At 64.6% G+C, this 50,285-nt stretch carries 49 protein-coding genes and 1 tRNA gene (1 of these 50 only partly in view); 37 read left to right on the top strand and 13 right to left on the bottom strand.

Annotation, left to right across the window (positions count from 1 at the left end; genetic code table 11):
- The first annotated feature begins 431 nt into the window (after positions 1-431).
- Entirely contained in the window at positions 432-1,388 is a 957-nt protein-coding gene (locus tag Q7S20_10375; GenBank protein MDO8502237.1) for a YdhR family protein, read from the top strand.
- A 30-nt stretch (positions 1,389-1,418) separates the two neighbouring features.
- On the opposite strand, the gene Q7S20_10370 is transcribed toward Q7S20_10375, so the two are convergent.
- Positions 1,419-2,207, bottom strand: a complete 789-nt coding sequence (locus Q7S20_10370) for a LytTR family DNA-binding domain-containing protein (protein MDO8502236.1) — start codon at positions 2,205-2,207, stop codon at positions 1,419-1,421.
- Positions 2,204-3,445 carry a histidine kinase gene (locus Q7S20_10365; GenBank protein MDO8502235.1) on the bottom strand — a complete coding sequence of 414 codons (1,242 nt, stop codon included), beginning with the start codon at positions 3,443-3,445 and terminating at the stop codon, positions 2,204-2,206. Before Q7S20_10365 ends, Q7S20_10370 begins: the two co-directional genes overlap by 4 nt.
- A gap of 272 nt (positions 3,446-3,717) precedes the next feature.
- On the opposite strand from Q7S20_10365, the gene Q7S20_10360 reads away from it, so the two are divergent.
- The 17 genes from Q7S20_10360 to Q7S20_10280 all read left to right on the top strand — a co-directional run bounded on the left by Q7S20_10360 (position 3,718) and on the right by Q7S20_10280 (position 22,293).
- Complete coding sequence (locus Q7S20_10360; protein MDO8502234.1) at positions 3,718-5,535, top strand: DEAD/DEAH box helicase; 1,818 nt, start codon at positions 3,718-3,720, stop codon at positions 5,533-5,535.
- Positions 5,536-5,566: 31 nt separating this feature from the next.
- On the top strand, positions 5,567-6,004 hold the full coding sequence (locus Q7S20_10355; GenBank protein MDO8502233.1) for a MarR family transcriptional regulator: 438 nt from the start codon (positions 5,567-5,569) through the stop codon (positions 6,002-6,004).
- Between the two features lie 81 nt (positions 6,005-6,085).
- The gene (locus tag Q7S20_10350) at positions 6,086-6,667 is read left to right on the top strand and encodes a YceI family protein (GenBank protein MDO8502232.1); all 582 of its coding nucleotides are present in this window, start codon (positions 6,086-6,088) and stop codon (positions 6,665-6,667) included.
- Positions 6,668-6,792: 125 nt separating this feature from the next.
- Positions 6,793-8,613, top strand: coding sequence for a carbamoyltransferase (locus Q7S20_10345; GenBank protein MDO8502231.1), 1,821 nt, complete (start codon positions 6,793-6,795; stop codon positions 8,611-8,613).
- Positions 8,613-9,029: an SxtJ family membrane protein gene (locus tag Q7S20_10340; protein ID MDO8502230.1), complete on the top strand. Its 417-nt coding sequence runs from the start codon at positions 8,613-8,615 to the stop codon at positions 9,027-9,029. Before Q7S20_10345 ends, Q7S20_10340 begins: the two co-directional genes overlap by 1 nt.
- 12 nt (positions 9,030-9,041) lie before the next feature.
- Entirely contained in the window at positions 9,042-9,200 is a 159-nt protein-coding gene (locus Q7S20_10335) for a DUF5989 family protein (protein ID MDO8502229.1), read from the top strand.
- Between the two features lies 1 nt (position 9,201).
- Complete coding sequence (locus Q7S20_10330; GenBank protein ID MDO8502228.1) at positions 9,202-11,169, top strand: tetratricopeptide repeat protein; 1,968 nt, start codon at positions 9,202-9,204, stop codon at positions 11,167-11,169.
- 94 nt (positions 11,170-11,263) lie between these two features.
- Positions 11,264-11,794, top strand: a complete 531-nt coding sequence (locus Q7S20_10325) for a superoxide dismutase family protein (GenBank protein MDO8502227.1) — start codon at positions 11,264-11,266, stop codon at positions 11,792-11,794.
- 53 nt (positions 11,795-11,847) lie between these two features.
- Positions 11,848-12,750 carry a hypothetical protein gene (locus Q7S20_10320; protein ID MDO8502226.1) on the top strand — a complete coding sequence of 301 codons (903 nt, stop codon included), beginning with the start codon at positions 11,848-11,850 and terminating at the stop codon, positions 12,748-12,750.
- A 7-nt stretch (positions 12,751-12,757) separates the two neighbouring features.
- Complete coding sequence (fahA, locus tag Q7S20_10315; protein ID MDO8502225.1) at positions 12,758-14,074, top strand: fumarylacetoacetase; 1,317 nt, start codon at positions 12,758-12,760, stop codon at positions 14,072-14,074.
- Positions 14,041-14,589, top strand: a complete 549-nt coding sequence (locus Q7S20_10310) for an SET domain-containing protein-lysine N-methyltransferase (protein MDO8502224.1) — start codon at positions 14,041-14,043, stop codon at positions 14,587-14,589. Before fahA ends, Q7S20_10310 begins: the two co-directional genes overlap by 34 nt.
- Positions 14,590-14,639: 50 nt before the next feature.
- A complete protein-coding gene (locus Q7S20_10305; GenBank protein ID MDO8502223.1) occupies positions 14,640-16,664 on the top strand; it encodes a M13 family metallopeptidase in 2,025 nt (674 codons plus the stop codon).
- 25 nt (positions 16,665-16,689) lie between these two features.
- Complete coding sequence (gene apaG, locus Q7S20_10300) at positions 16,690-17,097, top strand: Co2+/Mg2+ efflux protein ApaG (protein ID MDO8502222.1); 408 nt, start codon at positions 16,690-16,692, stop codon at positions 17,095-17,097.
- A 55-nt stretch (positions 17,098-17,152) separates the two neighbouring features.
- A complete protein-coding gene (locus tag Q7S20_10295) occupies positions 17,153-17,785 on the top strand; it encodes a cyclase family protein (GenBank protein MDO8502221.1) in 633 nt (210 codons plus the stop codon).
- A 52-nt stretch (positions 17,786-17,837) separates the two neighbouring features.
- The gene (gene gnd, locus Q7S20_10290; protein ID MDO8502220.1) at positions 17,838-18,737 is read left to right on the top strand and encodes a decarboxylating 6-phosphogluconate dehydrogenase; all 900 of its coding nucleotides are present in this window, start codon (positions 17,838-17,840) and stop codon (positions 18,735-18,737) included.
- On the top strand, positions 18,734-20,308 hold the full coding sequence (zwf, locus tag Q7S20_10285; protein ID MDO8502219.1) for a glucose-6-phosphate dehydrogenase: 1,575 nt from the start codon (positions 18,734-18,736) through the stop codon (positions 20,306-20,308). The genes gnd and zwf overlap by 4 nt, the downstream gene beginning before the upstream one ends.
- The gene (locus tag Q7S20_10280) at positions 20,299-22,293 is read left to right on the top strand and encodes a transglycosylase SLT domain-containing protein (protein MDO8502218.1); all 1,995 of its coding nucleotides are present in this window, start codon (positions 20,299-20,301) and stop codon (positions 22,291-22,293) included. Before zwf ends, Q7S20_10280 begins: the two co-directional genes overlap by 10 nt.
- A 22-nt stretch (positions 22,294-22,315) precedes the next feature.
- Here Q7S20_10280 and Q7S20_10275 read toward each other — a convergent pair whose 3' ends face one another.
- On the bottom strand, positions 22,316-22,510 hold the full coding sequence (locus tag Q7S20_10275) for a hypothetical protein (GenBank protein MDO8502217.1): 195 nt from the start codon (positions 22,508-22,510) through the stop codon (positions 22,316-22,318).
- Between the two features lie 40 nt (positions 22,511-22,550).
- On the opposite strand from Q7S20_10275, the gene tilS reads away from it, so the two are divergent.
- From tilS to Q7S20_10250, 5 genes are read left to right on the top strand one after another with little or no spacing between them, the layout of a single operon-like run.
- Complete coding sequence (gene tilS / locus Q7S20_10270; protein ID MDO8502216.1) at positions 22,551-23,573, top strand: tRNA lysidine(34) synthetase TilS; 1,023 nt, start codon at positions 22,551-22,553, stop codon at positions 23,571-23,573.
- Positions 23,570-24,124, top strand: coding sequence for a hypoxanthine phosphoribosyltransferase (gene hpt, locus Q7S20_10265; GenBank protein MDO8502215.1), 555 nt, complete (start codon positions 23,570-23,572; stop codon positions 24,122-24,124). The genes tilS and hpt overlap by 4 nt, the downstream gene beginning before the upstream one ends.
- On the top strand, positions 24,125-26,107 hold the full coding sequence (ftsH, locus tag Q7S20_10260; GenBank protein ID MDO8502214.1) for an ATP-dependent zinc metalloprotease FtsH: 1,983 nt from the start codon (positions 24,125-24,127) through the stop codon (positions 26,105-26,107). It begins immediately after the preceding gene.
- Positions 26,104-27,027 (top strand): dihydropteroate synthase, encoded by a 924-nt coding sequence (gene folP, locus Q7S20_10255; protein MDO8502213.1) that lies wholly within the window; start codon positions 26,104-26,106, stop codon positions 27,025-27,027. Before ftsH ends, folP begins: the two co-directional genes overlap by 4 nt.
- Complete coding sequence (locus Q7S20_10250; protein ID MDO8502212.1) at positions 27,000-28,586, top strand: DUF2723 domain-containing protein; 1,587 nt, start codon at positions 27,000-27,002, stop codon at positions 28,584-28,586. Before folP ends, Q7S20_10250 begins: the two co-directional genes overlap by 28 nt.
- Before the next feature lie 22 nt (positions 28,587-28,608).
- On the opposite strand, the gene Q7S20_10245 is transcribed toward Q7S20_10250, so the two are convergent.
- The 5 genes from Q7S20_10245 to Q7S20_10225 form a co-directional block, all read right to left on the bottom strand.
- Entirely contained in the window at positions 28,609-29,205 is a 597-nt protein-coding gene (locus Q7S20_10245) for a metallophosphoesterase family protein (protein MDO8502211.1), read from the bottom strand.
- 10 nt (positions 29,206-29,215) lie between these two features.
- Positions 29,216-30,271, bottom strand: a complete 1,056-nt coding sequence (gene arsB, locus Q7S20_10240) for an ACR3 family arsenite efflux transporter (protein ID MDO8502210.1) — start codon at positions 30,269-30,271, stop codon at positions 29,216-29,218.
- A complete protein-coding gene (locus Q7S20_10235; protein ID MDO8502209.1) occupies positions 30,265-30,636 on the bottom strand; it encodes a metalloregulator ArsR/SmtB family transcription factor in 372 nt (123 codons plus the stop codon). Before Q7S20_10235 ends, arsB begins: the two co-directional genes overlap by 7 nt.
- 89 nt (positions 30,637-30,725) lie before the next feature.
- Positions 30,726-31,658, bottom strand: coding sequence for a helix-hairpin-helix domain-containing protein (locus tag Q7S20_10230; protein ID MDO8502208.1), 933 nt, complete (start codon positions 31,656-31,658; stop codon positions 30,726-30,728).
- Positions 31,655-32,308: a lysophospholipid acyltransferase family protein gene (locus tag Q7S20_10225; protein ID MDO8502207.1), complete on the bottom strand. Its 654-nt coding sequence runs from the start codon at positions 32,306-32,308 to the stop codon at positions 31,655-31,657. The genes Q7S20_10230 and Q7S20_10225 overlap by 4 nt, the downstream gene beginning before the upstream one ends.
- On the opposite strand from Q7S20_10225, the gene Q7S20_10220 reads away from it, so the two are divergent.
- The 3 genes from Q7S20_10220 (at position 32,293) to Q7S20_10210 (ending at position 34,583) form a co-directional block, all read left to right on the top strand.
- Positions 32,293-32,517: a hypothetical protein gene (locus Q7S20_10220; GenBank protein ID MDO8502206.1), complete on the top strand. Its 225-nt coding sequence runs from the start codon at positions 32,293-32,295 to the stop codon at positions 32,515-32,517. The two genes, Q7S20_10225 and Q7S20_10220, sit on opposite strands and share 16 nt — an antisense overlap.
- Positions 32,518-32,695: 178 nt before the next feature.
- Positions 32,696-33,109 carry an archease gene (locus Q7S20_10215; GenBank protein ID MDO8502205.1) on the top strand — a complete coding sequence of 138 codons (414 nt, stop codon included), beginning with the start codon at positions 32,696-32,698 and terminating at the stop codon, positions 33,107-33,109.
- A 10-nt stretch (positions 33,110-33,119) separates the two neighbouring features.
- On the top strand, positions 33,120-34,583 hold the full coding sequence (locus tag Q7S20_10210; protein ID MDO8502204.1) for an RtcB family protein: 1,464 nt from the start codon (positions 33,120-33,122) through the stop codon (positions 34,581-34,583).
- 76 nt (positions 34,584-34,659) lie between these two features.
- Here Q7S20_10210 and ahcY read toward each other — a convergent pair whose 3' ends face one another.
- Together ahcY and Q7S20_10200 are read right to left on the bottom strand one after the other, a co-directional pair.
- Positions 34,660-36,174: an adenosylhomocysteinase gene (gene ahcY / locus Q7S20_10205; GenBank protein MDO8502203.1), complete on the bottom strand. Its 1,515-nt coding sequence runs from the start codon at positions 36,172-36,174 to the stop codon at positions 34,660-34,662.
- Positions 36,175-36,228: 54 nt separating this feature from the next.
- Entirely contained in the window at positions 36,229-37,236 is a 1,008-nt protein-coding gene (locus Q7S20_10200) for a metalloregulator ArsR/SmtB family transcription factor (GenBank protein ID MDO8502202.1), read from the bottom strand.
- 101 nt (positions 37,237-37,337) lie between these two features.
- Between Q7S20_10200 and xseB the strand changes: the two genes are divergently transcribed.
- The 7 genes from xseB (at position 37,338) to Q7S20_10165 (ending at position 44,852) form a co-directional block, all read left to right on the top strand.
- Positions 37,338-37,550, top strand: a complete 213-nt coding sequence (gene xseB / locus Q7S20_10195) for an exodeoxyribonuclease VII small subunit (protein ID MDO8502201.1) — start codon at positions 37,338-37,340, stop codon at positions 37,548-37,550.
- Positions 37,551-37,563: 13 nt separating this feature from the next.
- The gene (locus tag Q7S20_10190) at positions 37,564-38,439 is read left to right on the top strand and encodes a polyprenyl synthetase family protein (GenBank protein ID MDO8502200.1); all 876 of its coding nucleotides are present in this window, start codon (positions 37,564-37,566) and stop codon (positions 38,437-38,439) included.
- Between the two features lie 5 nt (positions 38,440-38,444).
- On the top strand, positions 38,445-40,385 hold the full coding sequence (gene dxs, locus Q7S20_10185) for a 1-deoxy-D-xylulose-5-phosphate synthase (protein ID MDO8502199.1): 1,941 nt from the start codon (positions 38,445-38,447) through the stop codon (positions 40,383-40,385).
- Positions 40,385-41,239: an NAD(+)/NADH kinase gene (locus tag Q7S20_10180; GenBank protein ID MDO8502198.1), complete on the top strand. Its 855-nt coding sequence runs from the start codon at positions 40,385-40,387 to the stop codon at positions 41,237-41,239. Before dxs ends, Q7S20_10180 begins: the two co-directional genes overlap by 1 nt.
- A gap of 7 nt (positions 41,240-41,246) precedes the next feature.
- Positions 41,247-42,917 carry a DNA repair protein RecN gene (gene recN, locus Q7S20_10175; GenBank protein ID MDO8502197.1) on the top strand — a complete coding sequence of 557 codons (1,671 nt, stop codon included), beginning with the start codon at positions 41,247-41,249 and terminating at the stop codon, positions 42,915-42,917.
- 17 nt (positions 42,918-42,934) lie between these two features.
- Positions 42,935-44,701 (top strand): hypothetical protein, encoded by a 1,767-nt coding sequence (locus Q7S20_10170; protein MDO8502196.1) that lies wholly within the window; start codon positions 42,935-42,937, stop codon positions 44,699-44,701.
- Positions 44,702-44,768: 67 nt separating this feature from the next.
- A tRNA-Leu gene (locus tag Q7S20_10165) sits at positions 44,769-44,852 on the top strand.
- Between the two features lie 309 nt (positions 44,853-45,161).
- Here the strand turns inward: Q7S20_10165 and Q7S20_10160 are convergent.
- Entirely contained in the window at positions 45,162-45,416 is a 255-nt protein-coding gene (locus Q7S20_10160) for a hypothetical protein (protein ID MDO8502195.1), read from the bottom strand.
- Positions 45,417-45,519: 103 nt separating this feature from the next.
- Here Q7S20_10160 and Q7S20_10155 point away from each other — a divergent pair, with 103 nt between their 5' ends.
- The 3 genes from Q7S20_10155 to Q7S20_10145 are packed head-to-tail and all read left to right on the top strand — an operon-like array spanning position 45,520 to position 46,378.
- The gene (locus tag Q7S20_10155; protein MDO8502194.1) at positions 45,520-45,768 is read left to right on the top strand and encodes an AbrB/MazE/SpoVT family DNA-binding domain-containing protein; all 249 of its coding nucleotides are present in this window, start codon (positions 45,520-45,522) and stop codon (positions 45,766-45,768) included.
- The gene (locus tag Q7S20_10150; protein ID MDO8502193.1) at positions 45,769-46,104 is read left to right on the top strand and encodes a type II toxin-antitoxin system PemK/MazF family toxin; all 336 of its coding nucleotides are present in this window, start codon (positions 45,769-45,771) and stop codon (positions 46,102-46,104) included.
- Positions 46,088-46,378, top strand: coding sequence for a hypothetical protein (locus Q7S20_10145; GenBank protein ID MDO8502192.1), 291 nt, complete (start codon positions 46,088-46,090; stop codon positions 46,376-46,378). The genes Q7S20_10150 and Q7S20_10145 overlap by 17 nt, the downstream gene beginning before the upstream one ends.
- 437 nt (positions 46,379-46,815) lie before the next feature.
- Here Q7S20_10145 and Q7S20_10140 read toward each other — a convergent pair whose 3' ends face one another.
- Both Q7S20_10140 and Q7S20_10135 read right to left on the bottom strand, forming a co-directional pair.
- Entirely contained in the window at positions 46,816-48,738 is a 1,923-nt protein-coding gene (locus tag Q7S20_10140) for a VWA domain-containing protein (protein ID MDO8502191.1), read from the bottom strand.
- Positions 48,675-49,871 (bottom strand): hypothetical protein, encoded by a 1,197-nt coding sequence (locus tag Q7S20_10135; protein ID MDO8502190.1) that lies wholly within the window; start codon positions 49,869-49,871, stop codon positions 48,675-48,677. Before Q7S20_10135 ends, Q7S20_10140 begins: the two co-directional genes overlap by 64 nt.
- A 250-nt stretch (positions 49,872-50,121) precedes the next feature.
- On the opposite strand from Q7S20_10135, the gene Q7S20_10130 reads away from it, so the two are divergent.
- Positions 50,122-50,285 carry the 5' portion of a M20/M25/M40 family metallo-hydrolase gene (locus tag Q7S20_10130; protein ID MDO8502189.1) on the top strand. It continues 832 nt past the right edge of the window, so only the first 164 of its 996 coding nucleotides appear in the window; its start codon is at positions 50,122-50,124; its stop codon lies off the right edge, out of view.

The raw sequence follows: 50,285 nt of genomic DNA, 5'->3' as shown, positions 1-50,285 counted from the left end.
GCCCTGTCTCTGTGAGGATTGGGGCTGCGCCGGCATCGGAGCGGCGGGTAGTGGGTCAGTTTAGCCATGTCTCTGCACTTGCCACGAAGCACACGGAGGAAAACGGTTGTTGGGATTGCTGGAATCGACATACGAAGATTGTCTTTGCTGGGAACTCGAGCACTCTCATTAACGGAATGAAGCGCCTTTCCCTCTAAAGCGTTTTTCACCGTGTCTTCGTGTCTCCGTGGCAAGCAGGGCGGCTCGCCTCCATCCTGCCAACTCGAAACTGACCCACTACGAAGCTCGCCCGCCCCCTTGCCGTCCAAGGCCCCGGCGAAACATGGCCATGGCAGCCCTTATGCGAGTGATGCTTTAATGCTAGGCCTCGAAAGCCGTTCGCCTGCGGCGCTTTCCCTTGTAGGCAATTCACATTGTGGAGGTCCTGTCCTATGTTCCGGTCGACCGCACTACCAGCTCTCTCCGTCCTGCTCCTCTCGCTTGGCGCCTGTGTGCCAAGCGCGCAAGTCACGCCTGCCAGGCCGATCGATGTACCGGCAGGCGATGCTGCCCTGATCGCCAATGCGACGTCTGCGGCCCCTGAGGCGATTGCGCGCACCGCGACAGTGATCGCGTCCGACAGCAAGGGGCAGATGCGCACCGTGCGAAAGGGTTCGGGAGAGTTCACCTGCTTCCCTGATGATCCGACCACCCCGGGCAACGCACCTATGTGCTTCGATCAGGCAGGCCTTGCGTGGGCACAGGCATGGATGTCGAATCAGAGTCCCGCTCCAAATCTTCCGATCGGGATCGCGTACATGCTCCAGAGCAGTTGGACGCAAAGCAATGCCGATCCCCATGCCGCAACGGTGCCAGGTACACCGGGCGTCCAGACTGGACCGGCGCTGATGATCTTGAACACGCGCGGGATGCTCCAAGGGCACCCGCGCGAGCCGACCAATCCGGGGCAGCCGTTCGTCATGTGGCCAGGAACGCCGTATGAGCACCTCATGGTGCCTGTCGCCGCGTCGGCCCGATTAACAGATGTGCATCCAATCGGCAGTACCAAACAACAGGAGAACCGAATGCCACAGCAAATACTGCAGGTGAATCTCAAGTTCAGCATCCCGCGCGCCGACTTGGCAGCAGCGTGGCTCGACGTGGCACAACCGATTGCGGACTTGCCCGGTCTCCGCTGGAAGGTCTGGTTGATGAATGAGGCAGAAAACGAGGCCGGTGGTATCTACCTTTTCGAAAGCAAAGCTGCAGCGGAGTCTTATATGGCCGGGCCGATCGTCGCGGCTCTCAAGTCGAGCCCAGCCATCAGCAACATTACCGCAAAGTTATTCGACGTGATGGGAGACCACAGCGCGATCACCAGAGGCCCTCTGAATCAGGCTTTAAGCTGAAATTGATCAGGGTGAGCGTCAGGATGAGCGTCAGGTTGCGCCGCGCAGAAAATCCTGGACAATCTTGCGGAAGCTCCTGCCGGTCGTGATGCGCTTGCCGTTCCGCAGGATCAGCATCTGGTCACCCTGGTCGAACGGTTCCGCGGCCCGGATGTGCGCGGTATTCACGATGACAGAGCGGTGCACTCGGAGAAACGACCCGGCGGGGAGCCGCGCCTCGAGGTGGCTGAGGGGCTCGCGCACGTCGTATGCGGAGTCGACGAGATGCACGCGCGCCACGTCGTCCCGCGCCTGAATCCAGTAGATCTCCGCGGGATCGAGAAACAGCACCTTTCCGTGCACCTTCACGGCGAACCGCGTGCTGGACGGTGAGAGCGCCGAGATTTTCCGGAGAATCGCGGACATTTGCGCCGCGGTCGAGCCGTCACCGGCCTCGCGAAACCGCCGGGCGGCCCTGTCCAGCGTGCGATTGAACCGGTCCTCGTCCACCGGCTTCAGGAGATAATCCGCTGCACCCACCTCGAACGCGTCCACTGCGTAATCGTCGAACGCGGTCGCGAATATCACCGGCGGCATGTTCTGCGCGCCGATCTCGCTGATGACGTCGAACCCGTCGAGCTCCGGCATCTGCACGTCGAGCAGCACCATGTCCGGCTTGATCGAGCGGATCGTCCGCACCGCGTCCGTCCCCGTCGCGCACTCGCCCACCAGCTCAAAGTCCGGACGCTTCGCGAGGAGCATGCGCAGCCGCTGCCTCGCGAGGTCCTCGTCGTCCACGATGATTATCCGGATGGCTGCAGTAGCTGGAACCGATGTCACGCCGTCACTTCCTCCATACCGTGAAGTTCGTGCGCGCTCGTCGCACGGGAAAGCTTGAGCGGAAGCGACAGGTGCACCGCGAAGCCGCCATTGGTGCCGGGCCCCGTCTCGAACGTGTGCCGCTCACCGTAAAGGTGGTTGAGACGTGTCGCGGTGTTGGCGAGCCCCAACCCGGGTCCCCGCTGTTTTTCCCGCGCGCGCCGGGAAGGCAGGCCGACGCCATCGTCCACGACGTCTATCCGCAGCATGTCGCCTTTGGGACGAACGCACACCGCGATCTTGCCGCCCGCAGCCCGCGGACCGATCCCATGCCGTATCGAATTTTCAACGAGGGGCTGGAGGAGGAGGCTCGGCACCATCGCCTGGCGCACGGACTCGTCAACGTCGAATGTCGCGATCAGCTTGTCGCCGAATCGCACGCGCTGGATCTCGACGTAGTTCTGAAGCAGCGCCAGCTCCCGGTCCACTGTCACCTCCGGCTCCGTCGAGCTGTGGAGTACTGAGCGCAGGAAGTCGCTGATCTCGGCGAGCATCCGCTCGGCCCCTTTCGAGTTCGTCGCGATGAGGGCCATCGCGCTGTTCAACGCATTGAAGAGGAAGTGCGGGCTCAGCTGCAGCCGCAGCGTATCAAGCTGCGCCTGCACGAGTCTCGTCGCGACCCGGTGGCGCTCCGCCGATTCAGTCGCTGACTCAATTACGAGACGCTCGACCCATGAAGTCGCGTAGGTGGCCACACCGCCCGCTATCGCCAGCAGCATCAGGCATGCGCCTTCGTCGAGATATGACAGCCTGCCGGCGGCGACCGCTATCACCGGGTTGACAATCGGATCGATTCGATCTGTCGCGAGCAGCCAGGCGAAGAGCGCAGCGTACTCGGCGAATACGAGAATGGCGACGAGCGCCGTCTTGCGGACCGATGACGCCACCGGCCGCGCCGCCAGCACGACGAAATACATCATGAAGATGGGCGACCGCAACGCAAGAGTGCCGGAGCCCGCGACTGCGTAACCGGCGATGATTCCGGTCACGGCCGTGACATCAACGATCGCGTTCGTCATCGGCAGCCATTCAGGAAGCTGCGGGTTCCGGTACCAGATGAGGTACTGGGCCAGCGTCCACGTGAGAGTCGGAACGAGGAGCAGTGCATTGACGCGCTCCAGCTCCGGGGCGAGCGCGGGTGCATACGCGAGCGCAGCGATCGCCAGCAGGACGAGAATTGCGCCGCGAAGCGCATTCATGACGCGCTCCGCACGCTCTCTCCGAAGCCGGAGGCTTGCAGGAATCGCCGCGTCTTGTGTCGTAGAGAGGACCATCATGAGCCCGGAGCGGATAGCCGCGTGATGTCGGTAGGGTATCGCAACGCCTCTGCTCACGCTACCTGCCATCTTCATTTCCGGGTTGGTGATCCACCGCCGCGTCGGTGAAATACGCGGAGCGCGACTCCTCGCTGCCGGGCCCGCTTAGATTGCAGTTGAGTTTGCAGCGACGCCCCCCGAGGAGAGTGCTTCGAGTGTCCAATACAGAATCGAGCACCCCAGCCGACGGTTTCGGCGAGCTCGGAATCAGCGAGCCCATCGGCCGCGCCCTCGCGTCGCTTGGCTACGAAGAGCCGACACCCATTCAAAAAGAGGCCATTCCCCCGCTGATCGCCGGGAGGGACCTCCTTGGCCAGGCCGCAACCGGCACCGGCAAGACAGCCGCGTTTGCGCTGCCGATTCTCGAGCATCTCGCCGGCGATCCCGACCGGAGACGGGGAGGTGAGCGCATCAGCGCTCTCATCCTGGTTCCCACGCGCGAGCTGGCGATGCAGGTCGCCGAGGCCATTCACAAGTACGGCAAGCCGGTCGGAGCTCGCGTGCTTCCGGTGTATGGCGGTCAATCAATTCATCAGCAGCTGACCGTTCTTCGGCGCGGAGTGGACGTCGTTGTCGCGACGCCGGGCCGGGCTCTCGATCACATCCGTCGCTCGACACTCGATCTCTCGAAGCTGCGCACGGTCGTCCTCGACGAAGCCGACGAGATGCTCGACATGGGATTCGCTGAAGACCTCGACGCGATACTCGAAGCTGCACCGACGCCGCGGCAGACCGCGCTCTTTTCGGCCACTCTCGCGCCTCGAATCAGGGCGATCGCGAAGCGGCACCTGAAGGACCCCGTCAACGTGCGGATCGAGCCGGACCGCGCGGAAGCGGGGACGGTGCCGCGTGTGAGGCAAGTCGCGTACATGGTGCAGCGGCAACAGAAGCCCGCCGCCCTCGGACGCATTCTCGACATCGAGAATCCCGCATCTGCTCTCGTTTTCTGCCGTACGCGAACCGAGGTGGATGAGCTGACCGAGACGCTGAACGGGCGCGGCTACCGCGCGGAAGCGCTTCATGGCGGCCTGTCGCAGGAGCAGCGGGATCGCGTGATGCGCCGATTTCGCGAAGGAGGATTGGATCTTCTCGTCGCCACCGACGTCGCCGCGCGCGGTCTGGACATTGGCCACCTCTCCCACGTCGTGAACTTCGACGTACCCTCGGCGCCGGATGCATATGTGCATCGCATCGGGCGGACCGGCCGCGCCGGCCGCGAGGGCGTGGCGATCACCCTCGCCGAGCCGCGCGAGTCACGGATGCTGCGCACTATCGAACAGCATACGCGGCAGAAGATTCGAATAGAGCCGGTGCCAACCGTCGTGGATCTCCGCTCACGCCGGCTCGAGAAGACACGCGCCGCAGTGCGCCAGGCGGTGGAAGACGGCTCCCTCGATCAGTATCGCACGATCGTCGAATCACTCGGTGAAGACCTCGACGTGATGGACGTCGCGGCTGCCGCGGTGAAGCTGGCACACGAGGCGGGCGGAAATCCGCGCGAAAACGAAGAGGAGATCGCTTCGGTTGCACCGCCGCGAGACAAAGCCAGGCGCGCTGCATCCGTGTCGCCACGAGCGGAGCGACATGCCGCGAGCCCTGCCAGGCCGCGGTCCAGCGAGAAGACCGCCGGAAAGACCGCCGGAAAGACCGACGGAAAGACCGCCGGAAAGACCGCCGGGAAGACGAAGATGACCCGGATCTACATCGGACTGGGTCGCACCGCCGGGATAAGGCCCGCGGATCTCGTCGGCGCGATCGCCAATGAGGCAGGAATTCCCGGTCGCGACATCGGCAGCATCGAAATGGGAAATGGGTTCTCGCTCGTCGAGGTCCCCGAATCCGCCGCCGATATCGTCGTGGAAGCGATGGCAGGGGCGAAGATTCGGGGCAAGCGGGTGACCGTTCGCCGGGAGCGCTTCGAGGGTCCCACTGGCAAATCGAAGGGGAAAGGGAAGCCGACCAAGGGGTCTTGACGGCGGTGTGAATGCACTGTATTATTCATACATGAACGACAAACCGGAACCGGCGACACCCGTTGCTCCGACTCACTTCACCTTCTCCATTCTGCATGCCGCGCAGGTCGTTGGCGACCGCCTCGAATTGGCGCTTGGCACTGTTGGCTTGTCCATGGCGAAGCAAAGTGCGTTGACCAAGCTCGCCGAGGCAGGGGAGCCGGTGACGCTCAGCGAGCTCGCGGCGCGGCTAAGCTGCGTCCGGTCGAACATCACGCAGCTGGTGGATCGACTCGAGGCGGACGGGCTGGTGCGGCGGGTGGATGATCCGGCAGATCGCCGCAGCGTCCGGGCGGAGCTGACGCAGCTCGGCGTGCAGAAGCAGATGGCGGGAGCGACGGAAATGTCACGAGTTCAGTCCGAGCTCGCTGAGCTGGTGCGGCCGTCGGAACTTGCCGCGCTCGAGTCCGCCCTGGGAGCGCTGGGCTGATCTCTTTTTTTGATTTGATGCTTCATATATGCAAAGTCGTGGCACCGATAAATCATCACTCAACCATTCAGGAGCAGACAAATGAGCACCACAATTGAGCCCATTGCCGCCAACGCAATTCCGACTTGGCAGATTGACCCCGCCCACACGAACGTCGAGTTCGCCGTCAAGCACCTCATGATCGCCACCGTGAAAGGGGGTTTCGCCGACGTCACGGGCGTTCTGAAGGGCGACCTTGCGCAGCCCGGACAGTTCGAGCTCGAGGTAGATCTCGCGACGGCAAGCGTGGACACCCGCCAGGAGCAGCGTGACGCGCACCTTCGCTCGGCTGATTTCTTCGACGCGGAGAAGTGGCCGACGATCCGGTTCGTCGGGAAGAGAATCGACGGAGATGTCGGCGCGGATTTCACCCTTTATGGCGACATCACGATCCGCAGCGTGACGCGCGAGCTGAAGCTCGACGTGACGAATGAGGGAACTGCACGCGATCCGTGGGGCAATTCGCGAGTGGGATTCAGCGCGAAGGGCAAGCTCGACCGGCGCGACTTCGGCCTGGTCTACAACCAGGCGCTCGAGACGGGCGGATTCGTCCTCGGCGACGAGATCAAGCTTTCGATAGATGCCGAGTTCACGGCCGTGGCGGTGGACGCGGCGGCGGCGTAAGCCGACCTACGCCATCGAACGAACGGCGCGCATGAACCCGCCGCCTTCGCCGGGAAGCTTGCGCGGGAGTTGAGCGCGAACAGCTTTCGTCGCATGCATTCCTTCCGCATGGCGGCGCGCGGCGCTTGAGCGACAGGCACCTGCTCGGCGTATCGGCCTTCTACCACGACAGCGCTGCGTGCCTGCTCCGGAACGGGGAAGTGATCGCAGCGGCGCAGGAAGAGAGATTCACGCGACACAAGGGTGACGATGCCTTCCCGGCGCGTGCGACCGAGTACTGCCTGCGCACGGCGGGTATCGCGATCGGCGAAGTCGAGGCGGTGGTGTTCTACGACAAGCCGCTCCTCAAGTTCGAGCGCATTCTCGAGACGTATCTCGGTGTCGCTCCGCGCGGGTTCGCGTCGTTTCTCAAGGCCGGCCCCCTCTGGCTCAAGGAGAAGCTCTACACCGATCGCGCGATACGCGATGGGCTCGGCGGCTTCGATGGCAAGGTGCTTTATGCGGAGCATCACGAATCGCACGCGGCAAGCGCGTTCTATCCGTCTCCATTCGACGAAGCGGCGATACTCACCATAGACGGAGTAGGCGAATGGGCGACGGCGTCAATCGGCCGTGGAGAAGGTGGCGACATCCGGCTCGCGCGTGAGCTGCACTGGCCTGATTCGCTGGGTCTCCTGTATTCCGCGTTCACGTACCACACGGGGTTCAGGGTCAACTCGGGCGAGTACAAGGTGATGGGGCTCGCGCCGTACGGGCAGCCGAAGTACGTGGATGCGATCTACCGGCATCTGCTCGACCTTCGGGAGGATGGCTCGTTCCGGCTCGACCAGCTCTACTTCAACTATCTGAGCGGTCTCACGATGACGAGCCCGGCATTCGACGAGATTTTCGGCGGGCCGCCGCGCGCGCCCGAGTCGCCGCTGACACAGCGTGAGATGGATCTCGCGCGAAGCGTCCAGGACGTCTGCGAGGAAATCGTGCTGCGCATGGTGAAGACAGCGCACCGTGAGACGGGGTCGCGATCGTTATGCCTCGCCGGAGGAGTGGCGCTCAACGCGGTCGCGAACGGGCGCGTTCTTCGCGAGAGCCCATTCGAGAGCGTGTGGATTCAGCCGGCGGCGGGAGACGCGGGTGGCTCGCTGGGCGCGGCGTTGCTGGGGTGGCATCGCTACCTCGACAGCCCGCGCACGGCGAGGGCGACCGACTCGATGCACGGCGCACAGCTCGGCCCTGAATTCACGGACGCCGAGATCGAGGCGGAGCTCGCGGAGTGCGGCGCCGTCTTCGAGAAGTATGATGAGCGCGCGCTTCTCGAGCGCACCGCATGCGTGCTCGCTGAAGAGCAGGTTGTCGGCTGGTTCCAGGGGCGGATGGAATTCGGTCCGCGAGCCCTCGGAGGGCGCAGCATTCTCGCCGACCCACGCAGCGCGCGCATGCAGGCGCTAATCAATCTGAAGATCAAGTTCCGCGAAGGCTTCAGGCCGTTCGCGCCAAGCGTGCTCGAGGAGCGCGCGTCCGAATACTTCGATCTTGATGGCGAATCTCCCTACATGCTCATCGTGGCGCCGGTGAAAGGCGAACGGCGGCTGCCGCTTCCCGAGGGAACCAATCGGTGGGGAATTGATCTGCTGAACATTCCGCGCTCCGACATTCCGGCGGTGACACATCTCGATTATTCGGCGCGTATCCAGACGGTGAGCGGCAACCGGTCTCCGTTGTATCACGCGCTGCTCACCGAGTTCGACCGTATTACCGGATGTCCGCTGCTCGTCAACACGTCGTTCAACGTGAGAGGCGAGCCGATCGTCTGCACGCCAGGCGATGCCTATCGGTGCTTCATGCGCACGCATCTCGACTATCTCGTGATCGGCTCGTTCATTCTCGCCAGGACCGCGCAGCCGAGGTTCGACGAGGATGCATGGCAGAACACCATTCCCTTCGACTGATGGCGATGAGCGAAAACGGTTTGCCGTACGATTCAGCGAAGGGAAGGCGCTTCGCGCTGACGCTTGCTGCCGCGTTCGCGGTGCTCGCTACCATCTCATGGTGGCGCGGGCGCGAGTGGGTGCCGGTCGCGCTTGGCGCGCTGGCCGCTGTTCTCGGAGCCGCCGCGATCGTGGCTCCATCGCGCCTCGGCTCCATCGAGCGCGGCTGGATGGCGCTCGCCCGCGCCCTCTCGAAAGTGACGACGCCGATCTTCATGGGCATCGTGTACTTTGTGGTACTGACACCGGTCGGATTTTTCCGCCGCGCGTTCGGAAGCAATCCGCTGGTGCACAAGCCGGACGATGGCAGCTACTGGATTGCGCGGCCGCCCATGGCGCCGACCGACAGGCGGCGCCGCATGGAAAGACAATTCTAGGAGATTGAAGCGATGGGATTCCTGGGGCTCCTCGGTGAGTTGTGGGCGTTCATGAAGGAGCGCAAGAAGCTGTGGCTGCTGCCGATACTCGTCGTCATGCTGCTCGTCGGCGGACTGCTCGTGTTCGCGCAGGGGTCTGCGCTCGCTCCCTTCATCTACACGATTTTCTAGGATGGCCCGAAAGCCGGGTAAGGGGCCGGCCGGGGACCGGTATCGCGACGAAAAGAGGAAGCGGGATGCGGAAGCGAACCCCTCGCGCGGTGCGGGTCCGCGTGCACCACTGCCACCCGCGAAGGCGGCGGTGTTTCTCGCCATAACGCTTTCGCTGCCCTTCCTGCTCGTCGCCGCGCTCGAGATTGGACTGCGTCTCGGCAACTACGGCGGCGACATGGCGGCGTTCGACACGCCGGCCGTTCTTCAGGGGCGGTACAAAGTGCCGGGCGAACGGGTCGGAAAGCGCTACTTCCCGCAGGAGCAATATCCTCCCTCGCCCCCCGGAGATCCATTCCTCGTACAGAAGCCGGCGCATTCGATGCGCCTGTTCGTGCTCGGAGAATCCTCGGCCGCGGGCTTCCCGTATCCTTCGAACGGAACATTCGCGCGTGTGCTGCGCGATGCACTCACCGACGTGCTTCCGAACGATACCGTCGAAGTCGTCAACATGGGCATGGCCGCGACGAACAGTTACACGATCGTTGACCTGGCCGGCGAAGTGATCGCCCAGAAGCCCGATGCGGTGATCATCTACGGCGGCCACAACGAGTACTACGGCGCGCTTGGGGCAGGCTCGACGGAGAGTCTCGGATCGTTCCCCGGATTCGTCCGGCTCTATCTCCGGCTTCAACGGCTCAAGACTTTTCTGCTGCTACGCAACGCGACGAACAGGACGCTCGCTGCAGTGCGCGGAGGCCGTTCGACGCGTGAGATCGAAGCCGACGCAACGCGCATGGAAAGCGTTGTCGGCGACCAGCGCATCGTCCTCGGCGGGAAGACCTACGAGCGCGGGCTGCGACAGTACGAGAGCAACCTGCGTGTCGCCATCGGCGCGTTTCGGCGCGCCGGCATCGCCGTGTTCGTTGGCAGCACGCCGAGCAACCTGAGAGACCTGCCCCCGTTCGGTACTGTGGCGGTCCCGCCCGACAGCTCGGCGACATTCGTCTTCGATTCCGCGAAAGCGATGCTTGCCGCCGGCGACAGCATTGGTGCGGCAACCGAGTTCGGGCGCGCCCGCGACCTCGACGTCATCCGCTTTCGCGCGCCCTCCGTATTCCAGGGCATCGTGCAGCAGGTCGCACGCGAGACTGGCGCGGTTTACGTGCCCGTTGCCGAGGGAGTGGCTGCCGCATCCGCCTATCGTATTCCCGGTTCGGACATTTTTCTCGAGCACGTGCATCCAAGTCAGCGCGGCTATGTGCTCATCGCCCGGATGTATTTCGACGCGCTTCAACGCGGTGGATTTCTCGGGAGACGCGCCGACATGGGACGGTTCGCTGGCTGGGAGACATATTCGGCGCGGATGCGGCTTACCGAGCTGGACCAGCGCGTTGCCTATCACACGATCAGGACTGTGACTACGCGCTGGCCATTTCTTCCCGTATCACGCCAGCTTGACTATCGTGGCACGTATCGTCCGACGGATTTCCTCGACAGTCTCGCGTTCACGGTGTCGCGCGGCGGCATGCCGTGGGCGCAGGCAAAATCGATGCTGGCCCAGCGTTATGTCGAGGCAGGCGATCCCGACCGCGCGGTGGCGGAGTACGAGGGATTGATCCGCGACGAGCCGGGGATCGAGGTGGCGTGGCGTCTGGCCGGGCGGGCGTTGCTCTCGGCGAGTCAGCCCGAGCGCGCGCGCCCGTATCTCGAGCGTGCTTATTGGATCAAGCCGACGGCGTTCACGGCCTACACGCTCGGGGTGGTCGCGATGCAGGAGAAGAATGCGCCTCGGGCCATCGCGCTTCTCGAGCAGTCGCTGCAGCTCAGTCCGGACATGCCCGCCGCGCTGTATCAGCTTTCGCTGGCGTACGCGGTGACGCGGGACATCGAGCGCGCTCGATCTCTGGCCGTCCGCCTGGCGCAGGTCGAGCCGCGTTATCCGGGGCTCGCGGAGTGGATGGCTGCCATCGGGATCCCGCCGCGTTAGGCGCACGATCCTTGCCCGTTGGGTAGTGGCGGCTAGCTTCCGCCACTGCATCGAATCCACCGCCGAGGCCCCCATGCAACGTACCATCGCTCGAATGATTCCCGTGGCAGTGGCTGCTGCCGTGCTTGCCGGTTGCGCGTCCGCGCCGACGCCTCTCAATCGCGTCGCCGTGGCTTACGCGACGATCTCGGATGCCACTGGCGCACAGCGCGGCACCGCCGAGATGTGGCAGGACTTGGACAAGGTCGTTCACGTCAACGTCCAGCTGAGCGGCCTTCCCCCCGGACCGCACGGAATCCATTTCCACGCAGTCGGCACCTGCGATCCATCCGGCGCGTTCGCGTCTGCCGGCGCGCACTACAATCCGCTGGGACGGCAGCATGGGCTCGACAATCCGGCGGGACCGCACGCGGGTGATGCGCCCAACTTCACGGTGGGCTCGGACGGACTCGGTCGAGCCAGCTTCACGACCGATCGCATCTCGCTTACCGATGGCTCGACGACTCTGTTCGACTCGGATGGAAGCTCCATCGTCGTCCACGCGGCGGCGGACGATCAGATATCCCAGCCGTCGGGAAACAGCGGGGCGCGCATAGCGTGCGGAGTGGTGAAGCGGACGCTCTAGCGATCTCACATTTCCGGTTCTGTAAGGAGCGTGGCCCGGGTAGATTTGCGGCAATGACATCCGCGCGCGCATTCCTTGCCGGCCTGATAGACTACGCCGGCTTGTTTCCCCCGGCGTCGCTGGAGATGGATGCCGCGGTTCGGGCGTACGCGGATTATCGGCGATGGAGGGAGCGCGATCTTCTGGGCCGGTTCGTCCTCCCAGCCGCCCGACTCGACGAGTTCGCCGAAAGTGCGGCGGCCGTGCTGCCACGCGGCGCCGCCTCGCAGCCGTGGAGACTGAGCGTCATCGGCGCGTCGGACATGGAGCAGGTAAAGGAGAAAGTACTCCACTTCAACCGCGGGCACGGGAATAAATCGCCCGCTGGCCACGCTGTGTGCGACGCCATTGAAGTCCCCGTCCGGTCCGTCGAAGACATCGAGCGCGCACTCGGAATCTTCCCGGAATCATTTCAGCTCTTCCTCGAGATTCCGGCCTCGCCGGATCCCGAGCCGCTCATATCGGCGCTGTCCGGAACGCGCGCCGCGGCGAAGATCCGGACCGGCGGCGTCGTCGCGGGTGCGATTCCCGCGGCGCCTGACGTGTTGGGTTTCATCGTTGCGTGCAGTCGCCACGATGTGCCCTTCAAGGCGACTGCGGGGTTGCATCACGCAATTCGCGCTATGTATCCGCTCACCTACGAAGCCCACGCACCCGCCGACCTGATGTACGGCTATCTCAACGTCTTCGTCGCCGCGGCGTTCGCGCGGTTGGGCATGAGTGAAGATTCCGTCCTCGCCATTCTCGAGGAAACCGACCCCGCCGCCTTCCAGTTCGATGAAAGCGGCGTCCGGTGGCGCGGTACGGCGCTCTCGTCCGCGCAGCTTGCATCCGCGCGCCATGGCTTCGCGCTCTCTTTCGGCTCGTGCTCTTTCACCGAGCCCGTCGCCGAGGCGGCTCGGCTCGATCTCCTGTGACGCCCTGATGAACGACACGCACGATCCATCGCTGCGGAGCTGGGTAAAGTCGGCGAACGACCAGCTCGCCGACTTCCCGATCCAGAACCTTCCGTTCGGCGTTTTCGTCGAAGCCAGCGGCCAGTCACCGCCGCGCGTCGGAGTCGCCATCGGCGACCGCGTGCTGGACGTCACGGCCTGCGTTCAGGCGGAGCTGATCGAGGACTCCGAAGCGGCGCGGGCGTGCGACGAGCCGTCTCTCAATACGCTGATGGCGCTCGACCCCGCTCAGCTATCGGCTCTGCGCGCCGAGTTCAGCGGCGTGTTGCGCAAGAGCGGGCAGAGCGCGACGAAGGCGCAAGCGATGCGCGGCGACATCCTGCCCTCGATGGACGACGTCACGATGAGGCTTCCGGCGGAAATCGGCGATTACACCGATTTCTACGCGTCGGTGCATCACGCGACCAACGTCGGGAGCATGTTCCGGCCGGACAACCCGCTGCTCCCCAACTACAAGCACGTGCCGATCGGGTATCACGGTCGCGCGTCATCCATCGTTCCGAGCGGAGGGCCCGTTCGACGGCCGCTTGGCCAGACGAAGGCCGCTGATGCGGCTGGGCCGAGCTTCGGGCCATCGCTCATGCTTGACTACGAGTCCGAGCTGGGGTTCTTCGTCGGGCGCGGAACGCGGCTCGGCGAGACGATCGCTCTGAACGACGCACCTTCGCACATCTTTGGATTCTGCCTCGTGAACGACTGGTCGGCGCGCGACATCCAGGCGTGGGAGTATCAGCCGCTCGGACCGTTCCTGGCGAAGAACTTCGCGACGACGGTCTCGCCGTGGATAGTTACATCGGAGGCCGTGGAGCCATACCGCGTTCCCGCGGCGAGCAGGCCGGAGGGCGATCCCAGGCCGCTCGGTTATCTGCGGTCGAGCACTGACGAGGCGCGCGGGGGAATCTCGGCGATCCTCGAGGTGCATCTGTCTTCCGCCCGGATGCGACAGGAGGGCATCGCGCCGACGCGCCTGAGCAGGGCCCCTTTCAACGGGATGTACTGGACGGTCGCGCAGATGCTCACTCATCACGCGAGCAACGGCTGCGCCATGCGGCCGGGTGATCTCCTCGCCAGCGGCACGGTGTCGGGTGACTCGCCGGATGCGCTGGGATGCATGCTCGAGCTCACATGGCGCGGCACTCGGCCTTTCGTGCTGCCGACCGGTGAGGAGCGGCGCTTCCTTCAGGACGGCGACGAAGTCATCATGAATGGATACCTCGAAGCTCCCGGCAGGCCTCGCATCGGATTCGGCGAGTGCCGGGGAACGATTCTTTCGGCTATGGAGTGAAGCAGAACGGCATCAGTCGCCGCGCCTCTCGCGGCAACGACCTCCACGAGGTTCGCAAGTCAGGAATTCAGGGTCGCGGAGTCTTCGCGAGGCGGCGAATACGTCCCGGTCAGAGAATCATCGAGTATACCGGAGAGAAGGTTTCCAACGACGAGGCCGACCGGCGGTACGACGAAGAGAACATGACGCGGCACCATACGTTCCTCTTCACGCTCGACGACGAGACGTGCCTGGACGGCGACGTCCGCACGAACACGGCGCGTCTGATCAACCACTCCTGCGACCCGAACTGCGAGGCAATCATCGAGGGAGATCGCATCTGGATATACGCCCTGAAGAACATCCAGCCCGGCGTGGAGCTTGCCTACGACTATCAGTACGAGCGTACAGGCGACAACATTAAAGAGCTGGAGAAGTTCTACGTGTGTCACTGCGGCTCGGAGAAGTGCAGGGGGAGTATCATGCTTCCGCCGAAGCGCAGGAAGAAACGGGAGGGAAAGCGCTATACCACTTGATCGGAGTGACCGGGATGCGACGTAGCTCACGGATGTCTGCCTTTTTCGCAATGACCCTGTTCGCGGCCGGCGCCGGCGCGCAGGGGACCTATCGGCAAACCGTCCCAATCGATCCGGCGAACGCGGACCGGACGGCCAACGCGTGCGTGGATTTCTACCAGTTCGCAAACGGCGGATGGCTTCGCAACAATCCGCTGCCGGCGGCCTATTCGCGCTGGGGCAGCTTCGACGAGCTGGGCGAGCAGAACCAGGCAGCGCTTACCTCGATACTCCAGTCGGCCGCGGCCAGCACCGACGCAAAGGAGGCCAGTGCCTATCGCATGCTCGGCACGTACTACAGCAATTGCATGGATTCCGCTGCGGCGGAACGTCAGGGCGCGGCACCCGTTCAGCTGCGGCTGAACCGGATCGCGGCGATCGAGGACCGCATGGCGCTGCAGCGGGAGATCGCGACGCTGCAGCGGGAGATCGCGACGCCGCGGGGCGAAGGCGTTCCGGTCCTCTTCCGCTTTGGCTCGACGCAGGATGCCAAGAACAGCGCGTCGGTCATTGGCCGCGCTTCCCAGGGCGGCCTCGGCCTTCCGGATCGCGACTACTACTTCAAGGGCGACTCGTCGTCGCAGGCGATCAGACGGGACTACGTCGCTCACATTCAGCGAATGCTCGAGCTCGGCGGCGGCTCGCCCACGGCGGCGGCTTCCGATGCAAAGCGCGTGATGGCGTTCGAGACGGCGCTGGCGGCTTCGGCTCGTACACGCGTAGAGCTCCGCGACCCTGAAGCCAACTACAACTACCGCACCGCGTCGCAGCTCGCTTCGATGACGCCGAATTTCAACTGGACGCGCTACTTTGCCGACGTCGGCCGGCCCGGCATTCCCGCGGTGGACGTGCAGAATCCCAGGTTCTTTGCGACCGTGGACAGCCTGATGGCGAATGCGCCGCTGTCCGACTGGAAGGCGTATCTCCGGTGGAAGACTCTCAGACACGCGGCGCCTCTCCTGAGTTCGGCGTTCGTGAACGAGAACTTCAACTTCCAGAAGACGCTGACCGGCACACGCGAGATGCTTCCCCGCTACAAGCGCTGCACGCTTGCGGCGGATGCCGGGCTCCGCGACGCGCTTGGCCAGGCGTATGTCGAGCAGAACTTCACGCCGAGCGCGAAGACTCGCGCGCTGGAGATGGTCCACAATCTCGAGGCCGTGCTGCGCGATCGCATCAACTCGCTGCCGTGGATGAGCGAGGCGACTCGCCAGCAGGCGCTGGTCAAGCTCGCCGCGTTCACCGAGAAGATCGGATATCCCGACAAGTGGCGCGACTATTCGACTCTTTCCATCAGGAAGGGGCCATTCATTGACAACGTCTACGCGATCAACCGCTACGAGAGGAAGCGCGACCTCGACATGATCGGCAAGCCGGTTGATCGGACCGAGTGGGGCATGACTCCGCCCACGGTCAACGCGTACTACAACCCGTCCATGAACGAGATCGTCTTCCCGGCGGGAATTCTTCAGCCGCCGTTCTTCTCGGCGACGGCAGACGATGCCGTCAACTATGGCGGCATGGGTAGCGTGATCGGACACGAGATGAGCCACGGCTTCGACGACCAGGGCGCGCAGTTCGACCCGAAGGGCAATCTCAAGAACTGGTGGACGGATGCCGATCTCGCCGCGTTCAGGCAGAAGACCGGTCTCGTCTCCTCGCAGTTCGACGAATACACCGTCATGGACACCGTTCACGTGCAGGGCAAGCTCACGCTTGGCGAGAATATCGCCGACCTGGGCGGGCTCAACATTGCGTACGCCGCGCTTCAGAAGTCCATGGCAGGCAAGCCGCGTCCGCCGGCGATCGACGGCTTCACGCCGGAACAGCGGTTCTTCCTCGCGTGGGCTCAGATCTGGCGACAGAACATCACGCCGCAGAATCAGCGGCAGCGAATTCTGACCGATCCGCACGCCCCGGGACGGTGGCGCACTAACGGGCCGACGTCGAACATGCCGGAGTTCGCCGCGGCGTTCGGCTGCACGCCGGGCGATCCGATGGTGCGTTCCGAAGCCGTGCGCGCTTCGATCTGGTAGCTTGCGACTGCCCCGGAATCGAACCATGCCCGCGAATCCATTCTTCCACATGGAATCCCTGGGGATCAGGATCACGGTCCGCCCGATATATCTGCGCGACCAGTCCGAGCCCTCCGCCCGGCACTACGTCTTCGCTTACTTCGTCCGCATTGAGAATGTCGGGGACCAGGCGGCGCAGCTCATCTCGCGCCGGTGGCTCATTCACGACTCGACCGGCGAGGACGTTGAGGTCGAGGGCGAAGGCGTGGTCGGCGAGCAGCCGCTGATCGCCCCGGGCAAGGTGCACGAGTATCAGAGTTTCTGCATTCTCAAGTCGGGCGAAGGATTCATGGAAGGCCATTACAACTTTGTCCGCGCCGATTCGACGACCTTCAGGGCGGAGATTCCCCGATTCCTCCTCAGCGCGAGCGCCTCGACCAGCCTGCCGTCCTGACACGCCTCACGCGCGCGTGGCTCGGCGGAACGACAGTTGCCGTCTCTTCGACCCGATGACCCGCATCCACGATATATCCACGCCCGTACGCTCGGGCGGTCTGATCTATCCGGGCAATCCGGAAATCGTCATCGAGCCACAGCAGGAAATCGCGCGCGGGGCCGGCGCGAACGTCTCCCGCATCTCGTTCGGCTCGCACACCGGGACGCATGTGGACGCGGCGCGCCATTTCTTCGACGACGGCCAGACCGTTGACAGGATTCCGCTCGATCGTCTCGTCGGCCCCGCCCTGCTGATCTCGGTTGACGAGAGTCTCATGTCGGTGGGCGCCGCTGATCTCCAGCGCCACGCCGTCGCCGGATACAAACGGGTGCTCATACGCACGCGAAATTCCCGGTTCCTCGCGGACCCCGATTTCGTCCGCGACTTCACCTTCCTCGCACCCGACGGCGCCGAGTATCTCGTCTCACTCGGCGTGGAGCTCGTCGGCGTGGACTATCTCTCCATCGAGCAGTTTCATTCCGGGCATCACCGCACTCATAGAACTCTTCTCGAGAAGGACGTCGTCATCGTCGAAGGGCTCATGCTCGGCGACGTCGAGCCCGGCGAGTATCAGCTGGTCTGCCTGCCGCTTCGCCTCGAGGGTCTCGATGCCGCGCCCGCGCGCGCGATCCTGATCGGAAAATGAGCGACATTCAGCATGCGCTGGGCGTACAACTCAACTCACGGGAATTGTAGCCATGCAACTCGGGATGATCGGACTTGGCAGGATGGGCGGCAACATGACGGAGCGCCTGATGCGCGACGGCCACGAGGTCGTCGTGTTCGATCGCAGTCCTGAGGCGATCGCGCGCTGCGTCGGCATGGGCTCCGTCGGCGCGAGGGACGCGGCCGACATTCTCTCGCGCCTGAAGGGACCGCGCGTCGTCTGGATCATGGTGCCCGCGGGCCAGCCGGTTGACGATACGATCGCCGCGCTGGTTCCCGGCATGTCGAAAGGGGACGTGATCATTGATGGCGGCAATTCGAATTTCCACGACACGATGCGCCGAGGGGCCGAGCTGAAGGAGAAGGGAATCGAGTTCGTCGATTCCGGAACGAGCGGCGGGATCTGGGGGCTGGAGAACGGATACTGCCTGATGATCGGCGCATCGGAGGAGGCGTTCACGTTGTGCGAGCCGATCTTCAAGTCGCTTGCGCCTCCCGACGGCTACGCGAGAATGGGTCCGACGGGATCCGGCCACTACGTCAAGATGATCCACAACGGGATCGAGTACGGAATGCTCCAGGCTTACGCCGAGGGTTACGAGATACTGCATGCGTCGAGGGACTTTGATCTGGATCTCCACCGCATCGCCGGAGTCTGGAATCACGGGAGCGTCGTGCGGTCGCGGATCAACGAGCTGGCCGAGTGCGCATTCGAGAAAGACGCCGATCTCGACGCACTGAAGGGATTCGTCGCCGACTCGGGCGAAGGACGATGGACAGTTCAGGAGGCGATTGATCTCGATGTTCCCGCGCCGGTGATCACGCTGTCGCTGCTCATGCGCCTGCGATCCAGGCAGGAGGACTCGTTCTCGGCGAAGGTCATCGCCGCGCTCCGGAACGAGTTCGGGGGTCACGCCGTGCAGAAGGCATGAGCGCACCGCGCATCGTCCCCGCCCCGGCGGTGCCACCAACGCACGGGTATCGCTCCAGCGCCGTGGATCGCTGCACGGCCGTGATACTCGGCGCCGGCGGCGACCTGATGAAGCGGCAGCTCATGCCTGCGATCTATTGCCTCGCCGATCAGAAGCTGCTGCCGGATTCGTTCGCCCTCGTCGGCCTCGGACGCGACGTGATGCAGGACGCGGAGTTCGCCGCATCGATGCGCCAGGCCCTCGATGCTTCCGACGAGATCAAGTCGGTGAGCGACGAAACGTGGGCCTGGCTGTCCAGCAGGATGAGATACGCCCACGGCGACCTCAGCAGCACGGACGCGTACCAGTCGGTGCAGCGATGCCTGGCGGGGATCGAAAAGAATGTCCCGGAGAATGAGCGCAACCGTCTCTTTTATCTCGCCATCCCGCCCAGCGTGTTCGAGACTACTCTGGAGCACCTGTCGTCGAGCGGACTCGCGCCGGAGATAGCCGCGGCGGACGAGAGGCCATGGGCGCGCGTGGTGATCGAGAAGCCGTTCGGGCGCGATCTGGAGACTGCCCGCGCGCTGAACTGCGTCGTGCTCGACAAGTTCGCCGAGCATCAGGTCTATCGCATTGATCATTACCTCGGAAAGGAAAGCGTCCAGAACATCCTCGTGTTCCGGTTTGCCAATCCGATTTTCGAGCCGTTGTGGAACAGGCAGTACATCAAGCAGGTGCAGATCACCGTGGCGGAGTCGGTGGGCATCGAGAGGCGCGGCAAGTATTATGAGGAAGCGGGCGTAATTCGCGACATGTTCCAGAACCACCTTCTGCAGCTTCTGGCGCTCGCCGCGATGGAGCCCCCGATCGCCTTCCGGGCGGATGACGTGCGCGACGAGAAGGTGAAGGTGTTGCGCTCGCTTCGGCCGCTGCTCGAGTGCGGTGAGCCGCCGATTGCGCTCGGGCAGTATGCCGCGGCGAGCATTGACGGAAAGCCGGTGCCAGGGTACCGCCAGGAGAAGGGTGTGGCGCCCGATTCGGTTACGCCGACTTTCGCCGCCATGCGCTTCGACATAGACAACTGGAGATGGAGGCACGTGCCGTTCTACGTGCGCTCCGGCAAGCGTCTTCCGAAGCGGACATCGGAGATCGCGATCCAGTTCCGCTCGCCGCCGGTCCTGATGTTCGGGCAGCGCGAGCTCGAGGAACGGTCACCCAGCACGCTCGTCATGCGCGTGCAGCCGGACGAAGGAATCTCTCTTCGCTTCCAGGTAAAGACGCCCGGAGCGGCAAACGAACACACGCCGGGGTTCGAGATATCGCCCGTGGACATGGATTTCTCCTATGCAGAGGCCTTCGGCGGCGAGGCGCCGCCGGCGTACCAGACGCTCCTGCTCGACTGCATGCTCGGCGATGCGACCCTGTTCACGCGAAGCGATGAGGTCGAGGTGGCGTGGAAGGTGATAGACCCCGTGCTCGATTACTTCGATCAGCATCGCCCGGAATCACTGCCGCAGTATCCGGCGGGCACATGGGGGCCGGCCGAATCCGAAGAGCTCCTCGAGAGGGCGGGATCGCAGTGGAGATAGCTGTTCGTCTCCTGTATCTGGCGGTCGCAGTCGTTTCATCGGCGTGCAGGGATTCGGACGGGGCGCGACCTGAGTCGTCGGCCCTTGCCGCGGCGTCGAAGGACTCGGTAGCAGTCGCGTCGGACGATCCGGAAAGGCAGATCGTCCTGCGTGCGCGGGCCTTCGACCGCGCCGACAATCTCGACAGCGCTCGCATTCTCTATGAGGAAGCGGCGCGACGCGTGCCGGCGGTGAAGGATTGGCTTCTGCTCCGCGCGGCCGGAGTGACACGCGACAGATTGGATCGCGTGAGGCTGCTCTCGCGGATAGAGCTTCCCGTCGCGCAGGACCGCCGCCGTCCGACCGACGCGATCGCGCTGGAACGGAGCGGCGACGTCGAAGGCGCTATCGCGGCGTACACGGCGCTCGGCGATCGTCTCGCCGCGATCCGGCTCGGCATGCTCGTGCCGACCGACACGGTGAAGATGGTGGAGGGGCGGCGAAATCTTGTCGCATTCCTCGACACATCGCCAGCTAATCAGAGTGCACGCGACGGGATCGCTCTTTTCGACAAGATGTTCACGCCGGTGACTGGTGCGGAGAATCTCGCGCTTGCGCGAGCCGCCTTCTCGGCGGGCCTCGTGGCGCGGGCGGCGTCCGGATACTCCAGGGCATTCGCCGCCGGCCACGGCACGAGCCGCGATCATTTCGACAACGGGATGATGCTCGCGAGACTCAATCGCGACAAGGAAGCGATCGCCGAGTTCGATCGCGTCAGCGCTCCCGCGCCTCTCGCCGCCGCCGCGCGATACCAGCGTGCGCTGGCTCTGCTCGCGCTGGGACGGCGGGACGGGGCGAGAACTGTTCTCCGGCGGATAACGACCGCGTACCCGAAAGACAGCAGCGCGGCGTCGGCGCTGCTCCTTCTGTCCGATCTGGCCACCGACGACATGCGGGATGCAGGCGCGCGTTCCACTCTCGTGGCGCTCGCCGGACGTTTTCCGCGAACGCGTCACGCTCCGGTCGCGTTGTTTCGCGCGGGGCTCATTGCATACATCGCGGGCGAATACCGAACGGCTGGTAACGAGCTCGACTCGGTGGTGGCGCAGTACCCGCAGAGCGACGACGCGCTTGCCGCCGCGTACTGGAGCGGGCGCGCGTGGAGAGCGCGCGGCGACACCGCCGCGGCCAACAAGAGGTGGCGGCAGCTCCTCGCCCGCGAGGGCGCTTCGTACTACTCGGTGCAAAGCGCGAAACGCCTCGGCGTTCCGCTCCTGACCGACCGTTCACGCGACGACAACTATCCGACGTTGCCCGACATAGACGCAGCAACCGGGCGCATCGCGCTGCTCAAGAACTTCGGAATGGAGACGGAAGCAAATTTCGAGTACGACCGCCTTTTCCGCGATGCTCCGCAGAATCCGCGTCGCCTCGTCGCGACCGCACACGCGCTCGCCGGCACGAACCAGTCGTCGCGCTCGATCGCCCTCGGCCATCGCGCCGTGGCCGAGATCGGCCCGAGCGCGCAGAACTATCGGCTGATGTATCCAGTGCTCGAGCGCGAGACGCTGATCGAGAGCTCGAAGGCCAACGGGATCGATCCGGTGCTCGTCGCGTCGCTCATCAGGCAGGAGTCCAACTTCAACCCGCGTGCTACGTCACGCGTCGGCGCACGCGGGTTGATGCAGCTAATGCCATCGGTGGGCAGAACGATCGCGAAATCGAAGGGCGTCGCCGGCTACACCGATGAGTCGCTGTACGATCCGGCGATCAACATCCGCCTCGGCACACAGCACCTGACGGCCCTGTTCAGGCGGACGTCGCAGATCGAGCGCGTCCTGGCCGCCTACAACGCCGGCGAATCGCGTGTCGCAAGGTGGATACAGAAAGCCGGCGCGAACGACCCCGAGCTGTTCACCGAGCGCATCCCTTTCATCGAAACCCGGGACTACGTCCGGAGTATCGTGCGCAATCGGGCGTTCTATTCCGCGCTGTACGATTGGTAGCCGGCGCCTGACATGCCAGGACTCAGGCAGTGGCCCCGGCGCGGCGGGATTTCTCTTCCTTTCTCTGCTTGAGCTTGTCCATCAGCCACGTCTGCGGGATCAGGAACAGCGGGGTCAGGACGAGACCGAGCAGCGCGTTGAGCCAGATGAGCGCCAGGTAGAAGCCGATGAGGCCCACGGAGACCCATAGCGTGCCAAGCGGACCGTGTGTTTCCATGCATTACTCCAGTGCGGCGGTGGTTTAGATTTAAAATACCATGGGAATCCGTCCTGATGAAGAAGCCGGCGTGCTTCAGGCAACGGCTTCGGCTCTCCACCGCCGCGAGCGCGTCGTGCTTGCTGTTTCGGGCGGGCTCGATTCCATGGTTCTTCTCGACGCCGTGGCGGCGAGTCTGTTGGGGCCCCGTTCGGGGTTGCTCGTCGCGACGTTCGATCACGGTACCGGGCAGCATGCGTCGAAGGCCGCGAAGCTCGTCGAAAAGCGGGCGACGACTCTGGGTCTGCGATGCGTCGTCGGTGTGACTGCCCGGCGCGGCACCCGTGAGCAGGAATGGCGCGAGGAAAGATGGCGTTTTCTCCGCGCGACCGCGTCGCACTTCAGCGGCGTAGTCGCCACCGCCCACACGCTGGACGATCAGCTCGAGACGGTGTTCATGCGCATCCTCCGCGAAGCGGGGCCGCGCGGACTCGCCGGTCTGTTCGCCGAATCGGACATCGTACGCCCGTTCATCGGTCTTCGCCGCGCCGATCTCGCTCGCTATGCGGCGAAGCGGCGCATCAGGCATGTGGATGATCCATCAAACGAGTCGCGGGCGCATCTCAGAAATCGCGTCCGTCACGACATCCTGCCCGCGATTACGCGCGTCAGACCAGCGTTCCCTCGAGATCTCCTTACCATCGCGCGCATGGCCGCGGCCTGGCGCGAGGAGATGGCCCGGACCGTCGAGCGCATCGGCGTTTCGGGCGGTCCCGACGGGTCCGTTCGCGTTGGCAGAGCGGAATTGGCTGGATATGATGCTGAATCCCTTTGCGCGCTCTGGCCGGCGATCGCCGCTGAAGCGGGGGTCGTAATGGACAGGCGCGGAACTCATCGCCTTGCGGAGTTTACAATAAAGGGTCGCACTGGCGGGTGGATCCAGCTTTCGGGAGGTATCGAAGTGCGGATGTTTCGCGATCACCTGCTGCTCGGACGATGGGACGCGCATCGCGTCGAGAGAATCCGAAACGCCCGGCTCGGACCCGGGAGATTGCGCCCTCAGGCGCGCGCGGAGCTCGCGTGACGGCATCAGCTTCAGCCGATCCAAGACTCTCCGGCCGCACCCTGAAGCGCGTGGCCTATGACGAAAAGATGATCGCCGACCGTGTGGCCGAGCTGGGCGAAGAGATCACCGCCGCATATCCTGACGGTGAGTTGCTCGTCCTTGGATTGTTGAAGGGAAGCTTCATCTTCCTCAGCGATCTGGTGAGGCACATCAGGCGGCCACTGCAGGTGGATTTCCTCGTGGCGTCGAGCTACGGCGAGGCGACGGAATCCAGCGGCATCGTGAGACTGCTGTATGACCCGGAGACGCGCCTGGAAGGGAAGCACATCCTTCTGGTGGAGGATATCGTGGATTCCGGCCGGACCCTCAATCGTCTCACGGCGCTGCTCGGGAAAAGGGCGCCACGCTCGCTCGAAATTTGCGCTCTGCTGCACAAGCACATCGCAGCCGAGCTGGAGTACGAGACGAAGTTCGTTGGATTTGATGCGCCCCATGAGTTTCTCGTGGGGTATGGACTGGATCACGCGGAGGACTTCCGCCATTTGCCGTACATAGCGAGCCTGCAGTAAATGCCACTACCGATGCAGCAGAAGCCCAAGGGCCCGAAAAACTGGGGAAAGCTCTCGAAGACCCTGTCGTTCTGGGTCCTCATCACGCTTCTCGCAGGAACCCTTTTCACGTACACGTCCGGCACCAAGGATGCGGCGCCGACGATCAGCTACACTCAATACAACGAGCAGCTCGAAGCCAACAATATCGTGTCCGCCAGGATTCAGGGCGGCAGCGCGATCGTCGGCGAGTTCAGGAACAAGGTGCCGATCAAGGGGCGCCCGGTGAGCCGATTCAACGTGCGGCTGCCCGTTTCGAACTCGGCCGAGGAAGTGACGCGGCTGCGCGAGAAGAACGTGCAGATCGTCGCCGAGGACCGCAGCGCGTCGTTCGGCAGCATGCTCCTCGTTTTCCTCCCCTACATCATCATCTTCGGAATCTGGATCCTGATCCTGCGCCAGATGCAGGCGGGCGGTGCCAAGGCGTTCTCGTTCGGAAAGTCGAAGGCGAAGCTGCTCACCGCCGATTCGCCCAAGGTTACCTTCGCGGACGTCGCGGGCTGTGATGAAGCCAAGGTCGAGCTCGAGGAGATCATCGAGTTCCTCAAGGATCCGCAGAAATTCACCAAGCTCGGCGGACGCCTGCCGAAGGGCGCGCTTCTCGTGGGACCTCCGGGCACGGGAAAGACTCTGCTCGCCCGTGCTGTCGCTGGTGAGGCGAGTCGGCCGTTCTTCTCGATGTCCGGCTCCGACTTCGTGGAGATGTTCGTCGGGGTCGGCGCGAGCCGCGTTCGCGACCTGTTCGAGCAGGGCAAGGCGCACGCACCGTGCATCATCTTCATTGACGAGATAGACGCGGTGGGCCGTCATCGCGGCGCCGGACTTGGCGGCGGACATGACGAGCGCGAGCAGACGCTGAACCAGCTTCTGGTAGAGATGGACGGGTTCGAATCGAACGAAGGAGTGATCCTCATTGCCGCGACGAATCGCCCCGATGTTCTTGATCCCGCGCTGCTGCGCCCGGGCCGCTTCGACAGGCAGATCGTCGTGGATGCGCCGGACCTCCGCGGGCGCGAGGGCATCCTCAAGGTCCATACGCGCAACAAGCCGATCGCCGATGACGTCAACATCACCACGCTGGCGCGCGGCACTCCGGGAATGTCGGGAGCCGATCTCGCCAACCTCGTAAACGAGGGCGCGCTGCTGGCCGCCCGTCGGGATCACGACAAGGTGTATATGCAGGACCTCGAGGACGCGAAGGACAAGGTCATGCTTGGCGCCGAGCGGAAGTCCATGGTGATGAAGGACGAGGAGCGAAAGCTCACCGCCTATCACGAGGGCGGACACGCGGTGTGCACGATCAAGACGGTAGGTAACGATCCGCTCCACAAGGTGACGATTGTGCCGCGCGGTCGCGCGCTCGGGCTGGCGTTCACGCTGCCCGAGGACGACCGCGTGTCCATCACCCGCCAGCAGCTCGAGGCGCACCTCGTTCGCATGTACGGCGGGCGTGTGGCCGAGGAGCTCGTGTTCGGGCGCGATCGCGTCACGACGGGTGCGTCGAGCGACATCCAGCAGGCGACGTCACTGGCGCGGCGTTACGTCGGTCAGTGGGGACTCTCGGATGCGATCGGTCCGATTCTCGTCGGCGACAACGAGCAGGAGCTATTCCTCGGCCGCGAGATTCAGACGCGCCGGGAGGTTTCGGAGCGCACCGCTCAGCTCGTGGACTCGGAAGTGTCGCGCGTGATCAAGGAAGCGTACAATCGCGCCAAGGAGACGCTGACCGAGAATATGGATCTGCTTCACCGCGTCGCGGCGGCGCTTCTCGATCGCGAGACGCTTACCGGTGCAGAGGTGAACATGCTTGCACGGGGCGAGCAGCTTCCGCCGCGACCCGCTCCGCCGTCGCCGCCCGCCCTGCCGGCGAAGGAGACGACGGTCCTTCAGCCGAAGCTGGCGAAGCCGCCGCTCTTCGGTGGCCCGGAAGTAGCTCCGGCGTGAGGACCGCGCGCGATCGGTCCGCCACCGAGTCCGCTCGGGTCTGGCGGGCCGGGTCGCGCGAAGTACCGCTCGACCGGCCGATAGTGGTCGGTATTCTCAACGTTACCCCCGATAGCTTCAGCGACGGGGGTAATTTCTTTTCCGCCGACTCCGCACTCGAACATGCGGCAGCGATGATCGCCGACGGCGCCGACATCATCGATGTCGGTGGTGAGTCCACGCGGCCCGGTGCAGCTCCTGTGGAAGCCGCGGACGAGGCGATGCGCGTGATGCCGGTGATTCGCGCGATTCGTGACCGGTGGCCGTCCGTTCCGATATCCATCGACACGGTGAAGTCCGATGTGGCCGCTGCGGCGCTCGATGCGGGAGCCGACATCGTCAACGACGTGTCCGCGATGCGGCTCGATCCCGCGATGCCTTTGCTTGTCGGCAAGTCCGGATGTGGCGTGGTCCTGATGCACTCGCGCGGCGACGTGAAGGACATGGCAACCTATGTGCACGCGACATATGAGAATGTCGTCGAGGAGGTAATGGCAGAATTGAATTCGCAGCTCCTCGTCGCCGAGGAGGCTGGGGTCGATCGAACAGCGGTCGTGATGGATCCGGGGTTCGGCTTCTCGAAGAAAAGCAGACATTCGATGACGCTACTGATGGAGCTGGGCCGCTTCACCGCACTCGACGCGCCCGTGATGGCTGGCGTATCGAGAAAGCGATTCGTGAGGGAAGCGATGAAGCACAGAGAACACACAGAGAGAGCGGCCGATGAGCATCCGTTCACCCCCGAGGATCGCGACACGGCGACGGCGGCTGTGAACGTAATGGCGCTCGAGCGCGGCGCGATGCTCTTCCGCGTTCACAACGTGCGTGTCAATCGAACGGCACTCGACGCCGCGTGGACGATTCTGACAGCCGGTCGCTGATACCATCGCGCGAGTGGCGCGCCCCGGTTGCTGTCGCCGGGATGCTGCTTCTTGCGTATGTCGTGACCCTCGCGCCGAGCGTCACCTACTGGGACGCCGGCGAGTTTCTCGCCGCGATCAGGACGCTCGGCATCCCGCATCCTCCCGGAACGCCTCTCTACATTCTGGTTGCGAATGTGTGGGCGAAGCTGTTCGCTCCACTGTTCGGCTTTGCGTATTCCGTGAACCTGTTGTCGGCCGTCTCGACAGCGGTCGCGTGCGGGATCTTCACCTGTCTCATGGCCCAATGGACACGGGACCCGTGGGCCGCCGCCGCTGGTGGGTTACTCGCCGGTCTCATGTCGAGCGTGTGGCTCAACGCGAACGAGACCGAGGTGTACTCGCCGTCGCTGCTCATGTCGGCGCTGCTTCTGCTCGTCGCGAATCAGGCGAACGAAAAGCGCGAAGCGAGATGGCTCGTGCTGCTCGGCTATCTCATCGGGCTTGGATGGGCGCTTCAACTGTCAGCGCTCGTAGCAGCGCCGGCCGCGCTGCTGCTGGCATTCTCAGCCGTGCGTGTGCAGAGAATCCCCGCGGTGAAAATGCTGGTAGCCGCCCTGCTCGGCGCATCAGCCGTGTTGTTCATGATCGTGCGCGCTGAGCATGACCCCGCGATCAATCAGGGGAATCCCTCGACCTGGACTGCGTTTCTGGATGTGATCACGCGCCAGCAGTATCAGCCCGTCTCGATACTTCCGCGGCAGGCCCCGCTGTACCTGCAGATCGGGAATCTGCTCGAGTACGCTGACTGGCAGGTCGCGCTCGGTCTGCATCCCGAGGCGCCACCATCGTGGCTTCGCACGCCATTCACGCTTGCCTACGCGCTACTCGGCATGATCGGGTTCAGATGGCATCGTCACGTTCACAAGCCAAGCTGGCGCGTGCTGAGCTTGTTGTTCGTGAGCGGAACGCTCGGAGTGATCGCGTATCTCAACATGAAAGCGGGCCCGTCGTACGGTCAGGGCTTTCTTCCCACCGGCGCGAAGCACGAAGCGCGCGAACGCGACTACTTCTTCGTGCTCGCTTTCATGTGCTGGGGCATCTGGGCCGGAGCGGGCGCGGTTCGCGCATTTACGAGGGCGGGGAAGCGATGGCGAGTCGCCGGGCTCGCGGTAGCCGCATTGCCGTTTATGCTGAATCATCCCGCGGTCGATCGTGCGCAGGTTACTCCTGGCCTGGCTCCCATCGACAGTGCGCGTCGAATCCTCGTTCCTGCGCCAGCGCGCGCTGTCGTGTTCGCGTATGGCGACAACGACACCTATCCCGTCTGGTACGCGCAGCAGGTCGAGAATACGCGTCGCGACGTAACGGTCGTCACCATCCCGCTACTCGGCGCCAAGTGGTACCGCGCCGAGCTTGCTCGGCGGGACAGCCTTCTCGGCCCGGATTACATAGACAAGTGGCGCGGATTTCAGCCGACGATGACCGCGATCTGCGTTGCGGCGAAAAAGCTGGGTCGGCCAGTCGTCGCGCGTGACGTTCCAGATCGTCCTCCAATTCCGGCAGCCTGCAGGTCTTGACGCTCTGGCGGATCGGTATGGCTCAACTCGATGTTACTTCCATCGTGCGTCCACCCGAGCGCAGGAATTCGGCGAACTCTTCGGGGAGTCCGGACTCGATGACACTCCGGGCCGCGAGATCCACATCGTACTCGACACGAATGATCTCCGCGTTCACTGCGGCTTCCGAGACTTCGAGCAGAACATAACCGGCGCGCCAGTCGCCATCCTTTGGCCGACCAACTGAGCCTGTGTTGATGAAATGCACTCCAGCGACGTGACCGCCGAGCGGCCTCAGGTCTATGCGGAAAGGAAGGTTGCCGAGAAAGTCCTTCGTGGCAGCCAATACATGTGCCCGTGTCCACTCGTAGCTGATGTGCGACAGCTCTTCCTGCCGCGGGCTCTCAGACCTGCATCCGCAATGCTTGTAATCGTTAGCGACCGTCGAATCGTAGTTGCCCGATATTCCAGGGATGCCGCGCTCGCGGAGTCTATCCACGACTTCGTTCGGGCTGCTCGAGTAGCCGGCCAGATCTCCCAGATGATAGATCGCGGTGATTCCGCGCCGGTCCATGTCGGCAAGCACCGCGTCGAGCGCTTGCAGATTGGCGTGAATGTCGGAGATGAGTGCATAGAGCATCAGCGGGTCCTCACGAGGCAGGAACGAATCCGAAGAATCGTCGGCCCGCCCAGAGCGAGACGTAAACGAGTCCGAGCAGAGCCGGGACTTCGATCAACGGCCCGACCACCGCGGCGAGCGCTTCGCCCGAGGCGATGCCGAACGTCGCGACGGCGACGGCGATGGCCAGCTCGAAGTTGTTTCCGGCCGCGGTGAATGACAGCGATGCGGTAGTCGGGTAATCGAATCCGAGCTTCTTCGATACGACGAAGGCGAGACCGAACATCACGAAGAAGTAGATCACGAGGGGGGCCGCGATGCGTAGAACATCGATGGGCAGGTGAAGAATCCGGTCTCCCTGCATCGCGAACATCAGCACGATTGTGTAGAGCAGTCCAACAAGCGCCGTCGGTCCGAATTTTGGCATGAACGTCCCGTTGTACCACGCTTCGCCATGCCGCGCCACGAGAGTGCGCCGTGTCAGATATCCGGCCAGCAGTGGTACTCCGAGAAAGATCATCACGCTCTTCGCGATCGCCCACATCGAGACGTGGACGACCGCGGTCTCGCCGCCGAACCAGCCAGGGATAACGCTGAGGAAAAGCCAGCCGAAAACGCTGTAAGTGAGAATCTGAAATACTGAGTTGAGCGCGACGAGCACCGCGGCGAGCTCATTGGAGCCGCACGCGAGAAAGTTCCAGATGAGAACCATCGCGATGCACCGCGCGAGCCCGATCAGGATGAGCCCGTTCCGGTACGCGGGCAGATCGGGGAGAAGCAACCACGCGAGAGCGAACATCACGAGCGGGCCGAGCACCCAGTTGAACAACAGGGAAGTGCCGAGGAGCTTTCTGTCAGTGACGTGCTGTCCGATCGTCTCGTACCTCACCTTGGCGAGAACCGGATACATCATCCATAACAGGCCGATGCCAATCGGCACAGACACGCCTGCAATCTGCACGCGATCGAGTACAGCGCCGAACCCGGGGAAGATCCGGCCAAGCGCGATGCCGAGCGCCATCGCCGCGAAGATCCAGATCGGAAGGTAGCGATCGAGCGTAGATAGCCGGCGGACAGGGTTCAGCATGGCTCTGCCGCCCTTGTCCTGACGCGCGCTTCGGCCTTGCGACGCTCTTTGTCGAGTGAAGTGATACCGCGGAAGCAGGTGCCGACGCAGTTGATGAGATTCTGATGGACGGCGTTGTCGGGCTCTGCCAGCCGGTAGTGCGCGAATCTCGCGTCGCGAGTTGCCTCGACGAGGCCCATGCGGCGGAGGTAGGCGAGGTGGCGCGATACCGTCGGTTGGGGAAGCCTGAGGATCTCGACGATATCGCAGACGCAGAGTTCGCCGGCTGCGAGAACGCTCAGAATGCGGATACGCGTGGGGTCGGCGAATCCTTTGAAGACCGCGTCCAGCTCGTCGATTGTGGGTTTTGCGAGTGCAGTCGTCACGGGACTCCGGATATCGTATATGCCTAAGCGAATAATATACGTCTAGGCAAATATGTCCAGGCGGCCCCTGGGATAATTCGGTCGGCTGCTCATGATACTCCCGATATCGTCGTCGGGCGCCGCGGAGCGCTCCGCGGACGCGCGGGTGTGTTCGTGTCGAGCTTATAATGTGCAAAGCACTCGCTCTCGCGGCCGCGAACGACGCGGCGCCGAGCGAGTGGGCCCTTCGGCTCAGTCACGATTGTGGACTGCCGCTCGCCATCTCGGCCGTCCCAGTAGATCACGACCCAGTCGCGCATGCGGCCGAGCCGGTGCGCGGTAGCCGTGTTGGAAAAGAGCGCCGTGTAGTGCCGCTCCCCGCGTGTCGTGTGCAATATGGGAAGCCACCGCTCGCCATACGGGTTGAATCGGCGTGGAGCGATCGTCGGCAGCTTGCCCGCCGCCGCGCGCTCGCCATACTCGCGATCCACGTCGAGCAACTCGGCGACGTCTGGCACAGGGTCGGGCCTGGCTCGTCGCCGCGTCCGAAGACGCGTCGCCAGCGCGTCACGAATGCCGGCCAGCCGCTTGGGTCCCATGCCAGCGAGGCTCGCCAGGCGACCATCGTGCGCTGCCAGCTCGAGTTCCTCCAGCGATTCGATCCCGAGGCGGTCATGGATCCGCTTGGCGAAGATGTGCCCAATGGCTGGCACCGTCGCGAGCAGTGCAACCGGATCACTCTCGCCGCGCAGCCTCTCCAGCGTGGCGAGGCGTCCCGTCTCGATTAGTTGGCGCACCGCGCGCGCGAGTCCCGGTCCGATTCCGGGGAGCCGCTCCAGCCCCTCGAGCCCCTCCTCACCCACCAGGTCTCGCACGGGCCGCGCGAGGTGGCGAATTGTCGCGGCGCCACCACGCCACGCCTGTACGCGGAATTGGTTCCCACCCTGCTCCTCGAGCAGGTTCGCGACGTCGTCCAGACGGTCCGCGACATCGGAATTCGACAGCGGTGTGGCGCTCGTCAGTCTCGCATTGCTTGCGATCATTCCAACCTCCGCCCGGATACCGGGCCGTTTACGTCTGGCCGGACAATGCCGTCGCGTCTCAGCTCGCCGCAGTGCTGGGCCACGGCATCGGCCGCTCTGTCGCGCAACTCGACCGCGGCTTTCCAACCGGTGCCAACGGCTCGGAGCGACTCGCCGATCCAGACATGCACGGGGCCGGGGCGAGGCATGTGCGTGTCGGCGGGAAGCAGGCGCCGCGTTCCGCGGAGCGCGATGGGCACGACGGCCGCTCCGGTCGCGACGGCCGCTTCGAATGCCCCGAGTCGAAATGGCCGGAGGCCGCTGGCGCGGGAGAAACCACCCTCGACGAAAAACAGAATGGCCTCTCCCTCTCGTAACCGGCGCTCGATGGTGGCGGCGTCCGCGAGGCTTTGCGATAGATGCCAGCGGTCGACCAAAGGATGCTCCCCTCGTCGAGAGAACGTGCCGATCAGAGGCCACCTGAGAATCTCCGTCATCGCCACGATCACGAAGTCTATAGGCAACGCGGCGACGAGGACGGGGGTATCGGCGTAGGAAGTGTGATTCGTGACCAGAACGAGAGGTCCCTGCCTGGGCAGCTGCGCAAGCCCCTCGATGTCGATCCGGCAACCGCTGATCGCGAGCGCGATGCGAGATGCGATCCGACTCAACACGCGTACCGGTCGGAGATACCGCGCTCGCGGCGCGGTCGCCGCTCAACTCGAGCGCGAGCTCGCGCACCGCATCCATGATGCGTCCTTCGTACTGCTCCTCGGAGCGCAACGGCGAGGAACCCGGCAGTGCTACGGTCGTCGCCATGATGACGAGGCGCTCCTGTGGCGCCCGCGGCGCGGTCACGCGCCAGCTGCGCTCACATTAGCTCTGCTTCGGGTCCGCGTCTATCAGGACATCCCGTACGGAGCGGACGGGAAGGCCTGACGCAGCGGTGCAACGTGTGTGTAAGGTCTGCACATCAATGCGAGTTTTCCTGACTGCGCGGATAGTCGGAGGGATCTACCTTGCAGTCGCAGGCCAAACTATAGACAGCAGCGCAAGACATGACCGTATCGTCTCGGACTGTCGAGCATGTCGGCGAGTGGCGCGTTGAGCTTCGAGCCAACATGTTGGCGGAGATCTTCCAGGAGTTGGCGCGCGTCATTGCGCACTCAGCGGGCACCTCCTCCGGGTCGCACGGGCCCTGGGAGGACCTCGAGGTCGAGGCACGGGATCGTGAAGGGCTGTTGGTGGACTATGCGAACGAGCTGGTGAGCCGAAGCGAGATTGACAGGCGCGCCTACGACGACGTGCGCGATATCGTAATCCACGACGAAGGTCCGCCGCGGATCCATGCGCGCGTACGCGGCCGACCAGTCAAATCGTGGCGCTCGCCATTGAAAGCCGCCACGTATCACGGGGTGCGTTTGTCACGAGAGGGCGAGGGTTGGCTGGCAAGCGTCTTGTTCGACGTGTGAGGAAACGGACATGACGACATCCTCGATCGAGCTCACCAAGCCGCGACGTGAGGATTTGCGGCCGGCCGGACAATACGGCTTCGAGCTACCCGTCACATGGCGCAGCGACATGCGGGTGCCGGTGCGGGTGTATGCGGACGACGCGTTGCTCCAGCCCATGCTCGAGGGCGAAGCGATGCTGCAGCTCGTCAACGTCGCGACGCTGCCCGGCCTCGTGGATCGCGTATACGGCATGCCGGACATGCACGAAGGGTATGGGTTCCCGGTGGGCGGCGTAGCGGCCACGCGCCTGCCCGACGGTGTGGTGTCGCCCGGCGGCGTTGGCTTCGACATCAACTGTGGCGTGCGGCTGCTTGCTCTTCCACTCACGCGCGCCGAGCTTGGAGACAGGTTGGAGTCCTTCGTGCACCAGCTGTCTCGCTCCATTCCGTCGGGGATGGGTCGTGGCGGCGAGTGGCGGCTCACCGACGCGGAGCTCGACGCAGTGCTCACGGGGGGAAGCCCGCATCTCGTGCGCGCGTTCGGCATCGGTGTGGACGATGACGCCACGCACACCGAGTCAAACGGTCGTCTCGATGGCGCTGATCCGTCCAAGGTCTCCCGGCGCGCGAAGGATCGAGGGCGCAGTCAGCTCGGAAGCCTCGGGGCGGGGAATCACTTCCTCGAAGTGCAAACCGTCGAGAGCATCACCGATCCGGGCGTGGCGCAGACGTTCGGTCTGCGAAAGGACCAGTTGACCGTGCTCATTCACACCGGCTCGCGTGGCTTCGGCCACCAGGTGTGCACGGACTACGTGAAGTTGATGGACGGTCGGCTGGAAGCCAACGGCATCACGCTTCCGGATCGACAACTCTCGTGCGCGCCCGTCAATTCGCCCGAGGGCAGGGATTACCTGGCCGCCATGGCGTGTGCCGCGAACTATGCGTGGTCAAACCGGCACCGCATCGCGCACGTCGTTCGCACGGTTGCCGTCAAGGAGCTCGGCGTCTCCGCAGGGGACATTCATACCGTATATGATGTCGCTCACAACATCGCCAAGATTGAGACGTATGGCGGGCAGCAGCTCTGCGTCCATCGCAAAGGGGCGACCCGCGCTTTTGGACCCGGAAGCCCGGACATCCCCGAGCGGTATCGTGCGGTGGGCCAGCCAGTGTTCATTCCGGGCAGCATGGGAACTGGTTCCTGGGTCCTGGTCGGCGATATCCGCGCGGCGACGCAATCCTGGGCGAGCGCGTGTCACGGCGCAGGACGAACTTTGAGCCGCCACGCCGCGAAACGTCAGGTGACGGGAGCGCAGGTTCGTCGCGATCTCGAGCAGCAGGGAATCGTCGTGCGCTGTCCCAGCAGCGCGGGCCTCGCTGAAGAAGCCCCGTTCGCGTACAAGGATGTCGATCGCGTCGCGATCGTCGTGGAGGGCGCTGGCTTGGCGCGTCGTGTCGCCCGGCTGCGGCCAGTCGGAGTCATCAAGGGCTGACGCATGTCGGTGGCCCTGGAACAAAGAAAAGGCCCGCGAATCTCGCGGGCCTTTCTGTATTCAAGCCCAGGCGCTGCTAGTACCTGTAGTGGTCCGCCTTGTACGGTCCCTCGACCGGCAACCCGAGATACTCCGCCTGTGACTCGCTGAGCTTCGTCAGCTTCACGCCCAGCTTGTCGAGGTGCAGCCGCGCTACCTTCTCGTCGAGATGCTTGGGCAGCGTGTACACCCGCTTCTCGTACTTGCCCGCGTTCTGATGCAGCTCGATCTGCGCCATCACCTGATTGGTGAAGCTCGCCGACATCACGAAGCTCGGATGACCCGTCGCGCAGCCGAGGTTGAGCAGGCGACCTTCGGCCAGGATCATGACGCTGTGACCGTCGGGGAAAACGAACTCGTCGTACTGCGGCTTGATGTTCACGCGCTTCACGCCCTTCGCCTTTTTCAGGCCGGCCATGTCAATCTCGTTGTCGAAATGGCCGATGTTGCCGACGATCGCCTTGTCCTTCATCCGCGCCATGTGAGCGGCGGTGATGATGTCCTTGTTGCCCGTCGCGGTGATGAAGATGTCAGCCGTCTCGACAACATCCTCGAGGGTCGTGACCTGATAGCCTTCCATCGCCGCCTGCAGCGCGCAGATCGGATCTATCTCGGTAATCACGACGCGTGCGCCCTGGCCCTTGAGCGCCTGCGCACAGCCCTTGCCGACGTCGCCGTATCCGCAGATGACGGCGACCTTGCCGGCGAGCATCACGTCCGACGCGCGGAGAATTCCGTCGGTCAGCGAGTGGCGGCAGCCGTACAGGTTGTCGAATTTCGACTTGGTGACGGAATCGTTGACGTTGATGGCGCAGAAGAGGAGCTGGCCGGCCTCCATCATCTGATAGAGGCGATGCACTCCCGTGGTCGTCTCTTCTGAAACGCCGCGCAGATCCTTCGACATCGTCGTCCATCGCGCCGAGTTCTTCGCCAGCTCGTTGCGAAGCAGGCCGAGGATCACGCCATACTCTTCCGAGTCGGTGGCTTCGTTGAAAGCGGGAACAGCGCCCGCCTTCTCGAACTCGACACCCTTGTGGACGAGCAGCGTCGCGTCGCCTCCGTCATCGAGGAGAAGAGTCGGGCCCGAGCCGTCGGGCCACACGAGCGCCTGATCGGTGCACCACCAGTACTCCTCGAGCGTCTCGCCCTTCCACGCATATACCGGCGTGCCGCGCGGATTGTCAATCGTTCCATCCTTTCCAACCACTACCGCGGCGGCCGCGTGATCCTGAGTCGAGAAGATGTTGCACGACACCCAGCGCACATCGGCCCCGAGCTCGACGAGCGTCTCGATGAGGACCGCGGTCTGCACCGTCATGTGCAGCGAGCCCATGATCTTCGCGCCGGCGAGGGGCTGCTTGCCCTTGTACTCGCTGCGAAGAGCCATGAGGCCGGGCATCTCGTGTTCCGCGAGACGGATCTCGTTGCGCCCGAACTCGGCGAGCGAAATGTTCGCGACCTTGTACGGTAGCCGGTCGCTGCTCACGGAGAAGCGGCCAGATCCGGATGCCCCGGTCTCCGGCGTTGTGGAAAGTTCAGCTACGCTCGTCACGATCCTGTCCTCGAATTGCGTGTGGTTGGTTGATGCATGTTGATGCGCATTGAATCAGGCGGTCAGTGCCAGTGCTGCGGCGGTTCCATCTCCCTCGGCCGCGCTCGTCGCGGGGGCCTCGGCGCGGCGAGCCACCGCCGCGAACAGCGTCGGTCCCTTCGCCGCTTCGTCCGGCGGAAGGGGGTGGTACCTGCCGCCGGAGAATTCGGCGGCCTCGAGCAGCGATGAGATCTGCTCCTCGGAAAATCCGCGCCAGACATGTCCCATGTCGTGCAACAGATCCTCGCGATCGTGCGGCATCATGTCCACGATGAGCAGTCGGCCGCCCGGCTTGAGCACGCGGCGCGCTTCGGCGATTGCCTCAGCGGGCTCGGGAACGTAATGCAATACGAGGAAGAGCAGTGCAGCATCGAGTGATCCATCCTCTATCGGCAGCGACTCGAGCCGGCCGCTCCGGACGTCCACGTTGTTCATTGAAGTGAGACGCCGGCGGGCGGCGGCGAGCATGGCGGAAGAGTCGTCCACCGCGATCACGCGCCCGACGAACGGCGCGAGCGATTCGGTGAGCTGTCCCGTGCCGCAGCCAAGGTCGCCGACGGTCCATGTGTCGTCGAGCAGTCCAAGAAGTCCCATGAGATCGGCGCGCCGGCCGAAGAGCTCCACGCGTAGCCGGTCCCACTGGCCCGCGGCCGACGAGAAGAACTTCTGCGATTTGCTGCGGCGATGAGCCAGCACCGTCTGTACGCGCCTCGTGTCCTGGGCCGCTGCAGGTGTCGCAATTACCTGCTCGCGCACGAGATGCCAGAGCTTCCGGCTGGACGCATCCAATTTCTCAGCCGCTCGGTACCGGCGGCTCGTGCCTTCGGGGCGCGAGACGATCCAGTCATGATCGCCGAGGACCTTCAGGTGGCGGCTGACTGTGGACTGTGGAAGCTGGAGCACCGACCGGATCTCATTGACAGTGAGCTCGTGACGTTCGAGCAGCAGCAGCATCCGGCTCCGTGTGGAGTCGGCGAGCGCCGTCATGCGGTCGAAGATCGGGAGAGACGGGGAGAGTTGCATCCTTATATCCGGATATAAGGATAGTTGTGCTACCCTCGCCAGTCAAGCGAAACAACCACGGAACGCTTGTCTCCCCCTCTCCACCAGGGAATATTCCTCGAATGTCCTTTGAATCCAATCTGTTGAGACTCGAGCAGATCGTCGCCCAACTTGAGGGCGACCGGCTCAACCTGAGCGCGTCGCTCGGGCTGTTCGAAGAGGGAATCGAGCTGCTTCGGCTAGCTTCGGACGAGCTGAACGAAACCGAAGCGAAGGTCAAGGAGCTGGTGGAGCGGGCCGACGGGGTCCTGGAGCTTCGCGATTTCGGCGGATAGGACGGGAGACCCATTGCACGCGGGAGACCGGGAAGCGGTCGAGGCGGCGATCGGAGTCATCCGCGATCGGGATACTGCAGCCATTCCCGAGCCCGTTGGCTCTGCGGTTCGATACGCTCTGACTGGAGGCGGGAAGCGCCTGCGAGGGATGCTGGTCCTCGCTGCATATCGCGCGGCCGGCGGAACCGGTGACGCATCGGGAATCGCCGCATCTGTCGAGATCATCCACGCGTATTCCCTGGTGCACGACGACCTGCCATGCATGGATGACGACGACATGCGGCGCGGACGCCTCTCGACTCATCGGGCGTTCGACGTGCCGGTCGCGACAGCCGCGGGGGCCGTCATGATCCCTCTCGCGGCGCGCGCGGCCCACCGCGCTGCGCGGGAGCTTCGGTTGCCCGGGAGTGCCTGCTGTACGATAGTTAAGGTATTGATGCGGGGAGCCGGAGCCGGCGGGATGATCGGCGGACAGCTGCTCGATCTCGCGGGGGAGGGCCGGACGCTTTCGCGGGAAGACCTGGATGCCGTTCACGCCGCGAAGACGGGTGCGCTGATGGCCGCGTCGGTAGAGGTTGGAGGCATCGCCGCCGGCGCGGAAGCGGAGCGTGTAGGTGCGCTCGCGGCCTACGGCGAGCGGATCGGTCTCGCATTTCAGATAATGGATGACGTTCTCGACGTGACCGGCTCGACGCACCAGCTTGGCAAGACCGCCGGACGCGATGTAGCGCTCGGCAAGAGTACATATCCGGCCCTTCTGGGCGTCGAGGGCGCAATAGCCGGTGCGACCGGGCTGGTGGCGGAAGGGTGTGAAGCGCTGCGGGTGCACGGATTGCTCACCGGCGAGTTGGAAAATATCGCCGGTTTCATCGTTTCTCGAAGTCACTGAAAGTCATGACGGATAAACATTCCATCCTCGATAATCCGGAGCTGCCGGCCGCGCTGCGGACCATGTCGCGTGACGAGCTGCGCGAGGTCTCGGCCGCAATCCGCGAACGCCTGATCGAGGTCTGCTCGCGCACGGGCGGTCACATCGGCGCCGGACTTGGTGTCGTCGAGCTGTCGGTCGCGATTCACGCCGTGTTCGATACGCCGCGCGATCAGGTTCTCTGGGACGTTGGTCACCAGGGCTATCCGCACAAGCTGCTCACCGGGCGCAACGGCGACATGGAGACACTCCGGCAGGAGCACGGAATCTCCGGCTTTCTCAAGAGAACGGAGAGCGAGTACGACACGTTCGGAGCCGGACACGCGGCGACGGCGATCTCGGCCGGCCTTGGAGTGGCGACAGCGCGCGACATCAACGGCGATTCGTTCAAGGTCGTCTCGATACTTGGCGACGGCGCGCTCACGTGCGGCCTGGCATACGAAGGACTGAACAACGCCGGCGCATCGGGGCGCGATTTCATCGTCATCCTCAATGACAACGAGATGTCGATCGCTCCGAACGTCGGGGCGATGTCCAGGTATCTCACTTCCATTCAGCGGAATCCCCTGTACAATCGCGTGCGGTCGGCAGTTGGCGCGGTGATGGACACCGGTCCGGCGAAGCGAGCCGGCGTGAGCACGATAGTCAGGAAGTGGGAAGAGAGCATGAAGGCTTTTCTCACGCCCGGCGTGCTGTTCGAGGAGCTCGGATTCAGGTACTTCGGTCCGATTGACGGGCACGACCTGGACGCGTTGATGGACACGCTCTCCGCCGTGCGCGACTTCACCGGCCCGAGACTCGTGCATGTGATCACTCAGAAAGGGAAGGGGTTTCCCGCGGGCGAGCACACCGAGAAATGGCATGCGCTGCCGCCGGGTCACGATCCGGCGACGGGCAAGCAGCTCAAGGTCTCTTCCGCGAACGCGGCGTACACTGTGGTGTTCGGGAAGGGACTCAGCGATCTCGCGGCGGAGAACGAGAAGATCGTCGCCGTCACGGCGGCGATGCCGAGCGGAACGGGGACCGGATTCTTTGCCGCGGCGCATCCGGACCGGTTTTTCGACGTCGGAATCGCCGAAGGCCATGCGGTGACGTTCGCCGCTGGAATGGCGACCCATGGCCTGATTCCGTTCTGCGTGATCTACTCGACGTTCCTCCAGCGCGCGTACGACAACATCATCCACGATGTCGCCATTCAGCATCTGCCCGTCATCTTCGCGATGGACCGCGCAGGTCTGGTCGGAGAGGACGGACCGACGCACATGGGCCTCTACGACATCGCGTACATGCTGGCCGTGCCCGGCATGACGGTGACCGCCCCGAAGAACGGCGAGGAAATGCTGGCGCTCGTCCGCACTGCCGCTGCCCATACGGGTGGCCCGTTCTCTCTGCGCTATCCGCGCGATGCCGTTCCGGACATCGTCCCGCCGATCGGTGAGATCGAGACGGTCCCGTACGGAACGTGGGAGATTCTGCGGAAGGGGTCCGGCGTGCGCGACGCTGCCGGTGGAATCGCGATTCTCGCCGTGGGAACGATGGTGCTGCCGTCGCTCGCTGCCGCTGAGGCGCTGGCCGAGGAAGGACTCAACGCGACGGTGGTGAATTGCCGCTTCATCAAGCCGCACGACGCCGGCGCACTCGCCGCTCTCGTCGCCGACAACCGCTACCTTCTGGTCGTGGAAGAGGGAACAGTGGTGAACGGCTTCGGCGCGCACATGTCGGCCGTCGTATCCGAGCTCGATCCGGCCGTGCAGGTCATCGCGCATGGCGTGCCGGACGCGTTCATCGAACAGGCCCCGCGTGCGCGACAGCTCGCGAGCGTCGGCCTCGATGCAGCGGGAATTGCGGCGCGCGTGAGAAAGCTGCGCCAGAGCGATTCGCGGCGCGCGCGGCTGCGCGCCGGCTGATGCGCGTCGGCGTCATCGGACACACTGGCTATGAAGACCTGCCGGCGATCCTCGAGGGGTTGCTCCGGCTCGCGCCTCCGCTTGGCCTGGACCTCCTGTTCGAGCAGGAGATGCATGAAGTTGCGGGTGGCGAGCGCCTCGAGGACCCGCGTGACATAGATGCGCTGCTGACGCTTGGCGGCGATGGAACTCTGCTCCGCGGCGCCCGTTTTCTCGCGGGCGCACCGGTTCCGATACTCGGGATCAATCTCGGACGACTCGGATTCCTCACCACGTGCGGCGGTGACAAGGTGCAGGAAGCGCTGCGCCTTCTCGCCTCCGGCACCTATGTCGCCGAAGCGCGCATGGCGCTCCGCGGGAGCGCGGTGGACGGCGACGGTGCGAACCGGCAGGAGTGGCTGGCCCTCAACGATTTCGTCGTCCACAAGGGCGGATTCGCGCGAGTAGTGCGACTTGGCATCAGCGTGAACGGCGAGTCCATCGGCACGTACGCGGTGGATGGAGTGATCGTGTCCACGCCGACCGGCTCCACGGCGTACAGTCTCTCCGCCGGCGGACCCGTTGTCTTCCCGACGCTCGAGTCAATCATTCTGACTCCGATTTCTGCGCATGCCCTCGGTGTTCGGCCGCTTGTGGTGCCGGCCGATACCGAAGTCGTGATTGATACCACCATGAGCTCGGAAGCGCTGATGGTGACTGTGGACGGACAAGTCGGCACGGAGCTCGTTCCCGGCGAAAAGCTCGTCGTCAAACGCGCCGACAATCCTGTCCATATCATCCGGCTTCCCGGCACCAGCTTCTTCGAGCGTATGCGCGCGAAGCTGGGATGGGGCGGGCCTCCGGAAAGCGACTAGCGGCCGGATGCTGACAGAGCTCAGGATACGAAACTTCGCGATCATCGAATCGCTGACGCTGCCGCTGGCCGACGGATTCAATGTTCTGTCGGGCGAAACGGGCGCGGGAAAGTCCATCATCGTCGGCGCCCTCGGATTCCTGCTGGGGGAGCGGGGAAGCTCGGATCTTATTCGCACCGGCGCGGACAAAGCGACAGTGGAAGGAGTGTTCGACGTCGCTACTTCTTCGCCTGTCGCCGCGCTGATTGACGAGCGCGGGATCGAGACCGACGATGGCACGGTGGTTCTCAGGCGTGAGATCTCGACCGCGGGACGCGGCCGGGCGTGGGCCAATGGATCACCGGTCACCGCGACGGTGCTCGGCGAAATTGGCCGTGCGCTGGTGAATCTGCACGGCCAGCACGAAGCGCAGGCGCTGCTCGACAGCGAATCACAGCGCCGCATCCTCGATGAATTCGGAGGCTCGGTCGCGCAGGCGGCGACCGTGACCGGTGCGCACGCGGAGCTTTCCCGTATCCGCAGAGAGATCGCGCAGCTCAGCTCCCGGCGTTCGGATGCGGAGAAGAGGTCGGACTATCTGCGTCACGTAGTGCGCGAGATCGAGAGCGCGCGTCTCTCGCCGGGCGAGGACAAAAGCCTGGAGGACGAGGCGAGAGTGCTCGAGAACGCTGACGAGCTGCGCGGGCTGGCGGAAGGGATGAGCGCGCTGCTCTCCGCGGAGGACGAAGGTATTCTCGAGCGTCTTGCGTCGGTGAACCGCTCGCTTGCGGGCGTGCAGCGGGTTGACCCGTCGGGCGCGCGGCTGCAGGAGCTGTACGACTCCGGCTTCTACGCGCTCGACGAGCTCGCTCGCGCGGTGGACGAATACGCGCGCTCGGTGGATCTGGATCCGGAGCGTCTGGAAATCGTGCGCCGGCGTCGCGAAGTGATCTACTCGCTGGTCAAGAAGTACGGTCCCTCGCTGGACGACGTCATCGAGACGGGGAGGAAGGCGCGCGCCGAGCTGGACCTCGTTGATTCGGGGTCGTTCGATCTGGCGCAGCTCGAGACGCGCGCGGCCGCCGCGGTGAACGCGCTCGACACCGCGGCGCGCACGCTTTCCTCGATGCGTGCCGGAGCCGCGAAGAAGCTCGCGCGAGCGGTGGATGGAGTGCTGCCGGATCTCGGGATGATTGGCGGCAAATTCACCGTGACACTCGATCCGAAGCCGGCTTCTGATGAGAATGGCGCCGAGGAGGTCGAGTTCCGCGTCGCGTTGAACGTTGGCCATGATGCGCGGCCGCTTGCGCGCGTCGCGTCGGGTGGCGAGCTCTCGCGCGTGATGCTCGCGCTCAAGACCATACTCGCCCGCGCCGATGCCGTACCGACGCTCGTATTCGATGAAGTGGACGCCGGCATCGGGGGCAAGGTCGGGCTGCAGGTCGGCGACACGCTCCGTCGCGTGGCGGAGCACCATCAGGTGTTCGCGATCTCGCATCTCCCGCAGATCGCCGCGCGCGCACACAATCACATCGTGGTCGCGAAAGCGGCGAAGGGCGGTGTGACGACGGCCGATGTAACGGTGCTCGAGGGACCGACGCGCGTCGTCGAGATTGCGCGAATGCTGGGCGGCGATCCAGAGAGCAAGGTGAGTCGTGCCCACGCCAAGGAGCTCCTCGAGAGCGCCGCGGGCGCGTGATACTTTCACCGCCGTCAGTGCCATGGCAGGTGACCGGAAACCACTGGGTCACGCTGCCGTGCATTCATCCCGCCGATGCTTCTGTGCACATGCTGGGGGTCGTGCACGCCCAATCGCGCGGAGCGATAGAGTTCGCGGGGAATGCTGGATTTCTGGATGGAACTGGAGCGCCTCTCGCGCGCATCACCGTCAGCGTGAACGGCGAGGCACGCCCGCTGGGCAGCGAAGGCATCACGTGGGAACGTGATCTCGGCTGGCTCCCCGGTTTCAACTGTCGTCTGGGCGACCTTGCCCTGCGCGGAACGATCGTCGCGCCGCACGGGAAGAACGCGGACGTCTCCGGCGCTGTCATCGCGCTCACCCTCGAGAACCGGGGCACTGTATCCCTGTCATTGGCGATCGGGCTCGAGGGAGTTCTCGGACACCGGCAGCTGAGGATTCGCACGCCGCGCGAGTTCACCGACGGACATTCTGCGTCGCGAGGCACCGCGGAATCCATCGTGCTGGAAGGGAAAAGCGCCGAGAGCCCTGTCGCGATGGCGATCGGAGGCGAGGGGGATTTCGATGTCGGGCTTCGCGACGGCGCCTCTCCGGCATGGTCGCTCGCGCGCGACGTGACGCTCGTTCCGGGGGAATCGCACTCCCTGGCGTTCCACATGGCCGTCGCACCCGAGCGTGACGGTGCGGAAGCGGTGCTCGGAGTGATGCGGAGGCGAGGTGCCGATGCGCTGCTCGCCGCCACTCGCAAGGCGTTGGCTCAGATGGAGCCGGTGACGGGAATCGCGTCGGCCGACCGGCTCATTGGCCGCCACGTCTTCTTCGCGTATTTCTGCGCTGTCGCCCGCGCCATTGACGATGCGCACGTCTATGTCATGCGGAGTCGCGTTCCGTGGAACGGCAGGGGACTCACGATTCGCGATTGGGACGCGCTGATGTGGGTGCTTCCGGCGGTTCAGCTTGCCGACCAATCGCTGGCGAGAGAGCTGCTGCTGCGCGTCTGCGAGCTGCACGGCTACGCTCCGGGAGACGGAGTTCACTATCTCGACGGCTCCATGTTCGAGCCGGGGTTTTCTCTCGAGGGAGCGGGCGCCTATCCGATCGCCGTGGATGCGTACATCGTGGCGAGCTCGGACGACAAGGTGGTCGAGGAGCCGCTGCTCGCGGATTCCCTGTACGGATCGTACGAGGACATCGAGGCGCGCCGGCACCCGCAGCTTTCGCTCTATGCAACGGAAGTGAATCCTGACGGGACCGTGCCGCCGTTCGAGTACACGATGCACGGCAACGCCGTGGCGGCGCTGGCTCTCGACATCCTGAAGCACACCCTCGACGAGAAGACCTCGGAGAAGGTTCAGGACTCTTCGGTCGTGCGCGCGGCGCTGATGCGGCATTTCACCGTGCAGGGCGCCGCCGGGAAATCGGTGCTGGCGGCGGCGGCGGATCTGGCGGGGAAGACCGCGCTCGACGATCAGCCATCGGGATCCATGTACTGGCTTCCGTACTACGATCTGCTTCCGCGGGACGAGTCCGTGTATCGCCGCACCGTCAAGCCGCTCCAGGCACAGACGCCGGCGGAGCTCGTCGTACGATGCGCGCGCATGCTCGGCCCCTCAGGATCAGAATCGCTGGACTGGTTCCGTCGCGCGCCACTCGACGGCGGATTTGCCGCCGAGATGGTGGACGACGAGGGACGCGCGACGGGTAACGGCGGCGATGCCGCGCTTTCCGGATTGGTCGCGTACGCCGCGTGGTACGCAGTGCACGCGCTCGGAGCAAGAATCTAGCGCGGTCGCCATCGCTGATGTTGATGCGCCGACCGCATGCTCATAGCTTTGCGAACGGCTCTCATCCGCTCGGGTGGCGAAACCGGTAGACGCGAGGGACTTAAAATCCCTTGTCCCAAAGGACATGCGGGTTCGATCCCCGCCCCGAGCATCCTGTCATCAAAGCACTTACGCCACTTGCCCAATCAGAGCCTTGGGAGGTGGCGTGCACGCGCGGCACCTGAGCCCGCGTACAGAGCGGGCATACGTGGGATGGATCATCCGCTAAATCCGATATCACGGCACGCGGCATCCCACCGAACTGGGGGAGACCGAAATCATCGCGTTTCTCACGTATCTGGCCGCCGAGCGGGGCATGTCGCGTTCGACGCAGATGCAGGCGTTGAGCGCGTTGCAGCTGTTGTATCGCGAGGTGCTCGGCATACCCGTAGGCGATCTGCGGCGTGTGTTGCGGTCCGCGTCACCGACGCGTCTTCCCGCCGTGCTGAGTCGTGGGGAAGTGCGTGCGATGCTCGGGACGTGGTACGATTCTGCCTCCACCGTCCACGCGGTCGTGAGCCAAGATGGGCAGAATGCGTACGCCGTAGCATTCACAGGGGAGGATGGCAAAGAGGCGCACTTCACTGGCCATCTTGCCCAAGCGGACGGTCTTACTCTCTTCGATGTCGAGCCGGGCCCGCTCTCTGAGGTTCTGGACGAGACATTCCGGAACCATTATCTGCCGCTCCACAGCTTCTACTTTGCGCAACGGGCTGCCGCCCGCGTTGTCCTGCTGGATCTCGCGGGCTATACTTCGGATAGCCTCCGGAGGCCAAACGATGATCACCAAGATCCAGAAGTGGGGAAACAGCCAGGGGCTGCGGTTAAGCAAGACCCTGCTGTCCGACGCCGACATTGATGTCGGCGATGCGGTTGATGTGGCGGTGCACAAGGGCGCCCTGATCGTGACCCCCGTGCGGCGCGTGCGGGGCGGGCACGACTTGCGTGATCTTGTTCGCCGCGTCCCGAAGGGCTACAAACCTGGAGAGCTTGACTGGGGCTCCCCAGTCGGCCGTGAGGTTTGGTAGATGGCGGACTATGTCCCGCGCAAGGGAGAGCTGATCGCCCTCACGTTCGACCCGCGATCAGGTAACGAGCAACGCGGGCGTCGTCCCGCTCTCGTCGTCAGCAACGACTTATTCAATCGACACACCGGTCTTTGCATCGCGTGTCCGATTACCAATACCCGCCGCGATTACCCGTTCCATGTGGCAATTCCAGCAGGCGAAGGCGTTACCGGGTTCATCATGGTGGAGCAGGTTAAGTCGATCGATTTCCGGTCCCGAAAGGCGAGGCGACTCGGGAAAGCCTCGGCAGAAATTCTTCAGGAAGTGTTGTCGATCCTGGATGCATGCATCTACTGAGCTCAAAGGGAAGCGTGCCGGTCAGCACAGCATCCGCGTCAACGACCAGTTCCGCGTGTGCTTCCGCTGGACGCCGGCTGGCCCGGAAGACGTCGAGATCGTGGCGGGTAAGCGCGCGATTACGGCCGATACGGATCTGAGGCTGTGCCGGTTTTTCGGCCTGTCGAACGGCTATTGGCTTCGGGCCCAGGTGGCCTATGACACCGAAGTGGCGGCGAAGGAGCTCGCCGAGACGCTGCGAAGGATCAAACCATGGGTCGGTACCGCAGCGTAGGGCGCTGGCTCGGCCTGACAGGAAAATGGAGCTGCCGAGGTGCTGCGCACCCGCAGCTCATTTCCTGAGCGTTAGAACTTGTTCACGGGCGATCAGGCCCGGAACGGTTGGATGAAGCGGCCAGTCAGTGGGCGGAACGCACTGCAGGAAACCTCAACGGCGCGACGCTCTGCGCGTCGACCTCGAGGCAGTGATCGAAGAGTATTTCGCTGCCAGGAGACCGCCGCCGCCGCCACCGACCTACGACTACATCTTGATCAGTGTGCGACAAAAGGACGTAGTCGCCACGTTCAATTGGGATCCGTTTCTAATTCAGGCGTACCTTCGGCCTCGTGCCGCGTCAAATCAAGCACTTAGCCGCTCTGTCGGGGGCGAGTTGAGAAAGACGGGCTAGCGCCACAGCGCGACCTGCACTCGAATGGCGAACGGAGCTCGCCCTACAGTCGTGAGCAGATGCCCCCGCCGCCCCACGAGCCCATACCGGCATCAAGGGTGCCGAGCCAGCCCACCACCTTTTCCGCCGCTTTCGCGCCCACCGCGCCGAGCACCGGCCCGATGGCACCGGTGGCGATCGCGCAGGGCAGTTCGCCCGGGGAGGCGATGTCGCCGGGCTGTACCTCCAGTGTGGCAAGGGTGAGAGTCGCCGCGTGCAGCTTCGTCAACTTCGTCTGCTCGAGCGAAAGCCACGCGCCGAAGCCGAAGCTTGCGCCGAACGCCGAGGCCGCTACGCCGATGTTGTTCAGCACTGTGGTCGCGCGATTGAAGACGGCGTTGATCTCCTCCACCTCGCCACCGCCGCTGCCGTCGTGAAGCACGCCGATCAGCGTGCCGTTTCGCGGTGTTACCGCCCAGAATCCAGCCGTCGACGCATCCTGCTCCACGAAGCGCACCCGCGTGCGCCACACCGGATCATCGGCCACCCGAGCGAGCGTTGCGAGCCCCTCGCCATCCGCGCCCTTGAGTACGCTGCCGACCTTCCGACCTGCAGCCACGACAGCGAGTGCCTTGCCCGCGAGGAGTGCCCCGGTCGAGGTCGCATAGCGCGCCTGTTCAATAAGCGCGAGGCGCGCCGTGCGCTCCAGCGTGCGCTGCGTGCGCGCTCGCGCATCGGCACCGACGGTTGCGACGCGCAGCATGGGCAACACGTCGACCCGACGCAGGCCGGGGCGATTCGGCCGTCGGCGCGACGTGGTCAGCACCGCGCTGAGCCCCTGCGCAAAAGTTACCGTCTCGTTGTCACCGTCACGCTGGAGCTGCGGGAAGAACGAGAAGACCTCGGGCGCAACGCCGTACGGCGCCTTGGTGAGCTCGGCGACGACGGCCTTGCGGTCGCGCGCCGCTATAGCACGGAGCAGCGGTTCCTGCGCGAGCATGCCGGTGAGCACATCGTCGATCCACGCCGACGGCGTCGGCGCGTCGCCCTCGAACGTCAGCAGAGCGGTACCGAAGAGCGCGGCCTCGACCTCGTCGGCCGCGCCCTCGACCAGCGGCCGCAGGTAGCGGTCGCGCCCCAGCTGGACGTTTACATAGAGTCCGGCGAGCGCGTCGGGCAGCACGCGCTCGGCCTTGGCCGGGACGGTGTAGGTCGCTGTGGCCGAAATGCCGCGACCGGCGAGCTCAACGCGCACGGTGCGTTCGCCGGTGGCGTCGGCCGGCGCGGTATAGCTCAGCCGATGCGCGGCCGCGGTGCGCGCTGCGACGAGGCGCTGGATCGCCCGCACCGCTGCGTCCGGGTTCGACGCGGTCGCCGTCTCACCGCCCGCGGCCTCGGCGAGCGCGGTGAGCGCCTTCATATCCGGACTTCCCACGCCGATCACCACCGCCGGTGGCCCCGCGACGATGCGCGCCAGGTAATCCGCGCGCGGCTGGTCGGTCGCCTTGCCGTCGGTGACGAGCACCACCACGGTGGGATCGGCGGCAGTGCGCGCCCGCGACATCGTTTGCCACAGCCCCGACTCGAACGATTTGGGCAGGTGGCGGCGGGCCGACGCTTCGACTTCCGTCGCGTCGGCGAGCCACGGTTCGGCGACAGGGTTTTCTCCTACGGCCCGCACCCGCAGCCGAAGCGTCGGATCGTCCGCCAGCAGCCGCTCGGCAACCGTGCGCGCGAACTCGACTGCACCACGGTCACGGAAGGCGGCGGGCAGACTTCGCGATCCGTCGAGCAGCAGCAGGACCCGAGGTGCGCGACGATTGCGTGTGAGCGATGCCACGACGGGCGCACCGTCCTGCACGAGCAAAGTGCTGGCAGGCAGGCCGTCCACCACGGCGCCCGCCGCGTCGCGCGCCGTGACGGTCAGACTAACCGACGGAAACGTAACACTGCGTGCCCCGACCTCGAGCGAAGCGACCCGTGCCACCAGTGCGGCATCCCTTCGGCGTCGGCCACCGGCTCATCGTTGACCCGCACCGCACCATCACTGCCGATGTCGATGACGTCGCCCCCGAGCGTGATGGCGCGGCCGGTGCGGGTTTGTCGGGCGATGTCGGCGGCGGGCAGATCGGCACCGCGCAGCGCCAGCATCGGGACGACGGCGCGCACCTCGTTGATGCGCATCGTGAGCAGTCGATCAGCCGAGACCGGCGGCGCAAACCCGACGATCACCTGGCGCCCCGCGAGTTCGCCGGCGGCCCATTCGGCGCTGACGAGTTCGACCAGCTCCTCGGGCGCCGAGGCGCGAGTCATATGGATGGCGATGCGCACACGAGGCGTCGGCGAAGGCGCAGCAGCAGCCGAGGGCTTGCCGATCAGTTGCGGGGCGTTGAACGCGGCGCCGGGGACGTTGGGGTTGGCAAGCCGCTCGCCGGCGGGCGTTAGCACGCGGACCAGCGGCAACTCGATCGATCGGCGCGGCGCAGCGATCGCGCCCGTACCGAGCGCATCTCCGGCAAGTGCGGCAAGCTGTGCCGCGAGCGCAGTGGTGCCCCGGTCGTCAGGATCGAGCGGAACCACCGGCGGCGCAGGGGGGGGTCCGTTGAGCGCGGCCGCGAGCGCCGCCTCCTCGCCGGGCGCGAACGCCGGCGCGAACGCCGCACGCGTACTACCGCGCAGGAGGGCCAACGGGTCGCTGTCGGCGAGCGCAACACGGCCGACGACGACGACGGCTTCGAGCCCCGCCTCGCGATAGAGCTCCGCGAGCAGCTCGGCCTTTTCGCGCGGTGTGCCCGCGCCGTAGCGCAGCGCTGCGCGGGTGCCACAACGCATCGTCCGTACCGGCGCGACAAAGCCAGTCTCGTCGTCGGGCAGTGTGTGGATCTGGTCGCGGACGAACAGGTGCAGCGCTTCGACGTCCTTCCGCGCCACGAGGCTGCGTGCGACGACGGCGAAATGATCGGGCGAGCGGCGCACCGATTCCCGGATCAGTCGCATCGCGTCGAACGGCGAGTTGATGACCACGGGCGCCGCCGTGGGGGCCCGACGACACCCGGGCAGCCCGAGGAAACCGGCGGCGACAGCCGCCTGAAGCAACTGGCGTCGGGACAGTGAAATCATGATGGCGGCTACCGTCGGCGTTTAGCTCGGGGCCTGCCGGACACGCGGCATCGACCCGGGAAGCTGGTTGTTCAACTCAGCGATCTCGGTGCACGTACCCGGGCTCCGCCGGGCCACCCGCTCAGTCAAGTATGCGACGTCCCCACGCCGTGAGCAAGCGGCGCGTCAAGGATGCAGGGCGCAAGTTCTTCTCTGAAGCGCGGCCCGGTTCAGCATCGCCCGCGTCTTATCATTTGTGTAACTTCCGCGCATGACTGACGTCGTTGCGCTGGCCGCCGAGCTGCTCGCCATTCCATCGCTCTCCGGCAGCGAGAAAGCGGCCGTCGATTTCGTTTCGCGCTGGCTCATCGCGCGAGGCTGGAACGTCACCGTTCAGGAAGTCTCGAAAGGGCGCGGCAACGTCTGGGCGTCGCG

The sequence above is a fragment of the Gemmatimonadaceae bacterium genome (assembly GCA_030647905.1).
GTDB lineage: Bacteria > Gemmatimonadota > Gemmatimonadetes > Gemmatimonadales > Gemmatimonadaceae > UBA4720.
This window is presented reverse-complemented; position numbering and strand designations above follow the sequence as displayed.

What these genes read in the sequence shown, in the direction of transcription:
- Q7S20_10325 (MDO8502227.1), top strand. Translation starts at nt 11,264, where the DNA reads ATGATTCCCGTGGCAGTGGCTGCTGCCGTGCTTGCCGGTTGCGCGTCC.
- Q7S20_10275 (MDO8502217.1), bottom strand. Translation starts at nt 22,510, where the DNA reads ATGGAAACACACGGTCCGCTTGGCACGCTATGGGTCTCCGTGGGCCTC.
- Q7S20_10335 (MDO8502229.1), top strand. Translation starts at nt 9,042, where the DNA reads ATGGGATTCCTGGGGCTCCTCGGTGAGTTGTGGGCGTTCATGAAGGAG.
- Q7S20_10355 (MDO8502233.1), top strand. Translation starts at nt 5,567, where the DNA reads ATGAACGACAAACCGGAACCGGCGACACCCGTTGCTCCGACTCACTTC.
- tilS (MDO8502216.1), top strand. Translation starts at nt 22,551, where the DNA reads ATGGGAATCCGTCCTGATGAAGAAGCCGGCGTGCTTCAGGCAACGGCT.
- zwf (MDO8502219.1), top strand. Translation starts at nt 18,734, where the DNA reads ATGAGCGCACCGCGCATCGTCCCCGCCCCGGCGGTGCCACCAACGCAC.
- Q7S20_10180 (MDO8502198.1), top strand. Translation starts at nt 40,385, where the DNA reads ATGCGCGTCGGCGTCATCGGACACACTGGCTATGAAGACCTGCCGGCG.
- Q7S20_10365 (MDO8502235.1), bottom strand. Translation starts at nt 3,445, where the DNA reads ATGAATGCGCTTCGCGGCGCAATTCTCGTCCTGCTGGCGATCGCTGCG.
- gnd (MDO8502220.1), top strand. Translation starts at nt 17,838, where the DNA reads ATGCAACTCGGGATGATCGGACTTGGCAGGATGGGCGGCAACATGACG.
- Q7S20_10330 (MDO8502228.1), top strand. Translation starts at nt 9,202, where the DNA reads ATGGCCCGAAAGCCGGGTAAGGGGCCGGCCGGGGACCGGTATCGCGAC.
- Q7S20_10375 (MDO8502237.1), top strand. Translation starts at nt 432, where the DNA reads ATGTTCCGGTCGACCGCACTACCAGCTCTCTCCGTCCTGCTCCTCTCG.
- Q7S20_10295 (MDO8502221.1), top strand. Translation starts at nt 17,153, where the DNA reads ATGACCCGCATCCACGATATATCCACGCCCGTACGCTCGGGCGGTCTG.
- Q7S20_10350 (MDO8502232.1), top strand. Translation starts at nt 6,086, where the DNA reads ATGAGCACCACAATTGAGCCCATTGCCGCCAACGCAATTCCGACTTGG.
- recN (MDO8502197.1), top strand. Translation starts at nt 41,247, where the DNA reads ATGCTGACAGAGCTCAGGATACGAAACTTCGCGATCATCGAATCGCTG.
- dxs (MDO8502199.1), top strand. Translation starts at nt 38,445, where the DNA reads ATGACGGATAAACATTCCATCCTCGATAATCCGGAGCTGCCGGCCGCG.
- Q7S20_10340 (MDO8502230.1), top strand. Translation starts at nt 8,613, where the DNA reads ATGGCGATGAGCGAAAACGGTTTGCCGTACGATTCAGCGAAGGGAAGG.
- fahA (MDO8502225.1), top strand. Translation starts at nt 12,758, where the DNA reads ATGAACGACACGCACGATCCATCGCTGCGGAGCTGGGTAAAGTCGGCG.
- xseB (MDO8502201.1), top strand. Translation starts at nt 37,338, where the DNA reads ATGTCCTTTGAATCCAATCTGTTGAGACTCGAGCAGATCGTCGCCCAA.
- Q7S20_10135 (MDO8502190.1), bottom strand. Translation starts at nt 49,871, where the DNA reads ATGATTTCACTGTCCCGACGCCAGTTGCTTCAGGCGGCTGTCGCCGCC.
- Q7S20_10215 (MDO8502205.1), top strand. Translation starts at nt 32,696, where the DNA reads ATGACCGTATCGTCTCGGACTGTCGAGCATGTCGGCGAGTGGCGCGTT.
- Q7S20_10230 (MDO8502208.1), bottom strand. Translation starts at nt 31,658, where the DNA reads ATGATCGCAAGCAATGCGAGACTGACGAGCGCCACACCGCTGTCGAAT.
- Q7S20_10150 (MDO8502193.1), top strand. Translation starts at nt 45,769, where the DNA reads ATGGCGGACTATGTCCCGCGCAAGGGAGAGCTGATCGCCCTCACGTTC.
- Q7S20_10305 (MDO8502223.1), top strand. Translation starts at nt 14,640, where the DNA reads ATGACCCTGTTCGCGGCCGGCGCCGGCGCGCAGGGGACCTATCGGCAA.
- apaG (MDO8502222.1), top strand. Translation starts at nt 16,690, where the DNA reads ATGCCCGCGAATCCATTCTTCCACATGGAATCCCTGGGGATCAGGATC.
- Q7S20_10200 (MDO8502202.1), bottom strand. Translation starts at nt 37,236, where the DNA reads ATGCAACTCTCCCCGTCTCTCCCGATCTTCGACCGCATGACGGCGCTC.
- Q7S20_10245 (MDO8502211.1), bottom strand. Translation starts at nt 29,205, where the DNA reads ATGCTCTATGCACTCATCTCCGACATTCACGCCAATCTGCAAGCGCTC.
- Q7S20_10320 (MDO8502226.1), top strand. Translation starts at nt 11,848, where the DNA reads ATGACATCCGCGCGCGCATTCCTTGCCGGCCTGATAGACTACGCCGGC.
- Q7S20_10155 (MDO8502194.1), top strand. Translation starts at nt 45,520, where the DNA reads ATGATCACCAAGATCCAGAAGTGGGGAAACAGCCAGGGGCTGCGGTTA.
- Q7S20_10145 (MDO8502192.1), top strand. Translation starts at nt 46,088, where the DNA reads ATGCATGCATCTACTGAGCTCAAAGGGAAGCGTGCCGGTCAGCACAGC.
- Q7S20_10220 (MDO8502206.1), top strand. Translation starts at nt 32,293, where the DNA reads ATGCGATCCGACTCAACACGCGTACCGGTCGGAGATACCGCGCTCGCG.
- arsB (MDO8502210.1), bottom strand. Translation starts at nt 30,271, where the DNA reads ATGCTGAACCCTGTCCGCCGGCTATCTACGCTCGATCGCTACCTTCCG.
- Q7S20_10160 (MDO8502195.1), bottom strand. Translation starts at nt 45,416, where the DNA reads ATGGTTCCGGAATGTCTCGTCCAGAACCTCAGAGAGCGGGCCCGGCTC.
- Q7S20_10210 (MDO8502204.1), top strand. Translation starts at nt 33,120, where the DNA reads ATGACGACATCCTCGATCGAGCTCACCAAGCCGCGACGTGAGGATTTG.
- ftsH (MDO8502214.1), top strand. Translation starts at nt 24,125, where the DNA reads ATGCCACTACCGATGCAGCAGAAGCCCAAGGGCCCGAAAAACTGGGGA.